The 57,671-nt window shown below is 72.5% G+C and carries 44 protein-coding genes, 1 tRNA gene and 3 pseudogenes (1 of these 48 running past the window's edge); 14 read left to right on the forward strand and 34 right to left on the reverse strand.

Features of this window, described 5'->3' with window-relative positions:
• The 6 genes from IE313_RS29945 to IE313_RS29970 form a co-directional block, all read right to left on the reverse strand.
• Nucleotides 1-543, reverse strand: a 543-nt coding sequence (locus IE313_RS29945; RefSeq protein WP_506005237.1) for a Fe(II)-2OG oxygenase family protein, incomplete at its 3' end; no start/stop codon positions are given.
• Nucleotides 540-1,490 (reverse strand): agmatinase, encoded by a 951-nt coding sequence (gene speB / locus IE313_RS29950; protein WP_189937761.1) that lies wholly within the window; start codon nt 1,488-1,490, stop codon nt 540-542. The genes IE313_RS29945 and speB, both read right to left, overlap by 4 nt.
• 73 nt (nt 1,491-1,563) lie before the next feature.
• Nucleotides 1,564-3,090 carry an asparagine synthase-related protein gene (locus IE313_RS29955; protein WP_189937762.1) on the reverse strand — a complete coding sequence of 509 codons (1,527 nt, stop codon included), beginning with the start codon at nt 3,088-3,090 and terminating at the stop codon, nt 1,564-1,566.
• Nucleotides 3,090-4,805 carry a thiamine pyrophosphate-binding protein gene (locus IE313_RS29960; protein WP_189937763.1) on the reverse strand — a complete coding sequence of 572 codons (1,716 nt, stop codon included), beginning with the start codon at nt 4,803-4,805 and terminating at the stop codon, nt 3,090-3,092. Before IE313_RS29960 ends, IE313_RS29955 begins: the two co-directional genes overlap by 1 nt.
• A gap of 303 nt (nt 4,806-5,108) precedes the next feature.
• Nucleotides 5,109-6,308 carry a cytochrome P450 gene (locus tag IE313_RS29965; protein WP_189937765.1) on the reverse strand — a complete coding sequence of 400 codons (1,200 nt, stop codon included), beginning with the start codon at nt 6,306-6,308 and terminating at the stop codon, nt 5,109-5,111.
• A gap of 178 nt (nt 6,309-6,486) precedes the next feature.
• Nucleotides 6,487-7,746, reverse strand: coding sequence for an ATP-grasp domain-containing protein (locus IE313_RS29970; RefSeq protein WP_189937766.1), 1,260 nt, complete (start codon nt 7,744-7,746; stop codon nt 6,487-6,489).
• 268 nt (nt 7,747-8,014) lie between these two features.
• Between IE313_RS29970 and IE313_RS29975 the strand changes: the two genes are divergently transcribed.
• Entirely contained in the window at nt 8,015-9,391 is a 1,377-nt protein-coding gene (locus IE313_RS29975) for an aminotransferase family protein (protein ID WP_189937769.1), read from the forward strand.
• A gap of 275 nt (nt 9,392-9,666) precedes the next feature.
• Here IE313_RS29975 and IE313_RS29980 read toward each other — a convergent pair whose 3' ends face one another.
• Entirely contained in the window at nt 9,667-11,796 is a 2,130-nt protein-coding gene (locus IE313_RS29980; RefSeq protein ID WP_189937773.1) for an ATP-binding protein, read from the reverse strand.
• A gap of 446 nt (nt 11,797-12,242) precedes the next feature.
• Between IE313_RS29980 and IE313_RS29985 the strand changes: the two genes are divergently transcribed.
• Both IE313_RS29985 and IE313_RS29990 read left to right on the forward strand, forming a co-directional pair.
• Nucleotides 12,243-13,436 (forward strand): macrolide family glycosyltransferase, encoded by a 1,194-nt coding sequence (locus IE313_RS29985; RefSeq protein WP_189937776.1) that lies wholly within the window; start codon nt 12,243-12,245, stop codon nt 13,434-13,436.
• Between the two features lie 236 nt (nt 13,437-13,672).
• Nucleotides 13,673-14,905, forward strand: a complete 1,233-nt coding sequence (locus IE313_RS29990) for a GNAT family N-acetyltransferase (RefSeq protein ID WP_189937778.1) — start codon at nt 13,673-13,675, stop codon at nt 14,903-14,905.
• 433 nt (nt 14,906-15,338) lie between these two features.
• On the opposite strand, the gene IE313_RS29995 is transcribed toward IE313_RS29990, so the two are convergent.
• From IE313_RS29995 to IE313_RS30040, 10 genes are all read right to left on the reverse strand, one after another.
• The gene (locus IE313_RS29995) at nt 15,339-16,112 is read right to left on the reverse strand and encodes a GntR family transcriptional regulator (RefSeq protein WP_189937780.1); all 774 of its coding nucleotides are present in this window, start codon (nt 16,110-16,112) and stop codon (nt 15,339-15,341) included.
• Between the two features lie 273 nt (nt 16,113-16,385).
• The gene (locus IE313_RS30000; RefSeq protein ID WP_189937782.1) at nt 16,386-16,568 is read right to left on the reverse strand and encodes a hypothetical protein; all 183 of its coding nucleotides are present in this window, start codon (nt 16,566-16,568) and stop codon (nt 16,386-16,388) included.
• Nucleotides 16,569-16,578: 10 nt separating this feature from the next.
• Nucleotides 16,579-16,722, reverse strand: a complete 144-nt coding sequence (locus tag IE313_RS30005; protein WP_189937784.1) for a hypothetical protein — start codon at nt 16,720-16,722, stop codon at nt 16,579-16,581.
• A complete protein-coding gene (locus IE313_RS30010; protein WP_189937786.1) occupies nt 16,716-17,558 on the reverse strand; it encodes a Scr1 family TA system antitoxin-like transcriptional regulator in 843 nt (280 codons plus the stop codon). Before IE313_RS30010 ends, IE313_RS30005 begins: the two co-directional genes overlap by 7 nt.
• A 50-nt stretch (nt 17,559-17,608) precedes the next feature.
• A complete protein-coding gene (locus tag IE313_RS30015; RefSeq protein WP_189937788.1) occupies nt 17,609-17,791 on the reverse strand; it encodes a hypothetical protein in 183 nt (60 codons plus the stop codon).
• Nucleotides 17,792-17,793: 2 nt separating this feature from the next.
• Nucleotides 17,794-18,174 (reverse strand): DUF6415 family natural product biosynthesis protein, encoded by a 381-nt coding sequence (locus IE313_RS30020; protein ID WP_189937790.1) that lies wholly within the window; start codon nt 18,172-18,174, stop codon nt 17,794-17,796.
• A 79-nt stretch (nt 18,175-18,253) separates the two neighbouring features.
• The gene (locus IE313_RS30025) at nt 18,254-19,444 is read right to left on the reverse strand and encodes a helix-turn-helix domain-containing protein (RefSeq protein WP_189937792.1); all 1,191 of its coding nucleotides are present in this window, start codon (nt 19,442-19,444) and stop codon (nt 18,254-18,256) included.
• Nucleotides 19,445-19,690: 246 nt separating this feature from the next.
• Nucleotides 19,691-20,110 (reverse strand): arsenate reductase ArsC, encoded by a 420-nt coding sequence (locus tag IE313_RS30030; RefSeq protein WP_189937795.1) that lies wholly within the window; start codon nt 20,108-20,110, stop codon nt 19,691-19,693.
• Complete coding sequence (gene arsB, locus IE313_RS30035; protein ID WP_189937797.1) at nt 20,103-21,191, reverse strand: ACR3 family arsenite efflux transporter; 1,089 nt, start codon at nt 21,189-21,191, stop codon at nt 20,103-20,105. Before arsB ends, IE313_RS30030 begins: the two co-directional genes overlap by 8 nt.
• Nucleotides 21,188-21,595 carry an ArsR/SmtB family transcription factor gene (locus IE313_RS30040; protein ID WP_189937799.1) on the reverse strand — a complete coding sequence of 136 codons (408 nt, stop codon included), beginning with the start codon at nt 21,593-21,595 and terminating at the stop codon, nt 21,188-21,190. The genes arsB and IE313_RS30040 overlap by 4 nt, the downstream gene beginning before the upstream one ends.
• A gap of 78 nt (nt 21,596-21,673) precedes the next feature.
• Here IE313_RS30040 and IE313_RS30045 point away from each other — a divergent pair, with 78 nt between their 5' ends.
• Entirely contained in the window at nt 21,674-22,165 is a 492-nt protein-coding gene (locus IE313_RS30045; protein ID WP_189937801.1) for an ArsI/CadI family heavy metal resistance metalloenzyme, read from the forward strand.
• 77 nt (nt 22,166-22,242) lie between these two features.
• The gene (locus tag IE313_RS30050) at nt 22,243-22,653 is read left to right on the forward strand and encodes a hypothetical protein (protein WP_189937802.1); all 411 of its coding nucleotides are present in this window, start codon (nt 22,243-22,245) and stop codon (nt 22,651-22,653) included.
• Between the two features lie 184 nt (nt 22,654-22,837).
• On the opposite strand, the gene IE313_RS30055 is transcribed toward IE313_RS30050, so the two are convergent.
• A tRNA-Arg gene (locus tag IE313_RS30055) sits at nt 22,838-22,910 on the reverse strand.
• A 310-nt stretch (nt 22,911-23,220) separates the two neighbouring features.
• Here IE313_RS30055 and IE313_RS36235 point away from each other — a divergent pair.
• Nucleotides 23,221-23,592, forward strand: a pseudogene (locus tag IE313_RS36235) (dynamin family protein); the annotation flags it as partial.
• Nucleotides 23,593-24,345: 753 nt separating this feature from the next.
• Nucleotides 24,346-25,527: pseudogene (locus IE313_RS36240) on the forward strand (ATP-binding protein); the annotation flags it as partial.
• 1,909 nt (nt 25,528-27,436) lie between these two features.
• On the opposite strand, the gene IE313_RS30070 reads toward IE313_RS36240, so the two are convergent.
• Nucleotides 27,437-27,631 (reverse strand): hypothetical protein, encoded by a 195-nt coding sequence (locus IE313_RS30070; RefSeq protein WP_189937804.1) that lies wholly within the window; start codon nt 27,629-27,631, stop codon nt 27,437-27,439.
• 232 nt (nt 27,632-27,863) lie between these two features.
• Between IE313_RS30070 and IE313_RS30075 the strand changes: the two genes are divergently transcribed.
• From IE313_RS30075 to IE313_RS30100, 6 genes and pseudogenes are all read left to right on the forward strand, one after another.
• A complete protein-coding gene (locus IE313_RS30075; protein WP_444546258.1) occupies nt 27,864-29,981 on the forward strand; it encodes a GTPase in 2,118 nt (705 codons plus the stop codon).
• 491 nt (nt 29,982-30,472) lie between these two features.
• Nucleotides 30,473-30,964, forward strand: a pseudogene (locus tag IE313_RS30080) (single-stranded DNA-binding protein); the annotation flags it as partial.
• A 578-nt stretch (nt 30,965-31,542) separates the two neighbouring features.
• Complete coding sequence (locus IE313_RS30085) at nt 31,543-32,883, forward strand: LAETG motif-containing sortase-dependent surface protein (protein ID WP_229925089.1); 1,341 nt, start codon at nt 31,543-31,545, stop codon at nt 32,881-32,883.
• A gap of 434 nt (nt 32,884-33,317) precedes the next feature.
• A complete protein-coding gene (gene ettA / locus IE313_RS30090; RefSeq protein ID WP_189937815.1) occupies nt 33,318-34,982 on the forward strand; it encodes an energy-dependent translational throttle protein EttA in 1,665 nt (554 codons plus the stop codon).
• A gap of 16 nt (nt 34,983-34,998) precedes the next feature.
• A complete protein-coding gene (locus IE313_RS30095; protein WP_189937816.1) occupies nt 34,999-35,478 on the forward strand; it encodes an acyl-CoA thioesterase in 480 nt (159 codons plus the stop codon).
• A complete protein-coding gene (locus IE313_RS30100) occupies nt 35,475-36,392 on the forward strand; it encodes a DUF8010 domain-containing protein (protein WP_189937817.1) in 918 nt (305 codons plus the stop codon). Before IE313_RS30095 ends, IE313_RS30100 begins: the two co-directional genes overlap by 4 nt.
• Before the next feature lie 10 nt (nt 36,393-36,402).
• Here the strand turns inward: IE313_RS30100 and IE313_RS30105 are convergent, their stop codons facing one another.
• The 4 genes from IE313_RS30105 to IE313_RS30120 form a co-directional block, all read right to left on the reverse strand.
• The gene (locus IE313_RS30105) at nt 36,403-37,182 is read right to left on the reverse strand and encodes an SDR family NAD(P)-dependent oxidoreductase (RefSeq protein ID WP_189937819.1); all 780 of its coding nucleotides are present in this window, start codon (nt 37,180-37,182) and stop codon (nt 36,403-36,405) included.
• Nucleotides 37,183-37,433: 251 nt separating this feature from the next.
• Entirely contained in the window at nt 37,434-38,498 is a 1,065-nt protein-coding gene (locus IE313_RS30110; RefSeq protein ID WP_189937821.1) for an alkene reductase, read from the reverse strand.
• 317 nt (nt 38,499-38,815) lie between these two features.
• Nucleotides 38,816-40,663, reverse strand: coding sequence for an MFS transporter (locus tag IE313_RS30115; RefSeq protein ID WP_189937824.1), 1,848 nt, complete (start codon nt 40,661-40,663; stop codon nt 38,816-38,818).
• 743 nt (nt 40,664-41,406) lie between these two features.
• A complete protein-coding gene (locus tag IE313_RS30120) occupies nt 41,407-41,820 on the reverse strand; it encodes a globin (protein WP_189937826.1) in 414 nt (137 codons plus the stop codon).
• Nucleotides 41,821-42,089: 269 nt separating this feature from the next.
• Between IE313_RS30120 and IE313_RS30125 the strand changes: the two genes are divergently transcribed.
• The gene (locus IE313_RS30125; RefSeq protein WP_189937827.1) at nt 42,090-43,088 is read left to right on the forward strand and encodes a methyltransferase domain-containing protein; all 999 of its coding nucleotides are present in this window, start codon (nt 42,090-42,092) and stop codon (nt 43,086-43,088) included.
• Nucleotides 43,089-43,228: 140 nt separating this feature from the next.
• Here the strand turns inward: IE313_RS30125 and IE313_RS30130 are convergent, their stop codons facing one another.
• The 11 genes from IE313_RS30130 to IE313_RS30180 form a co-directional block, all read right to left on the reverse strand.
• Nucleotides 43,229-44,497 (reverse strand): FHA domain-containing protein, encoded by a 1,269-nt coding sequence (locus tag IE313_RS30130; RefSeq protein ID WP_189937829.1) that lies wholly within the window; start codon nt 44,495-44,497, stop codon nt 43,229-43,231.
• Nucleotides 44,498-44,791: 294 nt separating this feature from the next.
• Nucleotides 44,792-46,156: a VWA domain-containing protein gene (locus IE313_RS30135; protein ID WP_189937831.1), complete on the reverse strand. Its 1,365-nt coding sequence runs from the start codon at nt 46,154-46,156 to the stop codon at nt 44,792-44,794.
• 97 nt (nt 46,157-46,253) lie between these two features.
• Complete coding sequence (locus tag IE313_RS30140; protein WP_189937833.1) at nt 46,254-47,969, reverse strand: PP2C family protein-serine/threonine phosphatase; 1,716 nt, start codon at nt 47,967-47,969, stop codon at nt 46,254-46,256.
• A gap of 2 nt (nt 47,970-47,971) precedes the next feature.
• A complete protein-coding gene (locus IE313_RS30145) occupies nt 47,972-50,665 on the reverse strand; it encodes a serine/threonine-protein kinase (RefSeq protein WP_189937835.1) in 2,694 nt (897 codons plus the stop codon).
• Nucleotides 50,662-51,978: a hypothetical protein gene (locus tag IE313_RS30150; RefSeq protein ID WP_189937838.1), complete on the reverse strand. Its 1,317-nt coding sequence runs from the start codon at nt 51,976-51,978 to the stop codon at nt 50,662-50,664. Before IE313_RS30150 ends, IE313_RS30145 begins: the two co-directional genes overlap by 4 nt.
• A 205-nt stretch (nt 51,979-52,183) precedes the next feature.
• Nucleotides 52,184-53,113 carry a glutamate ABC transporter substrate-binding protein gene (locus tag IE313_RS30155; protein WP_229925082.1) on the reverse strand — a complete coding sequence of 310 codons (930 nt, stop codon included), beginning with the start codon at nt 53,111-53,113 and terminating at the stop codon, nt 52,184-52,186.
• A gap of 164 nt (nt 53,114-53,277) precedes the next feature.
• Entirely contained in the window at nt 53,278-54,780 is a 1,503-nt protein-coding gene (locus tag IE313_RS30160; RefSeq protein WP_229925083.1) for a GlnX family signal transduction membrane protein, read from the reverse strand.
• A 211-nt stretch (nt 54,781-54,991) separates the two neighbouring features.
• The gene (locus IE313_RS30165) at nt 54,992-55,135 is read right to left on the reverse strand and encodes a hypothetical protein (protein WP_189937843.1); all 144 of its coding nucleotides are present in this window, start codon (nt 55,133-55,135) and stop codon (nt 54,992-54,994) included.
• Between the two features lie 61 nt (nt 55,136-55,196).
• Entirely contained in the window at nt 55,197-56,285 is a 1,089-nt protein-coding gene (locus tag IE313_RS30170) for an N-acetylglucosamine kinase (protein ID WP_189937845.1), read from the reverse strand.
• Nucleotides 56,282-57,640, reverse strand: a complete 1,359-nt coding sequence (locus IE313_RS30175; protein WP_189937847.1) for a 6-phospho-beta-glucosidase — start codon at nt 57,638-57,640, stop codon at nt 56,282-56,284. The genes IE313_RS30170 and IE313_RS30175 overlap by 4 nt, the downstream gene beginning before the upstream one ends.
• 9 nt (nt 57,641-57,649) lie before the next feature.
• A protein-coding gene (locus tag IE313_RS30180) for a carbohydrate ABC transporter permease (protein ID WP_229925084.1) crosses the window boundary here: on the reverse strand, nt 57,650-57,671 show its final stretch. It continues 884 nt past the right edge of the window; the window shows 22 of its 906 coding nt (coding positions 885-906); the start codon falls outside the window, past its right edge — the gene reads right to left on this strand; the stop codon is at nt 57,650-57,652.

A 57,671-nucleotide genomic window follows, 5' to 3' on the forward strand; every position in this document is an offset into this window, starting at 1 on the left:
GAGCGCCTTGCGCACCGAGCCGACCAGCGTCGCGGCCCGGCTCTCGTGGTCCGCCCGGGAACAGGCGAGCATCACATAGTTGGGCTGCCGGACGTGGTACGCCATCTCCGTGTGGAACTCCAGCAGCGTCTCCGAGGTCTCCGACGACAGGAAGTGCGCCCCGGGGGAGGGGTACACGTCGTGGTAGACCGTGCCGGCGCGCAGCTCCCGGTAGCCGGTGTGCAGCCCGAGGCGACGGCCGACGACGGCGAGTGCCGCCTCCATGTTCAGCAGCTCACGTTCCACCGGGGCCGGTGTGCTCTCCGGCGTGCGGGGCAGGGCGTCGTCCGCCTCGACGGGGAGGTTGCGCAGCAACAGGTAACCGTCGGTGTTGCCGGCGGAGCCGAACTCGTCGAGCACCGTCGCCAACCGCGCCGGCAGGGCGTCCGCGGCCGAGCGGGCGGCGTCGAAGAAGGCGTGCAGATCGCCGCGCGGGACCCGCGGCAGCCGGGCGAAGAGCCGTTGCAGTTGAGGGGAGAACTCCGAGCAGTCCAGGGCAGTCATGCGCTTTCCCTTTCTCGAACCGTGCTGAGGGCGTACTGGTGGAGGAGTTCGGCCCCGATCTCGGTGGCCAGGACGGAGGTGATCCCCCCGTGGTCGTAGAGCGGCGAGACCTCCATCACGTCGAATCCCACCGGCTTGAGATCACCGACGTGCCGCAGGAGCGACAGGACCTCCCGTGAGCTCGGCCCGCCGGGGGCCGGGGTGCCGGTGCCCGGTGCGAACGCGGGGTCGACGACGTCGATGTCCACCGAGACGTAGACCGGTGCGTCGCCGATGCACTCCCGTGCCAGGCGCGCGGTGCCGGCCGGGCCCGCTTCGGCGAACTCGTCGGAGGTGATGATCCGCACCCCGTGGCCCCGGGCGTAGTCGAGCGAGTCGGGCCGGGGGTTGTGCCCGCGGATGCCTATCTGGACCATCCGGCGCGGATCGACGAGCTTCTCCTCGATGGCGTGCCGGAACGGCGTGCCGTGGTGGTACTCGCCGCCGTAGAAGGCGGGGTTGGTGTCCGAGTGGGCGTCCAGGTGCAGGACGGCCACCGGACCGTGGCGGTGGGCGACGGCGCGCAGGGCGGCGAGTGTCAGCGAGTGGTCGCCGCCGAGCATGAGGAAGGCGCCGTTGCCGTCGAGCAGGCCGCTCAGACGCCGCTCCGCGGTCTCCATCGCGATGTGCATGTTGAACGGTGTCAGGTCGATGTCCCCGGCGTCGGCGCAGGAGATCAGGTCGAAGGTCCCCGGCCCGCGGTCGATGCCCATACCGTGGATGAGCCCCGACTCGCCCCGGATCGCGCGGGGGCCGAACCGGGCACCCGGCCGGTAGCTCGTGCCCCCGTCGTACGGCGCGCCGATGACCACCGCGTCGTAGCCCTGGGGCGACGGCACGTGGGGCAGGCGCATGAAAGTGGGGATCTGCGCGTAGCGGGGTGAGACGTCGGTGTCGATGCGCTTCACGACTCAGCCGTTCCTCTCGATCGGGCTTGCACGTCGGCCTCTCTCGCGGGTCCGGGTGGTCCGTCCGCTCCGGTCACCGGACGACCTTCGAGCACAGGCGCTCCGTGACCCGCTCGAGCACCGTCGTCGTCTCCACCTCGTCCGGATCGCGGCCGCCGACGACGACCAGGTCGAACAGCTCCCGGACGTAGAGCTTCTTGGTCTCGCGCAGGTGCTCGTGCGGCAGTCCGGCGTCGACCAGGTGTTCGCTGAAGGCCGAGGAGACCCCCGATCCCTCGTGGACGCCGAGCTTGGGCCGCAGGACCGTCTGCCGCGGGAGGAGGTCGGCCAGCGCCTCTCGCAGCACCCACTTGTCCCGCCCGTACCGGCTCTTCAGGCCGGCCTCAAGCGAGACCAGGACATCCAGCACGGCACGGTCCCAGTACGGGTGCGTCGTCCAGTGGCCGGCCACCGTGGACAGGACCGGCGTCAACTCGTTCAGGCCGTCGAAGCCGTCCATGTCGCTCACGATGGCGTCGTCCAGGGGGGCCAGCCGGCCCTCGCGGTGCATGCCGCCCAGTGGTATGTCCGCCCCGTAGCCGGTCAGGATGCGCCGGTTCCCGCCGCCGATCCGCAGGTAGAGCGCCGTCAGGGGCAGCAGGTACTCGACGATGGCCGGATCCAGCGTCTCGGCCGCCCACACCGCATGGGGCAGCGAGCGCAGCAACTCGTCCGTGGGGATGGTGATCTCGCTGTGGTGGGATCCGATGTGCTCGGCGACGGTGCGGGCCTGCGCGAACTCGTCGGCGTCCTCGGTGCCCATCGACACGGTGTCGATCCTGTCGTCGAGCCTGCCGGCCGCGAGGGCGGCGACACCGGACGAGTCGATGCCGCCGGACAGCACCACCATGGGCGTGGCCGTACCCAGCCGCGCGTGCACGGCACCTTCGAGGCTGCGCCGCACGAGGCCCACGGCCTCGTCCTCGGGCAGTACGAGGCGCGAGCGGGGAGGGGCCCACGTGTGGTCGGCGGTGCAGGCACCGCTGCCGAGGTCGACGTCCAGGACCAGGCCGGCCCTGAGCTGGTACGTGCCGGGCAGGCCCCGGACGGGGCGCGTCCCGGCGAGGGGTCGCCCCGGCACCGCGGTGCGCAACGTCTTGACCTCCGTGGCGGCCAGCAGCCGACCGGGCGCGACGTTCGCGTAGAGCGGCACCGTCCCCGCGTGGTCGGTGGCGAGCACCACGCGCCCGCCCTCGACCAGCAGCGCGGCGAAGCGTCCGTTCAGCAGCCGGAACGCATGGCGGTCGTAGCGGGCGAAGAGGGCCAGCACCAGGGCCGCGTCGTCCGCCGAAGCGGCCCCGTCGGGCAGCAGGGAGAGCAACTCGCCGCGGTTGTAGAGCTCTCCGGCCAGCAGCACCGCCCGGCCCCCGGCGTGTGCGTGGGCACCGTCGGGCGCTCCGCTGTGCAGCAGGTGCGCCACCAGATGGGAGCCGGGAAAGCCGTCCCGCACCTCGGCCGCCTCGCCGCGTGCGGCGAAGGCTCTCCTGGGGAGCCCGGCGCCCGAGTCCTCCCGGACCGAGGCCAGGAAGCCGATCGCCGCGGGAAGAGTCTGCGCGGCCATCAGATGCTCAGGGCTCCGAACCCACCGGGCTGGAAGTCGTAGGCCACCGGCACCTCGATGAGGAAGGGGCGGCCCAACCCGGCGCCCTTGCGCAGCGCGGACAGCAGCTCCTGCCGGCTGCCCGCCCTGGTCGACTCCACCCCGTTGGCCAGAGCGAGTTTGGTGAAGTCGACACTGTTGAACTTGATGGCCGGGTCGTGCGAGCGCTCGTGGCCCATGTACTGGTAGAGCTCGATCAGACCGTTGGTGTCGTTGTTGACGACGACCATGACGATGGGCAGGTTGAGCCGGGCGATCGTCTCCAGGTCGGCGCTGTTGGAGTGGAAGCCGCCGTCCCCGGCGATGAGGAAGGTGGGTTGTCCGGGCCGCGCGAGCTGGGCGCCGATCGCCGCGGGCAGCCCGTAGCCGAAGCTCGAACAGCCGGCCGAGGTGAGGAATCCGAACGGCTGGTTCGCCCGGGCGAACAGCACGCCGTAGTGCCGGAAGAAACCGATGTCGGAGACGATGGTCCCGCCGTCCCCCTCGGCGCTCTCCGCCATCACGGTGTTCATGCAGTCGATGACCTGCTGGACCCGCATGCCGTCGGAGTACTCCTCGGTGTCCGAGAGGAAGGCGGCGATGCGCTCCCGGAGCGGGGCGATGTCGTGCGGCTGCTTGGGCGTGACCTCGGCGGTGGCGGTTTCGAGGTACGTCAGGAACGCTTGGACGTCGGTCACGACATCGATGTCCGGGCGGTAGACCCGCGGCACGGGATTGGGCGTGGGCGCCACCCGGACCGTCGTCTTGTCCACGCCGTGCCGCCACATCGACGGCCGCAGGTCCTCCGCGTAGTCGTAGCCCAGCGTGAGGACGAGATCGGCCCGGCCGAACAGGGTGTCCAGCGCCGGATAGGAGAGGATGCCGTCCATGTAGCCCGTCACGGCGCCGTAGTTGAGCTCGTGGTCCTGCGGCAGGACGCCCTTGGCGATGTACGTGGTGATCACCGGCAGCCGCAGCCGCTCGGCCAGCGCACGGATGGCGGGCACGGCGCCCGACCGGATCGCGGAGGCGCCGACCACGAGCACCGGATGCTCGGCCACGGCGATGAGTTCTCCCGCACGCCGCGCCGCCTCCTGCCACCCCTCGGAGGTCGCGGTGAAGGGCTTGGCCGGGGTCGTGGCCTCGGCGCGCTCCCCCTCCGTGCCGGTCTCGCTGCCCAGCAGGTCAACCGGCAACGAGAGGAAGCTCGGACCGACCGGCTCGGTCATCGCCGCCAGCACGGCCGAGTCGACCAGGTCGTCGATGTCATCGGGGCGCTGGAGTTCGGCGGCGTACTTCGTCATGGGCCGCATGATCGACACGGAGTCCAGGCACTGGTGCGTGTCGTTGGGGAAGATGTCGTAGGACTCGGACTGCGCGGCCAGTGCGATGACGGGGGAGCGGTCGAGCGCCGAGGTGGCCACCCCGGTCGACAGGTTGGTCATGCCCGGGCCGAGCGTGGCCCAGCACGCCTGCGGCTGCCCGGTGATGCGCGCCAGCACATCGGCGGCGACCCCCGCCGTGAACTCGTGCCGGGTCAGGACGAAATCGATCCCGTCCACCTCGTCGAAGAGGATCGCCGACGCCTCACGGCCGACCACTCCGAACACCGTCCGCACTCCGTGGTCACGCAGCCGCCGGAGGAGGGCGTGGGCCGTCGAGGTCTTGGAACGTGACACGGTGGAGATACGTGACATGGGGGAACTCCTTCGCATACGGGTTCGTGTCTTGGGGGGAGGAACGCGCCGTGCTTGAAGTTGCGGTGCGAGCGTCGTGCCACCGGTGGGGGCGAGCCGGTGGCACGACGCCGCGTGATTCGAGCCTCCAACCGACAACTTGCAGATTCATGGGCGAACCCCTTGCCGCTTCTACAAGGGGTCGTCCCCCGCCCTGCCGGCTCGCGCCGGCGCCACGCCCCGGGTGATCGCTCCTGGCGAGGCGGTCGGCGGGCGTCGGGCGCGGGCGCCGCCGTCGGCGGGCGGCGCGGCTTGCGGGAAGAACTACCAGGTGACCGGCAGCGACCACGGCCCTTGCAGCAGCCGGTCGTGCTTGAAGGTCACGTCCTCGGGCCGGACCGCCAGCCGCAGGCCGGGCAGGCGGTCCAGCAACGAGCCGAGTGCCACCTCCAGCTCCATCCGCGCCAACTGGGCCCCGGTGCAGTAGTGCACGCCGAAGCCGAAGGCGATGTGCGGGTTCGGGTCGCGTGTCATGTCGAACGTGTCCGGGTCGTCGAACACCGTGCGGTCCCGGTTGCCGGAGGCGATCCGCACGAACACGGCCTCCCCCGCGCGCACCACGCCACCCGCCAGCTCCACGTCCTCCGTGGCGATGCGCGCGACGCCGGCCGTGGTGCCCATCGGGGTGATCCGGAGCAGTTCGTCCAGCGCCCCCGGCAGCAGACTGCGGTCCTCGCGCAGCAGGGAGAGCGCCTCGGGCTGGGTCAGGAGGGTGTAGACGAAGTTGCCGATCTGGTTGACGGTGGTGTCGCTGCCCGCGATGAGCAGGGTCACACCAAAGATGATCAACTCTTCCTCGGAGAGGCGGTCCTGGTCGTCCCGCGCCGCCACCAGCGCGCCGAGGATGTCGTCCGTCGGCTGCGCGCGCCGCTGGGCGACCATGCCGGCCAGGTACGCGTCGAGTTCGCGACGGGCAAGCTCGACCTCGTCCGGGGTGAGGGAACCGATCGTCCTGATGGCGTCCACCCAGTGGTTGAACCGGTCCCGGTCCTCAAGGGGCACCCCGAGCAGGGCGGAGAACACGGTGACCGGCAACGGCATGGAGAACGCCTGGACGAGGTCGACCGGGGGCCCCTGCTCCACCATCCGGTCGATCAGCTCGGTGGCGATCTCCTGCGTCCGGCCGCGGAGCCGCTCGACGCGTTCCGCGGTGAACGCCTTGCTCACCAGGTTTCGCAGACGGGTGTGTTCCGGCGGGTCGGCGGTGACGATCGAGCGGGCCGTGGGGATGGTCGGCAGGACCCGGGGCACGTCCTTGCCGAGGGTGGCGGCCCGGCTGAACCGGTGGTCGGCGAGCACACGCTTGATGTCCTCATAGCGCGTGACCAGCCACGCCTCACCTCCGTAGGGCATCCGCACCCTCGCCAGCGGGGTGCGCTCGCGGAGTTCGGCGTAAAGCGGGTTCATGTCGAGAGAGCCCGGATGCTCGAAGGGGTAGGCCGGCGGCGTCTGATCCGTGGTCATGCCACGGAGCGTCGTCCGCTCCCCTTGGCGCGCATTGGACGACCGGCTTGGAACCGTCCGCCTCGGCATGGACGGGGCGGGCGGGAAGCCGGCCGCCCACAAGGAGTGTCAGCGCGCCCGCTTCCCGCTCCCCGTCCGCCCCCGCCGGCAACGGGTCCCCGGCGGGGCGGTTGCGCCGTCACTGCCGCTGGTACTCGATCCAGACCGACCGGGCGAGTTCGTCGTGGAACGCCGCGGCCCTGGCGTCGGAGTCGTGCCGCGACATCACCAGCACGGGATGCGCGGTGAGGGGAGCGGGATAGGGCCGGACCTCCTGGCCCGGACACATGAGCTGGAGCACCCGGTCCACCTCCGGGTTCCCGTCGAGCCCGTCGAGGCCGTGGAAGCGTTCTATGCGCCCGCCCGCGCCCACCGGAACCAGGTAAGCGGCGGCATGTCCGACGACCGCCGGTGGCTCGTCCCAGCACAGGGGCCGCCGGCCCGCGCAGATGCGCAGCGCCTCGGCGGCGAAGTCGATGCCCGAGCTGGCCTGCACCAGGTGGTGCAGGAAGCCGCCCCCGCCTATGCGAGCCCCCATCTCCAGGACGAACGGTCCGGTACCGCGGCACAGCCGCAGCTCCGTGTGCGTCGCGCCGGTGGTGACGCCGAACGCGGCATGGGCGGCGACCACCTGCCGCTCGACGTCCGCCAGCACGTCCGGGGGCAGCGGTGCGGGAGATCGGAAGCGCACCTCCTCGAAGTACGGCCCCGGCATCTCGCCCTTGTAGTTGATCGCGCACACCCGGACCTCGCCCTGGTGGACCAGTGACTCGACGGAGATCTCCGGACCGTCCAGGTACTCCTCCACGATCACGGTGTGGCCGTCGCCGCCGTAGCCCAGTTCGCCGCCGGACAGCTTCCAGACCTGATGGACGGTGGCCTCCAGGTCGTCGGCGTCGTCGACGCGCACCACACCGAAGCTGGAGTAGCCGGTGGCGGGCTTGACGACCAGGGGTGTGCGCAGGCCGCGCGCACGCTGCCACTCCTCGGGAGCGCCCAGCGCGACGAAGCCCGGGACGGGCAACCCGGCGTCCCGCAGCCGCTCGCGCATCAGCGACTTGTCCCGCACCACCAGTGCCGTCTCCTCGTCGAGCCCCACCAGACCGAGGGACCGCGCCACGCGGGCCACCAGGGGCACCGCCAGCTCGCTGCACGCCATGATCCCCTCGAACCCCTCGCGGGCGTGCAGGTCCTCAAGCGCCCGCACGGCGCCGGCCATGTCGGCTTCGGTGTCGAGGAACAGGCAGGACACGACCGGGTCGGGCAGGTCGGCCGGGTCCAGGTCCAAGGCCTTCCAGGGCAGCAGCACCAGATCGAACCCGGCACGGGCCGCGCCTTCGAACACCCATGGCATGTAGTCGCGCTGGTGGACGAGTACGATCCTCGGTCGGTGTGACATCGGGGCTCCTCGTTGTGTCGGTGTCCACGGTCGGCCCGCAGCACGGCTGGTGCAAAAGGCAGGCAGGACGACGCTCGTCCCGCGGCCGTGTAGGCCGCTTGACGCCGGGACACCCCCCGCGTCAGTGGGCCGTCAAGCGAACGGCCAGGGGGGATCGGGTGGGCGCCCCACCCACCGCCTGCCGGGGCGGCAAGACGGTGGGCAAGTGGACGGCAAGCGCCGAACGGGAACCTCTGCCTGTCGATCGGGACCACCCAGCCGAGGAGACATGGCCGTGACCACCACTGACGCACCCGCCTCCACCAGTACGACGAGGCCGGCGAGCCTCGCCGCCGACGACGTACGGCGGATCGTCCACCCCTACACCCCGACCGAAAGCAGGGAGCGCTTCATCATCGAGTCGGGATCCGGCTGCCGGGTCCGGGACGTCGACGGTCGGGAGTACCTGGACGGGATCGGCGGTCTGGGCCTGTCGCAGATCGGACACGGGCGGACGGAGATCGCCGAAGCCGCCGCCGCGCAGATGAAGCGGCTGGAGTTCTTCCACAGCCGCTGGAACTTCTCCAACGATCGCGCGATCGAGCTGGCGAGCAGGCTCGGCGAGATAGCACCCGAGGGCCTCGACCACGTCTACTTCACCAGTGGCGGGGCTGAGGGCAACGACATCGCACTGCGGATGGCCCGGTACTTCCACTACCGCAACGGAGAGCCGGAACGCACCTGGTTCCTGGCCCGCAACATGGCCTACCACGGGATCACCTACGGCAGCGGGAGCGTGACCGGCTCGGCCGAATACCACGAGGGATTCGGCCCGATGCTCCCGAACGTCAAGTTCCTGACCGCGCCGTACCCGTACAAGCGCCACTTCTTCCACGGTGAGGACCCCACCGAGTTCTGCCTGCGGGAACTGCGGGAGACCATCGAGGAGATCGGTCCTGAGCACATCGCCGCCATGATCGGCGAGCCGATCATGGGACCCGGCGGCGTGCTGATCCCTCCGCCGGACTACTGGCCCCGCGTCGCCGAAGTGCTGCGCTCGTACGGCATCCTCCTGATCTCCGACGAGATCGTCACCGGATACGGCAGGCTCGGCCGCTGGTTCGGCGCCGAGCACGTCGGAGTCACCCCGGACATCCTGGTCACCGCCAAGGGACTGACCTCCGGATACGTCCCGCACGGGGCCGTGCTGCTCAACAGCCGCGTCGCGGAGGCGATCGGCCGGGACTCGGGCTTCCCGATCGGGTACACCTACAACGGGCACCCCACCGCCTGCGCCGTCGCCCTGGCGAACCTCGACATCATCGAGCGGGAGGGACTGGTACGCAACGCCGAGGTGGTCGGCAACTACCTGGGCGACCAGCTCCGCGCGCTGCTCGACCTGCCGGCCGTCGGCGAGGTCCGCCAGCTCGGGCTGATGATGGCTGTGGAACTGGTGTCGGACAAGGAGACCCGCGAGCCGCTGCCCCAGGGCACTTCCCCGGTCGCCGACCGGATCCGGGAGGAGAGCGGGGTGCTGGTGCGCGGCAACCCCAACTCCTTCGTGCTGACGCCGCCGCTCGTACTGACCGAGGCGGAGGCCGACGAGGCCGCGGAAGGCGTGCGCTCGGTGCTGCGGCGGCTCCGTCCCGACGGAACCATCGAGTAGGCCGCCCCGGGCGGCGGCGCCTCCGCCGCGGCGGCAGACCGAACGCGGGTCGACCCGCTCCGACACGTGTGTCCCACGTGCGGAGCGGGTCGACCCGCGTCGGGTGTCCGCACGCGCGCCACCGGGACCGTAACCGCGGCAGCGGGATGCGGGAAACGGGTCCGGCGCGGTCCGCACCGGTGGCCGCCCCTGCCCGCGCACCCGCGATTCGGCGTCGGTGGCCGGGCCCGGGCCCGGGCGGGTCGAAGCTCCGCGCCGGCGGTGGGCACCGGCGGTCAGCGGCCCCGCGCGTCCTTGGCGCCCGGCAGGGCCGCGTCCGCAGGGGTGACGGGCACGGCGAGCGGGGTGAGAACGGGTAGCTGGCGGATGACGGAGCGCACGGCACGCTGGCGGAGTTCCACGGCGGCCTCCTCGGACAGGTCCTGGCGCACGACGTCGCGGACGAGCGAGTGTTCGAAGTCGATGCTCTCGTACTCCTCGGACTCCAGCCGCAGCAGGCCGCCGCGCTGGGCCGCGCGAACCGCCTCCGCCACTACGCCGGCCTGGCCCGTCATGTCCTCCAGGAAGACCCGGGGCACCCCCTGGGCGAGGACGGAGGCCATGTCGAGTACGGTGCGGACGTCTTCAGGCAGGGAGCCGATCCGTTCAAGGATGACGTCGCGGAGGCTGTCGGGAACCATGGTGCGCACGTCGTCGAGCGTGGTGCGATCGGTCAGGTGCCTGGCCAGTTCGAGGACGAAGTAGGGGTTGCCGTGGGTGCGCTCGTGCAGCGCCGCGATGACGTCACTGCCCGGTACCGCTGTCCGGGACGTCACGGTGGCGGCCAGGGCGGCGGTCTCCGACTGGCTGAGCCCGCCGAGGTGGATGATCTCGACGCCGGGTTGCTGCACGAGGGCGGCGAGTGTCTTGCGCAGATGCGGGTCGTGGGCGGGCAGGAAGGTCCGCAGGGACACCAGCAGGGTCAGACGCGCACCGGTCAACTGCCCGACCAGGAAGCGCAGGACCTCCCAGGAACAGAGGTCGGCCCAGTGGAGGTTCTCGACGACCAGGATGAGCGGGCTTCGGCTGAGGATTTCCAGTGCCCGGGTGATGGCGTCGTGGAACTCGAAGTCCGTCGGTGTGGTGGGGGCCTGCTGTGACGGCTCGTCGTGGGCGGGGGCCAGTTCCGGTACGAGGTGGCCCAGCACTCGCCGTGTCCGGCCGGACAGGGAGCGTACGAAGCGGGGCCGCACGTCCAGGGCGCGCCGCAGGATGCGGGCCCAGGGCCAGTAGGGCGGCATGCCCTGCATATTGGGGCACTGGACAGTGATCACGTCGCTCGCCCCGGCCGTGGCGGTGAACTGCTGGAGGAGGCGTGTCTTGCCACTGCCTGCTTCTCCGAGCAGGACTGCGGTGCGGCCCGTGCCGGACCAGGTGGCGCGTTGTGCGGCGATCAGGGTGGCGAGTTCGTCGTGCCTGCCGACGAATGGGTGTGCTTCGGGGTCCGTGGTGGGTTCGGCGGGGCGGTGGGTGCCGGCGAGGGCCAGGGGCTTGGGTTCCGACGCGGGTAATTCCTCGGGCAGGTGCAGACACGGGTCGTGGCGCAGGATGTTGGCGTGCATGCGCTGGAGTTGGAGGCTGGGGTCGACGCCGAGTTCGTCCGCGAGCAGGTGCCGGGTACGTTCGAAGGTGCGCAGGGCGTCGGCCTGGCGGCCCATGCGGTACTGGGCTCGCATGAGGAGGGTCACCAGGCGTTCTTCCAGCGGGTTGCGGCTGACCTCGGTCTCGAGTTCGGGCAATGTCACGTCATCGCGCCGGAGTAGGAAGGCCATCTCGGCCCTCTGCTCGATGACGGTGAGGCGGATGCGCTCCAGGCGGACTGATTCCTGGCCGGCGAAGGGGTATTCGGCCAGGTCGTCCAGGGGAGGGGCGGTCCAGATGCGCAGAGCGGCGCCGAAGAGGCGGAAAGCGCCGGCGTGGTCCCCGGTGTGTGCGGCCTGGTGGGCCTCCTGGGCGAGTTGCTCGAAGCGGAGCGCGTCGATCTCGTCCGTCGGCGCGAGAAGGACGTAGCCGGGAGGCCGGTACTGGATTTCCAGGCGGGAACCATTGGGCAATGGCCGGTGGGAGAGCAGCTTGCGCAGCCGTGACACATACGAGTGCAACGACGCCAGTGCCTGCTGGGGCGGTTCGCTGCCCCACAGCCGGTCCACCATCGTCGGCACGGGCACCACATGGCCCACGTCCGTCAGCAGCACCGCCAGCACCGCCCGTTGGCGGGGAGGGCCGAGTTTGACGCTGCGGCCGTTGAGTCTGACCGACAGTGGCCCGAACAGCGAGATCGCGGGGGCCCGCACCGTCGTCGGGGCCGTCGATTCCGACGACCGGTTCTCCGGAACACTCCCGACACTGGTGAGCTGGCTGTACACGGGCCGCCCTCCTTGACGTGATGCGGACGGTTGCCCACGCCCGGGACACACCGCAGTCCGCCTGGCACCAGCAGAGGTTATAGGCTACAAAGATTTGCTTCCATGCAAGCACACGAGGACGGCGTTCCTGCGGGGCGGGCAGTGTGATCCACGCCACGCGCCAGGGGCCCTCCGCGGCCGCGGCAGCGGCGAGCCGGCACTCCCCCCTGCTGGTCACCGCACTCGCCGCAAGCGGGTGGCCGCTCGCGGCGACGCGGGACACCGGAGCCGACGGTGGGCGCCGACCCGATGGCAAGGGCGCCGTCAAGCGATCAGCAAGCCGCCCTGACGAGGCTGCGGTCGTCGGCCGTGGCCGCCGCCCGGCGAACCGGGCGGGGGCACGACCGGCGCCACCGAGCCGACCCCGTCGGCCCCCACCCGATCCCGAGTCCGAAGTCCGAGGAGAGATGAGCAAGCACTTCGCCTTCACGGTGGTGCCCGGGCACGGCCACGTCAACCCCACCCTGCCCCTGGTGGAGGAGCTGGTGGCCCGGGGCCACCGGGTCACGTACATCACCGGCGCCGACCTGCTGCCCGCGGTTCTCGCCGCCGGCGCCACCCCGGTCGCAAGGCCCTGGGCGCTGCCCCGCCCCGCCCAGAGGGGCTACCCGTACGCGTACTCCGTCGAGGTCCTGGTGGCCGGCCTGCGGGCCGCTCAGGAGCAGGCCGAGCTGGTGTGCCCGTCGATCCTGGCGCACTTCGGGCAGGATCGGCCGGACGCCGTCTGCTTCGACAGCATGGACGTCCTCGGACCGCTGCTCGCGGGGAGACTGGAGGTGCCGACGGTCGCGCTGATGCCGAGCTGGGCCAACAACGAGCATTTCGACCTGCGCGACATGCTGGTGCGCGGCGGCATGGCCGACGACGAAAGGCTGACCGGGGCGCTGGCCGAACTGGCCGGGACGCAGGCACGGTTCCGCGCGGCCAACGGACTGCCCACGCACACACCGGCCCTGAGGTTCGAACCACCCTGCGCGTTGCACCTGGTGTTCATGCCGCGCACATTCCAGATCGCCGGGGACACCTTCGACGACCGGTTCCGGTTCCTCGGCCCCGCGCTGGGTTCCCGGGCCGACGCCCAGGGCTGGCAGCCGCCCGCCGACGGCTCGCCGGTGCTGTTCATCTCCCTGGGGACCGCCTTCAACCACCGCCCCGACTTCTACGCCCAGTGCATCGAGGCGTTCGGCGACAGCCGCTGGCACGTGGTGATGGCCGTCGGCGAACGGGTGGAGCTTCCGCCCGTGCCGGACAACTTCGAGGTCGCGCCGTACTTCCCGCAGCCGGCGGTGCTGGCCGGCACCACCGTGTTCCTCTCCCACACCGGCATGAACTCCACCCTGGAGTCGCTGTACTACGGGGTTCCGCTGGTGTCGGTGCCGCAGATGCCCGAACAGGTCGTCAACGGAGGGCGCGCGGCGGAACTCGGCCTCGGCCGTCGGCTCGACCCCTCCGAGATCACCGCGGAGCTGCTGCGCCGGACCGTCGACGAGGTGGCGTTCGACCCGGTGATCCGCGCCAACGTCACCGAGTTCGGCGCGCACCTGCGCGCGGTCGACGGTGCCGCGCTCGGCGCGGACGCGCTGGAGGAACTGCTCGGCTGACCGCTCGCCCGCTCGCCCGATCACTCAGGCCCGGGACCCAGGGAGCGAGGTTTCTCGGCTACGAGATCACAACCCGGCGCAGAGGACTTTCCCATGCGAGTGCCTCGCCGCGCGGCCGACCCGCCGCCCTGGCTGACGGGTTACCGAGGAATCAATCAGCGGCACAAGCGCAAGCGGCGGAACCAACAGGACTATCTCGCACCCGCAGAGACACGATCGAAGGAAGGGCAACTCACATGACGACTGATCTCCGAGTGTTGCGCACTGACGAATGGGACCGATGGTTCGAGTCGATGCTCCTGGCCTTCGGCCGCACAGGCGAGGGCGAAGGCGAGGAGCGGCGGTCCTTCTGGCAGGCGGTGATCGACCCCGAGCGCGCTGTCGGGTTGTGGGACGGGGAGGAGTGCGTCGGCGCAACGGCCATGCATGCGTTCCGGATGACGGTGCCAGGCGGATCCCTGGTGTCGACAGGCGGCTTCGGAATGGTGAGCGTGGCCACCACACACCGAAGGCGAGGCCTGCTCCGGGCGATGATGCGGTATCAGCTCGACCGGCTCAGGAAGTGGAACGAGCCGCTTGCCGTGGTGACCGCCACGGAGCCCGGCATCTATGGGCGGTTCGGCTTCGGTCCCGCCGTCGAGGAGCTGTGGTTCGACATCGACTCCTCCCGAGTGCGGGTCGCGGAGGTGGCGGGCGAGGACGCTCTTGTGTTGCGCCGCGCACGTCCGGAAGACTCGGTAGTCCGCGAGCTGTGCGAGCGGCTGTACGCAGAGGACGTGCCCCGCAGGCCCGGAATGCTCGAGCGCATGCCGGGCTGGGAGCGGCTGCCGTTCCTCGACGATCCCAGGCAACGGCCCGGCAGGTCCTCGCTGCAGTGCGTGATGGCGTCGCGCGACGGCGAGCCTGTGGGGTTCGTCACCTACCGCATTGAGCCGCGGCCGGGTGCGAACGGCATCGTCCACCTGAGCGCGCTGCACGCGGCGGACCCCGCGGCGCATGCGGCGCTGTGGCGGCTGCTGTTCGACGTGGACCTCACCTCCACGGTCCATGCACATGGCCGACCCGTCGACGATCCGCTTCAGTACCTGGTGTCGGACGTCCGGCGCAGCAACATGCAACTGCGGGACGCGCTGTATCTGCGCCTGGTGGACGTGGGGGCGGCGCTCGCGGCCCGTACCTATCGGGCGCCGGTGGACGTAGTGCTGGACGTGTCGGATGCTTTCTGCCCGTGGAACGAGCGACGCTGGCTGCTGCGTGGCGACCGGCAGGGGGCGACGTGCGTACGCACCGAGCGGCCGGCCGATCTCGCAATGACGGCACGGGACCTGGCAACCGTGTACCTGGGCGGTGTGCAGATGGCTGCTTTGGCCCGCGTCGGACGGGTGCGTGAGCTGACGGCCGGCACGCTCGACGCGACCTCGCTCGCGTTCGGCTCGGACGCCGCCCCCTGGCTGCCGCACGGCTTCTGAATGCGCCGCGCCCGGTCACCCCGGATGCCTTCTTTTCCGCCCCGAACGTCCCACTTCCTCTTCCGAGTCACCGAACGTCCCACTTCCTCTCCCGAGAGATCGCCACTGGCTGGGCGCGGTCGGCTGCGTCTTGGAGGACGCGGACCGGGGCGCATCCGTGGTGGCCGGAACTGTCTTCACGGCGCGCCGACGCTGAGCCGTATCAGCCGGCTTGCGATGGCCGGGAGTCGCCGACACTGCCCCGATACCGTCGGCGCCCCGCTCGCTGCGGACCTCGTCGACGGTGTCGCCACCTTTCGACTCCGGGGAGGCGATCGTGCCGTCCGCGCACAGCTCATTCACACCTTGTTCCGCAGGCGGGTCGCCTCGTCGGACTCGCCGGTCATGTTCGTCATGAAATTCCTTCAGTCGTACGTGTTCGAAGGGCAGGCCGTTACAACGCGCCGGGGGGCCAAGAGGCTATAGGCGGCGCTTCTCCTCCTCTGCGGGTTGAAGCCGGGCCGGGTAGGGTCCGCGTCGGTCTTCGCCTCCGCCAACGGAGGTTGTGGAAGTCAGTTCGTGCGGTAGACGTCGTCGAGTGCGCTGCCGTCGGGCGGGAGCCCCGGAGGAGACCGAGCATGTCTGCCTCGTCGTCCGTGGACCGCCGGGCGGTGACGTGTTCCTTGACGTGGTCATAGCGGATGCGGTGGCGGGCTTCGACGTGGGCTCGCAAGGGCTCGTCGAGCGGGCCCGGGTCGGCCAGCCGGGCGCCCTGGCACATGGCCTTGGGGAAGTAGGAGCACGCCACCTGCTCGGGGTGGCCGTCCTGCTCCACCAAGAAGCGGCGGCGGACGACCATCGCTCCCTTGCTGACGTCGAGTAGGTCGGCGATGCGTTGTGGTGCTCGGACGTGGCCGACGTCCACGAGCCGGCCCGGCGTCTCGGCCTCGATGCGCTCGCACGCCCGCAGACCCAGGCGCGGGCGGGGCTCGCTGGGCTCGGGGCGTCCGCGTACGACGGTGCCGTATCCGTGCCGGGACTCGATCCAGCCGTCCTGCTTCAGCAGCGACAGCGCGCGCACCACGGTGGGGCGGGAGTACCCGGTGTCCGCGCGGAGTCGGTTCTCGCTGGGCAGCAGCTCGCCTGGTTTGTATGCGCCGTCCTCGATCTGGCGTTGGATCGTGCGTGCGAGGCGGATGTATTTCGGTAACTCGACGTTGAAGGCCATGGGGTGCTGCTCTCGTGATGCGAGGGTGTGTGGCCGGGCCGCAAGGGGTTGCGGCCCGACCCGGCGTGGCTCCGGCTCGGGGGGGTTGGGTCCCCGGCCGGGCGCGGTGGGGCGGTCCCGGCCGGGGTGCGGCCACGCGGTTCTGGTGGCCGCATATCCCGCGGTGCGGCGCTGAGAGCAGCCGGGCCGCGGGGGCTTGGTGGGCCCTGGCCCGTCGGGTCGTGGGCACGCGGCGGGGGGTCGGGTGCGCGGGTACCGGGCGGGCCAGGGCGGTCAGGGGCGGCGGTCCGGGGCCGGTTCCGGGCGGTTCGCGGGCTCGGGGGCAGGGCGCCGCGGTCGCTTGGGGCACTGCTTGTGGGAGTAGTTCGTCGTGCCGGGGCCGCTGGCGCCGTGGTGGATGTGGGAGTCGTAGGGCTCGCCCGGGCGGATGCCCTGGTCGCATCGGACGCAGATCACAGGAAGACCTTCAGGTCGGGCGGACGAGGGACAGGGCCCATGCGGCGTCGGCGAGCACGGCGGTCACGAGCACGGTCACCTGGCCGAGGCCGAGACCGGTGTGCTCCACGAGCACGTCGTGCACGCGCCGGATACGCGCGTGGATGGTCACCACGTCGCCGCCTCCTTGCGGGCCTGCCCCAGCAGGGAGTAGCTCTCCTCCGCGCTGAGGGCGCCGGCCTGCATCTCGGTGAACCGCTCGTGCACCTCCGAGCTGCGGGTGTAGATGACCAGGTTCGGGCCGTGGAAGTCGGCGTAGAGGTAGCTGTCGGCCCGACCGTGGAGGACCAGCTCGGCAACGTGGGGCGTCGGCAAACACCACGGGCTGGTGAAGGGCAGGATGCGTACCTCGGCCTGCCGGCGGTCCATGAGGACCTGGAGGTGCGCCCACTGGGGGGCCAGCACCTGGGCGTCCTTCATCCGGCGTCGCAGGACGCCTTCCTCCAGGATGACGAGCACCGAGCGCGGGTCGTCGTCGGTCAGTCGGCGGGTGTCCGCGTGTTCCAGCACGGCGCGGTTCTTCTGCGGCCACAGGTCGGCCAGCGCGCGGGCGTACTCGGCGGTCTGCACGATGGGCGGCACCGCGTGGCTGGTGAAGACGCGCATGTGCGTGGCCGCGCGCTCGACCGCGGCCGCCCTGCGCACCGGGTTCGGGAGACAGTCGATGACCTCGTCCTGGGCCAGGCTCTCGGCCAGGCCCCAGCATTCATCGGCAGTGGTGATGCCGTACTGGCCGTACAGGGTGCGCGCCTGGTCCTCGGTGAGAGGGCCGGCGGCGTGCTCCAGGCGGTGCAGGGCCGGACGGCTGATGCCGGTGCGCTGGCTGACCGCCACCAGGGACTGCTGGCAGCTCGTGCGCAGCACGGGTAGGTCTGCCGTGACGACGAGATAGCCAGGTTTTCGGCCCTCGCGGAAGACCGGCGGCGGGGCGGGGTTGGCGGAAGGCAGCACAGGAAGATTCCTTCGGACAGGTACAGGGCAGAGAGGGCGGTGCGCGGGGCTCAGCCCTTGGCGAGCTGGTAGAGGAGCCAGCCGCCGAGGACGAAAGCGACGGTGATGACGGCGGGGCCGGCCAGGTCCCGAGCCCAGAGGCGGACGGTGTGCGCTCGGGCGCGCACCCGCACCGGGCCGCTGGTGGCATCGAGGGCCGCACCCACCGGGCAGTTGCGGGGGGCGGCGTGCATGCTCACGATGTGGCCCCCACAGGAAGGGCGCCGGTGAGCATGTCGTAACGGTCGCACAGGGCACGCACCTCGCACGCCAGGATCCTGACGTGCCGCCAGGCGGCCCCGAGCCCCGGTTCCGGCCAGAGGGTCAGCAGCACACGTGCGGACCGCGCCTCGGCCAGCGCAACCTCACGCGGCACGGACTCGGCCGGCCGAGTCGCTGCGGAATTCTCCACCGCGGCGATGAGCCGGACCATGTGGAGCCGCAGCAGCAGCCGCGTACCTTCCACCTCGCCCTGCCTCGGGAACGCATCCGGGGCGAGCACCGCAGCCGCGGCCGCGCGCATCGACTCGATGTCCAATGCTGCGCTCAGGTGATCGCTGTCTGTGACCTGCGTCATGCCAGGAACCTAAGGACCCAGTCCCTAAGGGCTCAATGGCACTTTGCTCGCCTCGCTCGCAGAAGTACTACTCAGCAGGTCACAGAGGTACCCCTGTCACGTCGGCCAGGTCACGCATCTGGGGCGTCAGCGTCCGGCGCCGCTTGATGATCTGGGCCATGATGTCTCGCGCGTACCGCTGCTGAGGCAACCACTCGGGAGACGATCCCCGGATGTCTTGCAAGACGTCGATAGCCTTGGCGTAGTCGCGCATGCACACATGCGCATCCGCCACGTCCAGCAGGTGACGGTTCCGGTTGTTGCTCGTGGCCGACAGCGTGCCGCTGGGGATCGTGTCGGCGAGCTTCAGCACCACATCGGGGCGCCCCGACACCGCAGCGTTCTCTGTCCGCTTGAGTACAACGGTCGTGGGGCCGAAGGTCCGCAGGAAGTCACCGCGCGGTGTGTGCTCGCGCCCGAGGGCCGCCGCCGCCGCTTTGGCCATGCGCAGCGCGTCCGCCGCCTCTTCGGGGCGTGCGTCGCGCACCGCAGCAGCCGACAACCTGAGCGTCATCCACCCCCACGACGACAGCTCGTCAGCACTGGCGCGAGACAGGCGCGGTTCGATGTCGTCGGCCCAGCGCATGGCCAGTTCGCGAGCCTCCGTCAGCCGCCCGGTCCTCAGCATGAGCCAACAGAGGGTGGTGATAGTAGCTGCGCCGTCCTGCTGGTCGACAGCACTCGCCAGAGCCCGCGTCAACGCGTGCTCGGCAGCATCGAACTGGCGATTCTGCGTCAGGAGCCAGCCAGTTAGCTGTAGTAGCCGCCCCCGGACTGCACGCGCACCCGGATCCTCGGCGTCCAGAGTGCCGGCGTCGCGGAGCAGCGGCGGCAAGATCGCGGCTAGCTCGGCGAACTGGTCACCAGCGAACAGCGGGTCGGCGTCCAGGAGGGCCGCGCGCACTCCTTCAAAAGTGGGAGCATCATCGCCGATGTACGCGGGTGATGGCGGTGCCATCAGCGCCGCTCGCACCGGTGCCCAATGATCCCCGGTCGGCTCATCTGCCGGGGCGGTAGCGCGGCGCAGCAGCGTGCTGGTAGTCACGTGCAGGGCCATGGCTAGTGCCCGTGCCGTTTCCAACCTGGTCTCGCCGGCCGTTCCCTGCTCCAGCTTCCGGATGGTGGCGAGAGACACCCCGGAGGCTGCGGCTAGACCGCGTTGTGTGAGGCCCCGACGCTTTCGGAGTGCACGGACGTGAGGACCGATGCGGGTGTCACCGCTCTCGGGCATACTGGGCCTCCCTTCAGACCTAGACAATCGGAACGGTACTCCGCCGAACGCCCGGCGGGACGTCGCGAGGCCCTGCCACCACACGGAGGCAGGGCCTCAGCGCTTCCTGAACGCGCGAAACCGCCCCCTCCCGCCCGAAGGCGGAAGGGGGCGCGGTGCGTCACGGCTATCTGCGGCCTTCAGATTGAGGACGACCGGTGGTGCAGTGAAGCACCACCGGCACGATGGGCATGTTGGTGGCCTGGGTCATGCCTGCCGTGTCGCGGTGATCTCATCGAGCAGGCCATGGACCCGCTTTTCGATCTCGTCGCGAATGGGCCGGACAGCCCCGACACCTTGGCCGGCGGGGTCGTCAAGCTGCCAGTCCAAGTAGCGCTTGCCGGGGAAGACGGGGCAGGTGTCCCCGCATCCCATCGTGATCACGACGTCAGAGGCCTGGACGGCATCGACGGTGAGCACCTTGGGCACTTCGGCCGAGATGTCGATGCCGACCTCGGCCATGGCCGCCACGACGGACGGGTTCACCTCGTCCGCCGGGGTGGAACCTGCGGAGCGGACCTGGACGCGGTCGCCCGCGAGGTGGGTGAGGAAGGCGGCCGCCATCTGAGAGCGGCCTGCGTTGTGGACGCAGACGAACAGCACGGACGGCACGGTGGTGTCAGACATGAGCGGGGTCTTCCTGGGGTGCGGCAGGTGCGGTGAAGAAGCGGCGGGCGTACAGCGCGACGTAGACGAGGCCGATCAGCACCGGTACCTCGATCAGGGGGCCGACCACTCCGGCGAGTGCCTGCCCGGAGGTGGCGCCGAACGTGGCGATGGCCACGGCAATGGCAAGCTCGAAGTTGTTGCCGGCAGCCGTGAACGCGAGCGTCGTCGCGCGCTGGTAGGCCAGACCGGCGGCACGGCCGAGCGCCATGGAACCGGCCCACATGAGGCCGAAGTACACCAGCAGCGGGAGCGCGATGCGTGCGACGTCGAGCGGCTGCGAGGTGATCGCATCGCCTTGCAGCGCGAACAGGACGATGATCGTGAAGAGCAGTCCGTAGAGGGCGAACGGCCCGAGGCGCGGCAGCAGTCTGGACTCGTACCAGGTCCGTCCCTTGGCGTGCTCGCCGATCCGACGCGTGAGGTACCCGGCGATCAGGGGAATGCCGAGGAAGATCAGCACGCTTCGGGCGATCTCCCACACGGACACGTCGAGTCCGGCCTGCTCCAGCCCGAGCCACCCGGGCAGTACGGACAGGTAGAACCAGCCGAGGGCAGAGAAGGCGATCACCTGGAATACCGAGTTCAGCGCAACCAGGACCGCGGCGGCCTCACGGTCCCCACAGGCAAGGTCGTTCCAGATGATCACCATGGCGATGCAGCGGGCCAGCCCAACGATGATCAAACCCGTGCGGTACTCGGGCAGGTCCGGCAGGAACAGCCACGCCAGCGCGAACATGACGGCCGGGCCGACGATCCAGTTCAGCAGCAGCGAGGGAAGCAGCAGCCGGCGGTCACGGGTGACGGTGTCGAGCCGGTCGTAGCGGACCTTGGCCAGGACGGGATACATCATCACGAGCAGACCGAGCGCGATCGGCAGCGACACCCCGGTCACGGTGACCTTCGCCAGGGCATCCCCCAGGCCGGGCACCAGGCGGCCGAGACCGAGACCGACCGCCATGGCGGCCAGGATCCACACCGCGAGGTAGCGATCCAGGAAGGAAAGGCGGCCCGCTACCTGTTGCTCGGATGCTGTGCTCACGCGCTCGCCCCGGCGGCCTCGGCAGGGGTGGGAAGGGCTTCGCCTGCGGGGCGGGTCAGGATGGCGGCGAGCCGGTCGACCATCTCGGGCAGCAGCCAGTAGTAGACCCACGTGCCGCGCCGCTCGCAGTCGATCAGGCCGGCCTGTCGGAGCAGCTTGAGGTGGTGCGAGATCGTCGGCTGCGAGAGGTCGAAGGCGGGCGTGAGGTCGCAGACGCAGACCTCGCCGCCGGCGCGTGAGGCGATCATCGACAGCAGGCGTAGCCGTACCGGGTCGCCGAGCGCCTTGAACACCTTCGCCAGCTCTCCGGCCTGTCCCTCGTCAAGGGGAGTGGTCAGCAGTGCCGGGCAGCAGGTGCCGGAGTCACTGTCCTGACCGAGCACTGCAAGCTCTTGTTTCGACATGCTTCTATGTTGACATCCTTCTATTCACGTTGCAAGGTGGAATTGACGGACGTCGATACAACCAGATGGGAGTGTGTTATGTCGCGTGCACAGCTCGCGCTGCGCGTCAGTGATCTTGAGGCGTCGATCGTCTTCTACTCGAAGCTGTTCGGCACCGGTCCGGCCAAGCGCCGCGAGGGATACGTGAACTTCGCCATCGCGGAACCCCCGCTCAAGCTCGTCTTGATCGAGGGCGAGCCGGGAGAGGAAACCCGTCTCGACCACCTCGGGGTGGAGGTCGAGTCGACCGACCTGGTCGACGCAGCGACGAACCGGCTCAAGGACGCGGGGCTCGCCACGTTCGAGGAGAACGACACCTCGTGCTGCTACGCCCTCCAGGACAAGGTCTGGGTCCACGGCCCGGGCCGCGAGCCCTGGGAGGTCTACGTGGTGAAGGCCGATGCCGACCAGCTAGGCAAGAGCCCGGTCCAGGGTGGCGACGCCTGCTGTTCGAGCACGGCTCCGACGGATGCTGCCGTTTCCGTCGCGGAGCCTGTCTCGGTCGGCCCCGGTTGCAAGTGCGGCGGCTGACCGCGGGCAGCGCATGAGTGATGGCCCCCTTCTGCCCGAAGGCAGGAGGGGGCACGGGCTCATGGGTAATGCCTGTGTTGCGGGTCCAGAGCGGCCGCCTGCGGCGCCGTGCCGCCGTCGTCGGGCGGTGGGGCGCCGGTCCGGCGGCACACGAGCGCGTCAGGGTCACCGGGCTGTGGCTGGAGGGAGTAGCCATCGGGACAGGCCGGGCCGGCCGGTCCGCGGGGCCCTTCGGGGCCGGGGCCGCCCTGCGGTCCCGGCTCGCATCCGACGAGCTCAACGCCGAACCCATCCCCGGCGCGGTCCTGCCCGCCTGGGCCATCGACAAGATCCGCACCGACTTCGTCGCACGCCCCACGCACCACCCCGCGCGCGAGCTGCTTACACGGCTCCATCGGTGCGAGGCTGGGCGAGGCGAGGGCGAGCGGAACCCGGCTTTCATCGAAGTGCTGCCGCGGCTCGGCGTGAGCCTCGCACAACTGCCATAAGCCGAGCAGCGCCGTCTGTACGACGCTTTCCATCCGGGGTGCATTGCCTGCGGCCCCGGCGTGAGATCCAGCTCCGAGTGGCCGTCTCCGCCGCGACGGCCCAGGAGCTGGGCCGCTTGACGCGGCGCGTGGTCGTCCCGCTCACGGCGGGGCCGGTGCGCAGACCGGCCGGCCATGTTCTGGGCGCCCCCGGCAGGACTCGAACCTGCGGCCAAGCGCTTAGAAGGCGCCTGCTCTATCCACTGAGCTACGGGGGCCGGGCGGTGGGTGGCGGGTCGCGGTCCGGGCGGGCGGGCCGTGATCTGCCTGGGTCGGGGACAAGGATAGGGCTCCCTGGTCCACGTCCCTGGTGCTTCCTGAGCGTGCCACGATGTGGAGGTTCGGTGAAGCGGTCCTGATAATCGCAGGCAGTTCCGAATCCTGCATCGCTTTTGGAGCCTCTGGCCCCGGGTGTTGTGCACTCGTTATGCCTTTACCCCCGGTATCCCTTCCGCCTCGCGTGTCTGATCGGCGCGCAGACATGCACATATGCTTTAGAAAGCATCCGAAATTGGGCATTCTTCGCATGTGGTGACCTTGGACGTACGGCCTCAGTTGCTCGACGCGCTCTCCGCTCTGCGCGACCGCGTCGCCGCGGCGCGCTTTCCGCTGCCCCTGCCCGGGGCGCCACGCGCGCGTGCCAACCGGGCGGAGCTGCTGGCGCAGCTCGACGACTACCTCCTGCCCCGGCTGAAGGCGCCGCAGGCTCCCGTGCTCGCCGTGGTGGGCGGGTCGACGGGGGCGGGGAAGTCCACCCTGGTCAACTCCCTGGTGGGCCGTCAGGTCAGCGAAGCGGGGGTGCTGCGGCCCACGACGCGCACGCCCGTGCTCGTCTGCCATCCGGAGGACCTGCACTGGTTCAGCGGTATGCGGGTCCTGCCGGACCTCACGCGCGTGTGGCCCTCCGGTTCAGCGGGCCCGGGCGGGGACCGGGGCGGTCCTGGGCACGATCGGGGGGCGGGCGGCCCCGGCGGTCACCACTCCGGAGCGCACGGCGCCGCGACCAGGATGGGCGCCTCCGGCTTGCACGGAAGCGACTCCTACGGCGACTCCTACGCAAGCACCACCCTGGGAGAGTCCCTGGGGGAGACCTACGGAGAGTCCTACGGGGACGGTTTCGGCGACGGCGACGGTTTCGGCGGGCACGACTCCTATGACGACGCCTATGGAGACGGTGGAGACGGTTACGGCGATTCCTTCGGCCGCGATTCCTTCGGCCGCGACCCGCTGGGCCGGGACGCCCTTGGCCGCGACTCCCTCGGCCGGTCCGACGCCTACGGCGACACGTTCGGCGCGCCCGATCCCTACGGCGCCCCCGACGCCTACGGCGGGCGTGACGCCTTCGGGCGCACGACCGGGCGCACCGCCAGTACCGCACGCCCGGGGCGCCCGGAGGCGCGGCACCCCGTCGAACACGTCTACCGCACGCACCAGGACGGCCGGCAGACGCCCGGCGGCCGCGGTGCGCGCCTCCTTCCCGAGGATGACGGCAGGGCCTTCTCCGGGAGCGGCGGACGGGCCGTTCCCGACGGCGGACCACGGGCCCGCGCAAGGGGAGCGAGCGGCTTCCGCGACGGGCCCTGGCCCGCACCGGGTGGCGGCCGGGGCACGCGCGCAAAGGGCGCCGGTCGGTCCGCCGCCGACTCGGACGAACAGGTGCTGCGGATCGAGACCGTCCCCACCCTGCCGCGTGGGCTCGCCCTCCTGGACGCCCCCGACATCGACTCCCTGGTGGTGGAGAACCGCCTGCTGGCCGCGGAGCTGATCTGCGCCGCCGATGTATGGATCATGGTCACCACGGCAGCCAGGTACGCCGACGCCGTGCCCTGGCACCTGCTGCGCACCGCCAAGCAGTACGACTCCACCCTGGTGATCGTTCTCGACCGCGTGCCCCACCAGGTCGTGGACGAGGTGTCCGCGCAGTACGACGCGCTGCTCACCAAGGCCGGGCTCGGCGCGGTCCCCCGGTTCACCGTGCCCGAACTGCCCGAGTCCGCGGGCGGCGGCGGGCTGCTGCCGGCCAGTGCCGTGGCGCCGCTGCACGACTGGCTCAGTGAGTGCGTCCGGGATCCCCACGTACGGGCCCACGCCGTCACCCGGACGGCCAACGGCGTGCTCCGTTCGCTGCGCACCCGGATGCCGGAGCTGGCCGGTGCCGTGGCCGCCCAGCACGCCGCCGCCGTCCGGCTCGTCTCGGCCGTGGAGGCCGCCTACGACCATGAGCACACACGTCTGAGAGGACGGTTGCAGGCGGGCGCCGTGCTCGCCGGCGACGCGTTGAAGCGCTGGCGCAGCTATCCGCTGGACTGCGGTCCCGGCGAACTGCTCGATGCGCTCGTCGAGAACCTGGCGGCGCTGCTGCTGTGCGCCGTGGCCGCTGCGGACGAGCGCATCGAGGAGCGGTGGCGGCGCGAACCCGCCGCCGAGGCCCCCGTCCTGGCGGCCCGTGACACCGCGCTGGAGAGCGCGGAGCACCGGATCGGCCTGGCGGTGCGGCGCTGGCGGCGCGTCATCGAGGAGTACGCGGAGGACGAGGCCCGGGCCCTGGAGAAGAGTTCCGCCCCCGATCCCGAGGCCATTGCCGCCCTGCTGGCCACCACGCTGCTGGGCGGCCGCCGGGCGCGCTCCGCGGGCGACAAGCTCGCGGACCGGATCGGGGCGCGCCCGGCGCTGAGGTTGCGCGACCGGGGCGGGCGGCTCCTCGTCAGCTACGTCGAACGGGTCCTGCACACCGAACGCGAGCGCCGCCTCGCCCCGCTCGACACCCTGGACGTCCGTGCCGAACCCCAGGCCGAACTGATCGCCGCGCTGTCCGTACTGCAGAAGGAGAGGTGACCGCGGTGACTGCCGTGACGGATGAGGCGGACCACGTCGACCGAGCCGGTCAGGTCGACCGAACCGGTCACGTTGACCGAACCGGTCACGTCGACCGAGCAGGTCAGGTCGACCGAGCAGGTCAGGTCGACCGAACCGGTCACGTCGAGCACGGCGCTCACGGTGAGCGCCCCGGTGAGACGGCCTCCGCCGTTGCCACGGGCGGTGCCGGCCGGCGCGAGCACCCTGGTGAGGCATATCGGGCCGAGCATCCTGGTGACGGCGACGAAGGGATCCGTGACGCGGATGAATCCGACGGCTCAAGGCGGGGCGACGGCGGCGAGTACGCGGGCAGGGCCGTCCGGGTGGACCCTGGCGGTCAGACTGATCATGATGGCTCTGCCGTCGATGACGGCCGTTCCCGGACGTCTGAGGGGCCCCACGGCGGAGCGCGAGCGGCGTCGGCCTCAGTGGCTTCCCCCTCAGGAGTCCCCTTCTCGGGAGGGCCGGGCTCAGAGGGGCCTCCCTCAGGTCCGGTCGTCCCGCGAACGCCGACGGGCGGAGCCGCCCACGGCGCCGTCGGCGCCTCCCACGGCCCGATGACGGACGCTTCCTGCGCAAGCCCCGACGGCCCGGCAGATGGTCCGGCAGGCGGCCCGGCGGGTGGCCGGGCGGGTGGCCAGGGCTCCAGCGTGTTCACCCCCCAGCCGCGCCACGAGGCCCTTTCCGGAGATGTCTCCGAACCTCGTGCCGCCCGCTCCGTGGCAAACGGCGCTCCCGGAGTGCCGCAGACCGCCCAGGGACGGCCTGTTGACACCGGACGGGACGGCGATGCCGCGCGGCGGCCCGGCTCCGAGCCGACGGCGACGGCGACGGCGACGGAAACTACCGCAGGAGGGGGCACTGCCGCGGCGGACGCGGAGGCGTACGACGCGGAGGCGTACGCAGGGGGAGCCTCCGACACGGACGCGGAGCGCGCCCCCGGTACGCGGCAGGCCACCCGTGCAGGGGACGCCCCCGGCACGGAACGGGCTCCCGGCGCCGCACACCCGCATGGCGCCGAGCACGACGGCGACGCGGAAGGGCGCCGCGAGCACAAGCGTGCCCCCAAGGCGCGGTCCACGGCGGTGCCGCACCCCGTGCCCGTCCTCGTCCCGCAGAGCGACCCCGAGGTCCTGGCCGCCCTCATTCCCGCGGCGTTCCCGCGCAAGCCGGTGTCCGTGCTGGTGCCACGGGCAGACGCCGAGGCGGCGGCGGAGGAGGCAGCACCGAAGGTCCTCTCGGGAGCCGTCCACGCGACACTCTCCACCCCCACCGTCGAGCCGGGGCCCATGCCGGGGCCCAAGCCGGGCCCCGGGCCCGGGACCGCGCCCTTGTCGGAGGACGAGTCCGGATCCGCGCCGGTGAGCGAGCCCGGATCCGTGCCGCAGTCCAAGCAGGACCCGGCGCCGCAGTCGGGCCCGGGGGCCGCCTCGGACCTTCCGTCCCGGCCGGATCCCGGACAGCGGCCCGATACCGGGGACGAGCTCGTTCCCGGCCGTGAGCCGAACACCGATCCTGAGCCGAACACCGATCCTGAGCCGAGCCCGGAAACGGAGCCGGACCCTGAAGCCGAGTCGGGTCCCGAATCCCAGCCGGGTCCCGAATCCGAGTCGAGCTCCGACCGGGTGGCGGGCCCCGTCTCCGAGGCGAGTCCCGGTCCCGGGCCGAGCCCCGATCCACAGCCTGGCGCAGAGCCCGGTCCCGGTCCCGGTCCCGGAACCGGGACCGGATGCCGGCGCCTCGCGCCGGAGCCCGGCTCCGCCCCTCCCACGCCCGAGGCGGGCCCCGAGCCGCCCGCACCCAGGACGGAGTCCTCCGCGCCCGGTTCGGAGCTGTCCGCACCCGGCCGGGTGCCGCCGTCGTCCGGTCAGGAGCCGCCGTCGTCCGGTCAGGAGCCGTCCGGGAACGTGTCCGAGCGGCCCGAGGTCGCTCCGGAACCCGTCCCGGCCCCGACGGGCGGGCCCGCCGAAGGGGAGAAGCCGGAGGACTCCGCGCCGGGTGCGGAGTGCACGGCGTTCGAGGAGCCCATGCCGTACGAGGAATCCGTGCCACCCGAGGAGGCCGTGCTCCGGCCGGAGCGCATGCCCGCTCCGCCTTCCGCGCCCCCAGCGGGGCCCACGCCCGCTCCACCTTCCGCGCCCCCGGCCGACGCCCGCCCCAGCACCCCCGAGGCGCCGGGGGCACTCGCACAGTCCGCTCAGCAGCCGTTCACCCCGAGGCCATTGGTCATCCCGCCCATGCCGACGCAACCACCCGTCGCCCCCGCACCTACCGCGCCCGTCGCACCCGCGCCCCCCGTACCTGACGCCTCGGTCGTGCCCCCCGTACCTGGCGCCTCGGCCGCGTCGGCCCCACCGGCCGTCTCGACCACGCCTTCCGCCCCGGCGGCCTCCGGCGCCCCCGCCGGTCCGGCGTCCGCTGAAGCACCGATCACACCGACCGCCCCAATCGCCCCGGCAACCCCCGAGGCACCAGCCGTCGGGATCACCCCCGCCGACTCAGCCGTCCCGATCACACCCGAAGACCCAGGGGCCCCGCTCGCCCCCGAGGACCCAGAGCTTCCGACCACGCCCGACGACCCAGCCGCCTCCTCCGTCTCCTTCGACCCCTCTGCCCCCTCTGCTGCTGTCGCCTCCTCCGTCCCTTCGGGGTCCCCGGGGGAAGCCTCCGGCCAACTCCCCAACCAGTCCGAAGGCGTCTGGGACGACGGACTGATCGCCCGGCGCGCGGCGGGCGGTGCCCAGGAGGACGACGTCGTGGACCTGGGCGGTAGCGCGTCCGCCCTCACTGGGAGTGTTGCTCCGGACGGGGAACCGCGTACGGGACGCGAGTCCGTGTACGACGCACCCCTGCGCGACCGCCTCGACGCGCTGCGCGAGCTGGTGGGACTGTCCAGGACCCGCGTGGAGAGCGGCACGCTCGCCGAGGCGGGGCGGGTGCTCGACGAGGCGTCGGCCCGCGGCAGGCTCTCCGGCCGGCACACCGTGGTCGCTCTCGCGGGGGCCACCGGCAGCGGGAAGTCGTCGCTGTTCAACGCCCTCGCCGGAGTCACCATCTCGGACACCGGTGCCCGCCGCCCGACCACCTCGTTCCCCGTGGCGTGCAGTTGGTCGGACGACGCGGCGCCGCTGCTCGACCGGCTCGGCATCCCCGCGCGGCTGCGGCGCAGACCACCGCACAACGCGGAGGCGGAGGCCCAGTTGAGCGGCCTCATCCTGGTGGACCTCCCCGACCACGACTCGGCGGCGGTGGCGCACCGCGAGCAGGTGGACCGCGTCCTCGCACTCGTCGACGCGGTCATCTGGGTCGTCGACCCGGAGAAGTACGCGGACGCCGTCCTGCACGACCGCTACCTGCGTCCCATGGCGGGGCACGCCGAGGTGATGTTCATCGTGCTCAACCAGGTCGACCGGCTCCCGGGCGAGGCCGCCGACCAGGTGCTCGACGACCTGCGGAGGCTGCTCGACGAGGACGGCGTGGCGCTGGGCGAGCACGGCGAGCCCGGCGCCACCGTGCTCGCGGTGTCGGCGGCGACCGGCCGCGGCATCGGGGAACTGCGCGGCACCATCGGCCAGTTCGTGGCCAGGCGGGGCGCCGCGGGGCGCCGTATCGCCGCCGATGTGTCCGCCGTGGCGAGCGGACTGCGCCCGGTGTACGCCGCGGGCCGGCAGTACGGGCTCAGTGAGGAGGCCCGCGAGGAGTTCGCGGACCGGCTCGCCGAGGCGATCGGCGCGACGGCCGCCGGTGTCGCCGCGGAGCGCGCCTGGCGCAGGAACGCGAGCAAGGCATGCGGATCGCCCTGGCTGCGGCTGTGGCGGCGGTACGAGTCCTGGCGGTTCCCACGGATCCGCCGTTCGGCTCCGGGCGCCTCAGCGGCCGAGGAGGCCACCGCCAGGCAGCGGGTCGAGCAGGCCGTGCGGACGGTGGCCGAGCAGGCCGCAGCCGGGCTGCCCGCGCCCTGGGCCCAGGCCGTGCGCGAGGCCGCCGTGCGCGGTGCGCGCGGCCTGCCCAGGGCCCTGGACGAGCTGGCCGTCACCGCGGGAGTGTCCGACAAGCCGCCGCGGCCCGGGTGGTGGCCCGTGGCGGTCCTGACGCAGGCGGCCATGACGCTCATGCAGATCGTGGGCGGGCTGTGGCTGTCCGGGCAGATCCTGGGCCTCTGCCCGCCGAACCTGGGCGTACCGGTCATGCTGATGTCGATCGGAGTCGTCGGCGGACCGCTGGTCGACTGGGCGTGCCGGGTGGCGGCGCGCGGCCCGGCACGCCGGTACGGACTCGAAGCGGAGCGCCGCCTCCGGGAGGCTGCGGCGGGCTGCGGCCGGGCCAGGGTCCTGGATCCCGTCTCCGGGGAACTGCTGCGGTACGCGGAGGTGCGGGAGCAGTACGTACGGGTGCTGGGGACGGCACAGCCCACGGCGGCGCGGGTGGGGTGAGGGCCCGGGCCCGGACGGGCGGGGTCGGGTTCGGACGGGTGAGGGCCCCGGGCCCGGACGGGTGAGGATTGCGGGTCCGGACGGCCGAGGGATCGGGGTCCCGACGGGACGGGCGTCTGCCCGGGGCGGAGCGGGGGTGGGGAAGGGGGCGGGCGGACGGGAGGAGGCATGACAGGAGAAGGCGGGACGGGAGGGGCGCGGCTCCGGCCGGGGCTGGGTGCCGGCTCGGGACAGGACGGTGCCGGGTCCGGACGGGCGCGCCGCCATCCGCTCGTTCACCTGCGCGGGTGACGGAGTTTTCCACAACCCGGCCGGCGTCCACAGGCTCCAGCGGGTCTCTCGCGGCGGGTGCACTCTGAATCCGCGGTCGCCGACGGGTCGAGAGCCGGCCCGGGCCGCAGGACGCAGCCGCAGCCGTTCCGGCGCCCGCGAGGGGGCCGTACGTCCCCGCGCCATGGCTGCGCCCGGGTTGGAGAGGGAGGGGTCAGAAAATGAACGAGACGATGGTCACGGTGGTCGGGAACGTCGCGACCACACCGGTCTTCCGTGAGCTCCCGTCAGGACCTGTCGCGCGCTTCCGCCTTGCGGCGACCGCGCGGCACCGGGACCGCACGACGGGCCAGTGGTCGGACGGCCACACGAACTTCTTCACCGTGTGGGCCCGGCGGGCGCTGGGCGGCAATGCGGCGGCCTCGCTGTCCGTGGGCGATCCGGTCATCGTGCAGGGCAGGCTGCGGGTGCGCAACGAGGAGCGCGGCGGGGGACAGCAGTGGATGTCGGCGGACGTCGACGCCTTGGTGATCGGCCACGACCTGTCCCGTGGCACGTCCGCTTTCCGCAGGACGTCGCGGACCGACGGCACCACCGGTGGGCAGCAGCCCGCGGCGAAGGGAGAGGGCCCGCCCCCGTCCCCGCCTTTCACGGCATCCGCAGAAGCAGGGCCGCCCGCCCCGCCGCCCCCGCCCCAGGCGGCGCGGGCCGGCAGCGCGGGGGAGCCGGGCGCCGGTGAGCCCCCGAGCGCCGCCCGACACCCGGAGCCCGCCTGGGAGCAGGACCCCGTTCCCGCCGAGGCGCCGGCACGGGGAGACGTGCGAGCGGGGTGGCCCTCCGAGCCGGCGGCCGCAGAACTCTCCGCGGCACCGGTGGCAGTGGTATGACGCCGCGAGCGCGGCCGCCTCGACATGGTCCGGATGGGCGCGGCGCCATGCGCGGGAAACCGGAAGCGAGCACCGGAGCAGACGGCACCACCGCTTCAGACGAAGGGCAGCGCCCGCCCGTTCTGCGTCTTATCGGCGAGTCGGACCAGTGGATTTGTCGATAAGGCCAGTGTGGATCCGGTGTTGTGAATAACGATTACGAGTCGGATCGGTTATCCGACGGTATGAGTGGGGACCCTGTTGCGCCGCTCTTCCTAGGATGCCGGGCGAAGCTCACGGGGAATCTGGTTCTGCTGGCGGGCCGACTAACCCCCCATGTCAACGGTTCCCGCCCGGAGGGGAATTCTGTGTTTTCTGCACTCTCTGAGTACAGGCGAGGTGTCGCCCGCCTCGCCGCCGCGACCTTGGTGTCCGGCCTGGTTGCGGCGGGCACCATAGCCGCCGCGGGCACCGCTGCCGCCGATGAGGCGCCGCAGCAGCACGGTGGAGCCACCGCCACGATCGGTGGGCTCAAGACGTTCGGTCAGGCAGTCGTCCACGACCACGGCAGGGACCAGAAGGTCTCCGCCGGTCTCTTCGAGATGACGGTCGACGACGGCGGCACGCTGCAGACGTACTGCATCGACATCCACAATCCGACGCAGAAGGACGCCAAGTACCAGGAGACCCCCTGGAGCGGCACCTCGCTCAACGGCAACCCCGATGCAGGAAAGATCAGCTGGATTCTGCAGAACTCCTACCCGCAGGTGAACGACCTCGCCGCGCTGGCGAGGAAGGCGGGTGCCGGAAACCTGACCGAGCAGGACGCCGCGGCCGGCACCCAGGTCGCCATCTGGCGCTTCTCGGACCAGGCCGACGTGGACGCCTCCAGCCCGGCCGCCGAGAAGCTCGCCGACTACCTGCAGAAGAACGCGCAGACCGTCGCCGAGCCGAAGGCATCCCTCACCCTGGAGCCGCCCGCGGTCTCCGGCCACGCCGGCGAGAAGCTCGGCCCGGTGACGGTCCGCACCAACGCCGGCCAGGTCACGGTCGCCCCGCCCGCGGACGCCGCGGTGAGCGGTGTGAAGATCGTCGACAGGAACGGCAAGCCGGTCACCGCCGCGGCCAACGGCAGCCAGCTCTTCTTCGACGTCCCGCAGGGCGCCGAGGACGGGACGGCCGCCCTGTCGGTGCAGGCGTCCACCACGGTTCCGGTAGGCCGCGCCTTCGCCTCCGAGACCCGTAGCCAGACGCAGATCCTCGCCGGCTCCAGCGAGTCCACCGTCTCCGCGACCGCCACGGCGAACTGGGCCAAGAAGGGCGCCATCCCCGCCCTCTCCGCCGAGAAGGACTGCGCCAAGAACGGCGTCGACATCACCGCGAGCAACCAGGGCGACCAGCCCTTCACGTTCGAGCTCATGGGCCTGAAGCACACCATCGAGGCCGGCAAGTCCCAGACGGTGACGGTCCCCCTGAAGGAGGACCAGGCCTACGACTTCACGATCAAGGGCCCGAACGGCTTCGAGAAGCGCTTCAAGGGCGTCCTGGACTGCAAGACCCAGGGTGGCAGCGGCACGCAGCCCTCGTCGCAGCCGAGCCCGGCGTCGGCCGGCGGTACCTCCGGTGGCAGCACCGGGGGCGACCTCGCCGAGACCGGCAGCTCCAGCGCCACGCCGATGATCGCGGGCATAGCGATCGCCCTGGTCGTGGTCGGCGGTGGCGCGGTCTTCCTGGTCCGCAGGAAGAAGGCTCCCGCCCAGCACTGACGCACGGCACGCCTGAACACGGAGTGCCGCGCGGCACTCGGTGAGCAGCCGGCCCCGGCCCGCCCCGAGGCGAGCCGGGGCCGCTGTGTGTCGTGCGGCCCCGGGTGGCGCACGCCCTGGGGGCGCGCACCTCCATGGCGGCACCGCACGGGCGACGGCCCGGGCCGGGGCGAACACCGGGTAGTCGGCGTGACAGGCGGTGACGGCGCCATGGCGGGCAGGGGCGCGGCGGGCGTCGCCGCGCGGGACTCCGGCCACGTCGCGGCGGGCCGGCGCGCCAGGACCCGCACGCGGTGGCGCCCGCCAGCCGGTTTTCGCGAGGGGCCCGCAGTACGGCAAGATGGAGTACGTCTGCCGTCATGCGGCGGAGTCGATGGTGGCACTCGACAGCATCGATACTGACAATGCAGGTTCAAGCTGCCGGACGGTTTCTTTTGGCTGAGTTCATTTACACCATGCGCAAGGCGCGCAAGGCGCACGGCGACAAGGTGATCCTCGACGACGTCACCCTGAGCTTCCTGCCCGGCGCGAAGATCGGTGTCGTCGGGCCGAACGGCGCGGGCAAGTCGACCGTCCTCAAGATCATGGCCGGTCTGGAGCAGCCGTCCAACGGCGACGCGTTCATCTCGCCTGGCTACACCGTGGGCATCCTGCTTCAGGAGCCGCCGCTCGACGACGACAAGACCGTCCTGGAGAACGTGCAACTGGGCGTCGCCGGAATCAAGGGCAAGCTCGACCGGTTCAACGAGATCGCCGAGCAGATGGCGACCGAGTACACCGATGCCCTGATGGAGGAGATGGGCAAGCTCCAGGAGGACCTGGACCACGCCAACGCGTGGGACCTGGACGCCCAACTGGAGCAGGCCATGGACGCGCTGGGCTGCCCGCCCGGCGACTGGCCGGTGACCAACCTCTCCGGTGGCGAGCGGCGCCGTGTCGCGCTCTGCCGGCTGCTGCTCGAGCAGCCCGACCTGCTGCTGCTCGACGAGCCCACCAACCACCTCGACGCCGAGTCGGTGAGCTGGCTGGAGCAGCACCTCGCCAAGTACGCCGGGACCGTCGTGGCGATCACCCACGACCGCTACTTCCTGGACAACGTCGCCGAGTGGATCCTCGAACTCGACCGCGGCCGCGCCTACCCGTACGAGGGCAACTACTCCACGTACCTGGAGACCAAGCAGACCCGTCTCAAGGTCGAGGGCCAGAAGGACGCCAAGCGCGCCAAGCGGCTCAAGGAAGAGCTGGAGTGGGTCCGCTCCAACGCCAAGGGCCGCCAGGCCAAGTCCAAGGCCCGCCTCGCCCGGTACGAGGAGATGGCCGCCGAGGCAGAGAAGATGCGGAAGCTGGACTTCGAGGAGATCCAGATCCCGCCGGGCCCGCGCCTGGGCAACGTGGTCGTCGAGATCGACAAGCTGAGCAAGGCGTTCGGCGACAAGGTGCTCATCGAGGACCTGTCGTTCACGCTCCCGCGCAACGGCATCGTCGGCGTCATCGGCCCGAACGGCGCGGGCAAGACCACCCTGTTCAAGATGATCCAGGGCCTGGAGACGCCGGACTCGGGCACGATCAAGGTCGGCGATACGGTCAAGATCTCCTACGTCGATCAGACCCGCTCCAACATCGACCCGAAGAAGACGCTGTGGGCGGTCGTCTCCGACGAACTGGACTACATCAACGTCGGCCAGGTCGAGATGCCCTCCCGCGCCTACGTCAGCGCCTTCGGCTTCAAGGGCCCCGACCAGCAGAAGCCCGCGGGCGTGCTCTCCGGCGGTGAGCGCAACCGCCTCAACCTCGCGCTCACCCTCAAGCAGGGCGGCAACCTCCTGCTCCTCGACGAGCCCACCAACGACCTGGACGTCGAGACGCTCTCCTCGCTGGAGAACGCGCTGCTGGACTTCCCCGGCTGTGCGGTCGTCGTCTCCCACGACCGGTGGTTCCTGGACCGCGTGGCCACGCACATCCTCGCCTACGAGGGCGAGTCCAAGTGGTTCTGGTTCGAGGGGAACTTCGAGTCGTACGAGAAGAACAAGGTCGAGCGGCTCGGCCCGGATGCCGCGCGCCCGCACCGCGCCTCGTACAAGAAGCTCACCCGGGGCTGAGGGCGGGACGGAAGCTGTGGCTCGGCACCTCTACCGCTGTCCGCTGCGCTGGTCGGACATGGATGCCTTCGGGCACGTCAACAATGTCGTCTTCGTCCGCTACCTGGAGGAAGCGCGCATCGACTTCATGTTCCGGCTGGCGCGGTCGGACGGCTCGCCGTCGTTCTCCGGCGGCTCCGTCGTGGCCCGCCACGAGATCGACTACGTTCGCCCGCTGGTCCACCGGCACGAGCCGGTGGTCATCGAGTCCTGGGTGACGCGGATCAACGCCGCGTCGACCACCATCGCGTACGAGATCAAGGACAGCGAGGACACCGATTCCGTCACCGGCACGGTGTACGCGCGGGCCAAGACGATCGTGGTGCCCTACGACCTGGAGAGGCAGCGGCCGCGGCGGATCACCGACGAGGAGCGGTCCTTCCTGGAGGGCTACCTGGACGACGGCACGGCCCCGACCGGCGGGCCGGGCCGCGACCCGGAGGCACTCGTCGTATGACCGCCGTCCGGGGGAGTGTGCAGTTCACCGACGCCGGGGAGGCCGCGGACCTCGCCGCCTTCCTGATGCGGCTGCTGCACTACGACCGCGCAGCCGCCGTCCGCGTCCAGGTCTCCGGGACCACGCTCGCCGTCTTCGGCCGGCCGCCGTCCTTCGAGGTCCTCGCCATCCGCACGGCCAGGCTCGCCAAGCCGTACGAGCACGGCCTGGACGAGGTCCTGGACACCACCGTGTCCGCGGGCGACCTGCTGGAGGCCATCGACGAGCGGGCGGCGACGGCCGTCGTGCCCGAGGCGGTCACCGGGCCGCCCTGGGCCGGCGTCCTGCCGCCGCGCGGCGGCTGGCGGCCTGAGCCCGGTCTGCCCGCGCCGCGGGCGCTGACGGGGCTGGTGGCCGGGGTGGTCGCGGAGTTCCGGACCCGCAGCGAGGAGCTGGGGGAGGAGCGGCGGACACGCGCCGAGCTGGACCGGATCGGCCAGGACATCTGGTCCAGGCCGGTCGGTGACACGGACCTTCCGGTGCGCGCGGCCCACGCGGCCCACGCACTCGGGTTCCTGCGTGCACCGGCGCCCCGGCCTGAGGCGGCGGTACCGGGCAGGCGGACCAGGGCCGATAGTCCCGGCGGCCCCGATGACCGGGGCGGTACAGGGGGGCCCGGGAGCACCGGCAAGGGCGCCGGCCCCGGTGGGCGGGGCTCATCGGCACCCGGTACGCCCGCGGCGCCGGACACTCCCGCAGCGCCCGGCACGTCCGTGGCGCCCGGTGCATCCGGGGCCGCGGCAGCACCGGGTGCCCCCGTACCCGTCACCCTCCTTGCCGCCGGCGCATGGCTGCGGCTGCGCACGCCGTACGGTTCGATCGCGGTACGCCGTACCGGTGCCGGAACCGGCATGCTCAGTGTGACGCCTGCCTAGCCGGCGCCGCTCAGTAGTGGATCGCGCCCTTGGCGCCGCCGCCCGCGGACACCGCGTCGCCATTGAGCGCGACGCTGAGCGGGCTGGCGAGGAAGGCGACCACGGACGCCACCTCCTCCGGCTCCACCAGGCGCCCGATGGATACGGAGTCCGCGAACTGCCGCTCGACCTCCGCAGGGCTGCGCCCGCTCGCCGCCGCATGTTCCTCGACGGCCTGCAGCATGGACTCGGTGCGGGTGGCCCCGGGGTGCACCACCGTTACGTTGATCCCCTGCGGACCGAGTTCGTCGGCCAGGTTCTTCGTCATGGCGGCGATCGCGACGTTGCGGATCGATCCGGTCACCGAGCCCGTCTGGCGCGCTGCGAGTCCCGCGATGTTGATGACACGCCCCCACCGGCGTTCGATCATCCCCGGGGTGAGGGCGCGAACGCAGCGCAGGTAGCCGCGGACCTTGACGTTGATCTGCTCCTCAAGGCGGTCATCCCCGGATGCCGACGTCATGATGGCGGCCGCGTTGTTGACCAGGATGTCCACCCCGCCGAGGCTGCTGATCGCGGCCTCGGCCATCGCCGCCACGGAGGCGTCGTCACCGGTGTCGGCGGCGATGCCCACCACCCGGGCACCGGTCTCGGCGCTCAGTCGGGCTGCCTGTTCCTCGACGCCGTGGGCGTTGCGCGCTATCAGGGCGACGGCCGCGCCCTCCGCCGCGAGCGCACGGCCCACCGCGAACCCGATGCCTCGGCTCCCTCCGGTGACCACCGCACGGCGTCCGGCCAACTGCAGATCCATGTTCTCCCCTTTTGCCTCATCTGGGAGATCTCAGCAAACCACTCCTCCGTAGCGGCGGGAGCAGCGGGTCGCCTGTTCGGCGGCCGTCCCGCGCCGGCCGTCGTCCCCACGGCGGACCGCCGGAGGCGTGAAGGGCCGCTCGCCGGGCCGGCCGGCCCGCCGGGCACCCTCTGGGAGGGGCACCGCCCGGGAGGGGTGCGCCGGTGGGCCGGCCGGCCGTGGTCGCGCCGTGGTCGTGCTGCGGGCGGGGGTCAGGCGGAGGTGATCGACGGATAGTCCGTGTAGCCCTGTGCGTCGCCTCCGTAGAAGGTCTTGGGGTCGGCCGTGTTGTAGGGGCCCTCGGTCCTGATGCGGGCGATGAGGTCCGGATTGGCCAGGTACGGTCGTGCGAGGGCCACGGCGTCCGCGATGCCGCCCTCCAGGACCTCCGCCAGGGCCTCGTGCGGCGCGTGCTCGTCGTACAGCGGATTGAGGACGAGCGGCCCGGCCCAGGCGGCCCGCACCTTGAGCGTCAGGTCGCGCTCCCCGGTCTCCCGCATGTGGACGTAGGCGAGCGGCAGGTCCGACAGGGCGTTGAGAAGTGCGGTGTACAGCTCGGCGGGGTCGTTCTCGACGATGCCGAGGTCGGTGTTCCCGGGTGAGATGCGCAGCGCCACACGCTCGGGGCCGACAGCCGCGGCGACCGCCTTGACGACCTCGACGGGGAACCTGATGCGGTTCTCGACGCTGCCGCCCCACCGGTCGGTGCGCAGATTGACGTTGTCGGAGAGGAACTGCTGCAGGAGGTAGCCGTTGGCCGCGTGGAGCTCCACCCCGTCGAAGCCCGCTTCCAGGGCGTTGCGGGCCGCGGCGACGTGGTCGGCGACGGTCTGGAGGATCTCGTCCTCGGTGAGTTCACGAGGGACGACGTTGTCCTTGCGGCCCTCGGCGGTGTGGGTGCCTCCGGGTGCCCGTACGGCCGAGGGTGCGACGGGGGTGAAACCCGTCAGCAGCGGGTGGCCGATACGGCCGGCGTGCATGATCTGGGCGAAGATCGTACTGCCCGCGGCGTGGACCGCGTTGGTTAAGGTCCGCCAGGCGGCGGTCTGTTCGGCGTTGTGCAGTCCCGGTGTGGCGATGTAGCCCTGGCCTACGCGGCTCGGCTGGATGCCCTCGGTGATGACCAGCCCGGCGCCCGCCCGCTGCGTGTAGTACTCGGTCATCAGCTCGGTGGGCACCCCGTCCAGAGTGGCGCGGTTGCGCGTCATGGGGGCCATGAACACGCGGTTGGCTGCCGTGGTGGCTCCGATGGTGATGGGTTCGAATGCGTTCGTCACAGCTCTGTGTCCTCTCCCGGCTCGACGGCCTCCGGGTGCGTTCGGCTTCCCGGGGGCAGGGGTGCCCGTGTCGTCCCGCCGCAACGGCGGGCCTTGTCCCGACGCATGAAGTTTAGCATTCAACTACTTCTTGCGTGAACCCCTGTCGCGGCAACGCGCCCGGCGCGCGGGAGAGTTGGGCCGAGCGCCCGGTGTGTCGCGCACCTCATGAGCGGGCGGCCGATGGGGAGGCCGCCCCCGTGTATCCGCCCCCGCGTGGTGGTGCGCAACCTCCGCCCCGCCTGTGCCTGCACCGAGTGGGGACCGTGCGGCAGGGGTCAGGTGCGACCGGATTCGCCTCCGGTGCCGTCGGCGGTGGGTGCGGCGTTGGTGCTCGGGGCGCCCATCGCCGTGTCCGGGACGACCAGTTCGCTCTCGGCGAGGCCCAACTGGCCGGAGACCGCGGCCAGTTCCTCGCCGAGCGGTTCGGGCGTCACCACATCGTGCTTGCCGCCGACCTTGCCGGTCAGCAGGGAGGCGACGGCCGCGATGACGCAGGCCGCGACCGCGAACCAGAAGGCGACGATCAGGCCGGAGTGGAAAGGCCCGGAGATCAGGTGGGGGAAGAACTCCTTGCTGGTGATGTCCGCCCCGCCGCCCGGCAGCTTCGCCAACTGGTCACCCAGCAACTGCTGGAACGGGTTGTAGCCGAGGAACGCCGCGAACAGCACGGCGATGGGCGGTAGCTGGGAGACGCCCTGGGCCACGTCCTGCGGCACACCCTGCTGGACGAGTCCGTCGTGCATGGCGGTCGGCAGAGTGTGCGAGAGGCCCGCGATCATGAGACTGAAGAAGACGCCGATGGACAGGACGGAGGCCGAGTTCTGGAAGGTCGCGCCCATACCGGCGCCCGCGCCCCGGGACTCGGCGGGCAGCGCGTTCATGATCTCGGCGCGGTTCGGCGAGGCGAAGAGGCCGGAGCCCAGGCCGTTGACGAAGAGCAGCAGCGCGAAGACCCAGTAGTCGAAGTCGGTCGGCAACGCCATCAGCGCGACGAACCCGGCCGCGGTGAGCACCGCCCCGCCGACCGTGAACGCGCGCGCCCCGAGCCGGTCGGAGAGCCAGCCGGACAGGGGTGCCGAGAGCAGGAAGCCGATGGTCAGCGGGATCATGTAGATGCCCGCCCACAGCGGGGTCTTCTCGAAGCTGTAGCCGTGCAGGGGCAGCCAGATCCCCTGGAGCCACATGATCAGCATGAACTGGAGGCCACCGCGGCCGAGCGCCATCATCAGGCTGGCGATGTTGCCCGCGGTGAAGGCCCTCAGCCGGAACAGCGAGAGCCTGAAGAGCGGCTCCGCCACCTTGAGCTCGATCCAGACGAAGATCCCGAGGACCGCGGCGCCGCCGAGCAGGGCGAGCAGCACCAGCGGGTTGGCCCAGCCCATCGTGCTGCCGCCGTAGGGCTGGATGCCGTACGTGATGCCGACCAGCACCGAGATCAGGCCCACCGCGAAGGTGACGTTGCCCCACCAGTCCATCTTCGCCTTGCGGCGCACGCCGGTGTCGTGGAGCTTGAGGTACGCCCATATGGTGCCGAAGACGCCGAACGGCACCGACACCAGGAAGATGAGCTTCCAGCTCACCGGGGCCAGTACGCCGCCGAGGATGAGGCCGATGAACGAGCCCGCGATGGCGGCGATGGAGTTGATGCCGAGCGCCGTGCCGCGCTGGTGGGCGGGGAAGGCGTCGGTGAGGATCGCCGTGGAGTTGGCGAACAGCAGCGCACCGCCGATGCCCTGGGCGATGCGCCAGCCGATCAGCCAGAGGGCGCCCGCGCTGCCGTCGAAGTACGTCAACGACAGGGCGATGGAACATACGGTGAAGGCCGCGAAGCCCATGTTGTACATGCGTACCCGGCCGAACATGTCGCCGAGTCTGCCGAACGTGACGACGAGCACGGCGGTGACCACCATGAAGCCCATCAGCATCCACAGCAGGTAGCTGGTGTTCGCCGGGTCCAACGGGTCGAGATCGATCCCCCGGAAGATGTCGGGCAGAGCGATCAGCACGATCGACTGGTTGATCATGACCATCAGCACACCGAGCGTGGTGTTCGACAGCGCGATCCACTTGTAGTGCTCGCCCGGCCCGTTGCCCGGGGGTGCCGCGGCGGTTATCCGGCTCATGCCCACAATGCCCCTGCTCCTTCCGTCCGCCTCCCACCGCGGGCGGCGGGCACACGGATCAAGAACGTTGGTTGCTACAAGTAAATCTAACTCCTCTCACTGACGTCCACACGCTCTCCCTGGTAACCCCTCGCTCGCACGCGCGCGAGGGCGGGGGTGCGGCGGAGGCGGCGGAACGGTGGGGTGGGCCGCGCGGGAGGCCGGGGGTGCGGGGCGCCGGGGCCCTGTGCCGGGGGCGGCTGCCCCGCTCGTGGGCGGGCCCTGTGCGGCGGGCGGACCTGTGCGGCGGGTGGACCTGTGCGGCGGGTGGCTCTGCGCGGTGGGCGGTCCTGTGTGCGGTGGCGCCGGTCGCGGCAGGTGCGGGGTCCGGGGTCGGACGGCCGGGCCCGGACGGCCGGTGCGCTGTCTGCTGCGGCATGGGCGGCCGGTGCGTAGCGCGACGCGTGATGCGGTGTCGCTCACCGGGCGGCACGGTGCCGCCCACCGCGATGCGGTGCCGCCCGCCGTGCCGCACGAGGGGCCGGCGGGGCCGGGGCGCCGGTGGCCGGCAGGGCGTCGGCACGTGCGGCGGCGTGCGGCAGTCGGCGCACGGGAGGGGGCGCGTGCGGGAGGGGTGAGCGGCGCTCGGGAGGGGGCGGTCGGTGTGGTGAGCGGATCTGCGGATCGGTCGGCCGGCCGGGAGCACCCCCGGCCGGTTCGGGCCGCCGGCCCGGCTGCCCGACCGGGCCGGCCGGTGGGACGGCTCAGCCGGCGGTGTTCACCATGGAGGCGGCGGCGTACGTCAGGTAGTTCCAGAGCGTGTGCTCGTGCTCCTCGCTCAGGCCCAGCTCGTCGACGGCGGCCCGCATGTGCCTCAGCCAGGCGTCGTGCGCCGCGCGGTCGACCGCGAACGGGGCGTGGCGCATCCGCAGCCGAGGATGGCCGCGGCGCTCGCCGTACGTCGTGGGGCCGCCCCAGTACTGCATCAGGAAGAGCGCGAGGCGTTCCTCGGCAGGGCCCAGGTCCTCCTCCGGGTACATCGGGCGCAGCAGCGGGTCCTCGGCGACGCCCTCGTAGAAGCGGTGCACCAGGCGCCGGAAGGTCTCCTCGCCGCCGACCTGCTCGTAGAAGGACTGCTCCTGAAGCGTGCCGTGCGGAATCTCATTCACGCGCTCCATGGTCTCAGACCGACCGGCCCGTGATGCAGGCCCCGGGAAACCGTCCCGGCCCGCCCTTGCTGACCTTTGTCTTACTTGGACCACTTTTGATCACATTGGGGGCCTGGTTCAGCCCCCGTGCCCGCGCACACCCCGCGCACGCCTCCCGCGCGCACCCCGCACCTGCCTCGCGACACACGCCCTGCGGCGCACGGCATTCCCCCGCGCGGCCCCAGGCGCCCCCGCGCGGCCGCTGGTCTGCCGCCGTGCGGCCGCAGCACAGTGGAGGCATGACCTCCAACGCCCTCGACGACGCCCTCGAAGGGACGGCCGCCGCCGCGCGGGCCGCGCTGGTGCGCGAGATCGCGGCCGGCGGCGCCTTCGACGGGGACCCGGCCCTGCGCACCGCCTTCGCCGAGGTGCCGCGCCACCTCTTCGTGCCCTACTACTACGTGGTCGCCGAGCCGGCCGGGCGCGGATACGAGCGGCTGTGGGGCGAGGACCCCGATCCCGCCCGCCGTGCCGCCTGGCTGCGGGGCGCCTACGCGGACACGGCGCTGGCCACCCGGGTGCGGGACGGCCGGCTGCTGACGTCGAGCAGCCAGCCGTCGCTGATGGCCCGGATGCTCGCCGACCTGCGCCTCGGGGAGGGCCACGCGGTTCTGGAGATCGGGGCGGGCACCGGCTACAACGCCGCGCTCCTCGCCCACCGCCTCGGCGACGAGCGGGTCACCACCGTCGACCTCGATCCGGAGATCACCGACTCCGCACGCGGCCACCTCGCCGCGGCCGGCCACCGCCCCGCCGTCGTCACCGGCGACGGCACGCGCGGCTGGGCCGAGCGGGCACCCTACGACCGGATCATCGCCACCTGCACCCTGGACGACGTGCCACGCCCCTGGCTGGCGCAGTGCCGGCGCGGTGCACGCATCCTGACGCCGTTCGCCACCGGTCTCCTCCTCCTGGAGGTGGCGGGGCCGGACCGCGCGGAGGGCCGCTTCCTGCCCTCGCCCGCGTTCTTCGTCCCGCTGCGCGGCGGCACCGGGGACACCGTGCTGCGCGGCGAGGAGCCTCCGGGGCTGGGCCGGCTGCCGTGCCGGGCCCTGGAGGACGACTCCTTCCGGTTCCTGCTGGAGCTGACCGGCGGCAGGCTCGATCCGCGGGAGGCCCTTCGGATCTGGGACCGCGCGGCCCGTCCGGCCCGCGAACGGTACGGCGTCACGGTCGACGGCGACAGTGCTCGGGCATGGCTGGACGATCCGAACGGACCGTACGCCTGGCGGCTGTGAGGGGCGGGCGCGGCCGTGCCCGCGGGGCCGGGCGATCCCGGGAACGCATTCGCCCGCCCCGCCCGGCCGTCGACCGCCCTGCCATGGACCGCCTCGCCCGGCCGCGGACCGCCCCGCCCGTGCACGGGCGGGGACGATCGCTACCCGCGGCGGATGGTGATCGTCGTCCAGGCCCCGACGTGCACCCGGTCGCCGTCCTGGAGCGGAACGGGCACGAAGGGCTGGATGGGGTCCTCGGCGCCGTTGACCGTGGTGCCGTTGGTGGAGTTCTGGTCGACGACCGCCCAGGAGCCGCCCGGCTGCTGCACCAGCATCGCGTGCTGGTGCGACACGCCCGGGTCCTCCGGCGGCACCGAGAGGTCGATGTCGGGAGTGTCGCCCGTGGAGTGCCGACGGCGGCCGATGGTGATCCGTTCGCCGGTCAGCGGACGCTGCTGCTCGGGCGAGTACGCGGGGAGGTTCAGGCCCGTCGCCTCCGGGCCCGAGCGCTGCATCATCGCCATGAAGTACTCGCGGTCGGGGCCGATGGTGACCGTCCAGGTGCCGGGCGGTGCGTAGCCTCCGGGCCCACCGACCCCGCCGGGCCCGCCGGGTGCACCGGGTCCACCGAACCCGCCCGGGCCGCCGGGCCCCGGCGGCGGGGGACCGGGCTGCTGGTAGGCCGGCGGGGCACCGGCATGCTGCCCGCCCGGCGCGGGCGGAGCCGGCGGGCCCCCGGCCGCCGCGGCCGCAGGCGGCGAGATCACCCAGTCGTCGTCACCTCTGCCGGCGGGGGGAGGCGGTGGGGGACCGGGCACCCGGCCGTTCTCCTGCGGGAACCCGGGGGGCGGCGGAGGCAGCGCGCCGCCCGGCTGCTGCTGGAACGCGGCGGGCGCGCCGCCCGGGGCGGGTGCTCCGGGGCCACCGGTACCGGCCGGCTCGCCGGGTCCGCCGAGACGGTGCCCACCGGTTCCCGGAGGCGGCGGGGGCGGGCCCGCCGTGTCACCGCCGAACGACGGCGGCCCGGGCGGCAGGGGCTCCGCGGGTCTGTTCACCTGCGAGGGCCGCGAACTCTGGTACTCGTACGGCTCCCGCCCGGCCGGTGCCGACTGCTGGAAGTGCATCGGCGGACTGCCACCGGAGACGGGGGGACGCGGGGCCGCCGGGGTGTACGACGTCGCCGTGTTGGTCAGGAAGTTCCAGCGGCACTCCTCGCAGAAGGGCGCACCGCCCTCACGCGGGGTGTGGCACTGCGGGCAGAGTTCCGCCTCGGCCTGCCCCGGACCCGGGTCGGTCGCCGCGGGCGCCGGCGGATAGCCGTACGCGGCGGGGGGCGGGGGTGGCGGGGGCACGGTACCGGCCATGCGGTGACCGCAGACCTCGCACCAGTCGTCGGAACGCGACTGGTGTCCGTTCGGGCAGGTCAGCATGTCGGCGCTTCCCCCTCTCCTTCTCCGGCCCGGTGGCCGGCGAGTCCGGACGTTCCCGTCGTCCTTGAGCGTGCTCCGTCCGAGTGTGCACTGCACCACCGTGACGCGAGGCCGGTCGATGTGGTGACGTGACGGCCCTGATGCGGATCACGGACATCACCACGGTGTTGCTGCGGCGCCGCGCCATCGGTGGCGCGACAGCTATGACGCAACTTCCGCGGCCCCGGGTTCTGCGGATCTCCCGCGGTTTCGCCCGGCCCTCGTGGCCGGGGCGTCCGGGGCCCTTCGTGCTCCTCACCCCTGCTGCGGCTCCCTGGATGTCGACTTCTTCACGCGGACCGTCTTGGTCGACCTGGTCTCCAAGGTCATCTCGTCGGCGTCCGCGACCCTCGCTTTCAGTCGCACAGTACCTGCCGCGACGTCCACCACGTCCACCACCTTTGCGAGCAGTTTCGCGGTGTCCTCGTTCCCGAGGGCGCCGGCGAGCTGAACCGCGCGGCCCAGTTTGGCGGTTGCACCGTCGTCGTCGCCGGCCTTGCGCGCGTCCAGGCCCTGCTGGATGACCTCGGCCAGCTCGGCCTGCCCGGTGTAGTGCGCCACCTGCGGGTTGATCGACGTGGACGCGGACAGGTCGTCGGTCCACAGCGCGCGGACCAGGCCCTGCGCCAGGGTCCGCACCGAGCCGTCGTCCGCCGGGACGACCAGCGAGGCCCGCGCCGCGAGCATCTCCTGTCCGACGCCGGCGGCCGGCACCCGGACGCAGACGTGGTAGTCCCGGGACTCGTCGCCCCAGGAACCGGTCGGATAGTCGCCGGCGCGCGGGCCCGCCTCCGTGCGCCGGGCGGTCAGCTCCTCCACCGCGGGCGCGACCTGCTTCACGAACGCGACCTCCGCGCCCATGGGCGTCCACAGCCGCAGCGAGACGTCCGCGACCTCCTTGCCCATCACCGTTTCCATCATCCGGGTGAAGTCGTCGGCTAGCCCGGACGGATCGGCGACGATGTCGGCGCTGCCCAGCAGCGCCGAGGCGATGGCGGTGACCTCCTTGACCTCCCAGTCGGTGCCGACACCGCGTGCGTCGCAGGTGAACCGCCCCGAGCAGGCCTCCAGCGCGGCCCTCAGCTCGTCGGCCGACTCGTGTTCGTTGCGGCCGTCGGTGAGCAGGATGCCGTGCCGGATGGCGACGTCGGCGGTCGCCAGCAGACGGTCGGCGAGCCGCAGCCAGGTGCCGATGGCCGTGCCGCCGCCCGCGGAGAGCTTGCGCAGCGCCTGCTTGGCCTGCTCCCGGCTCGCCTCGTCGGCGACGGCGAGCCGGCCCGCGCCCGGATAGACCTCCACGGCCCGGTGGGTGCCGCCGATCACGGCGAAGTGCACGCCGTCGCGCAGCGTGTCGATGGCGGCTGCCGTCGCCTCCCTTGCGTTGCGCATCTTGGTCGGCGGGTAGTCCATCGAACCCGAGCAGTCCACCATGACCGCCACCGCGGCGTCGGGTGTCCGCCCCGGCCCTGGCAGGTGCGCGCCGGTGGTGCCGGTGGTGCCGCCGCCGGTCGCGGTGACCGTCACGATGGCGTTGACGTCGCGCCCGCCGGCCGGCAGGTATTCGTTCTGGTAGACGTCGACCGCGAACCGCGGTGCGTTCGACTTCGAGAATCTGGCCATGGAATCCGCTCCCCCTCAGGCTTTCCCACGGCGGGTGGGTGGCATCTCTCCTCGCCGGTCGTGATCGTGGCCGCGGCCCGTGCCGGGCCCGGCCCCGTCAGGCCGATCCTGCCCCCGGCGGCGGAGCCGGGAACGGCAGCACGGCCACTGTTACGTTGTCGTGGCCGCCGCCGTCGAGGGCGTGGCCGACCAGCACCCGGGCGCTGTGCAGGGGGCGCTGTGCGGCGTCCGGGGGCAGGATCGACGCCATGTCGCCCGCGCCCTCCGCGTAGTTCCACAGGCCGTCCGTGCACACCACCACCACGCCGGGCCGGTCAGGCTTGAACGCCGCGGTGTGCGGCTCCAGTTCGTAGGCGTCGGCGCCCAGCCAGCCGGTGATGGCGTGCGCGCGCTCGTCCGCGTAGGCCTCCGCCTCGTTCATCAGCCCGGTGGCGACCATCTGCGCCGCCCAGGAGTCGTCCTCCGTGAGCCGGGCGGCGGGGGCGCTGCGGTCGACGGGTACCCAGTAGGCGCGGCTGTCACCGACCCAGCCGACGACCAGCAGGTCCTTCGCGATGATCGCGCCGACCAGCGTGCAGGCGGGGGCGTTGTGGTTCGGTCCCTGTGCGTGGACCGCACCGGGCTCCCCGGCCAGGGCGTTGACCGCCTTCGAGGCGGCGAGGATGGCCTCGTGCATGGCCTGCTGGGGATGCGTGCCGCGCGGCAGGGCCGCCAGCAGGGACTCGGTCGCCGCGCGGGACGCGGCCGACGACGCGTCGTCGGGCCGGCTCGCCGACGACACGCCGTCGCAGACGATGGCGAGCACGGCGGGCGCGCCGTCCTGGAGCGCGGTCGACGACACGGCGAACGCGTCCTCGTTGCGGTGGTGCCGGTGGCCGCGGTCGCTGACCGCGGCCACCGCGCCCAGCTCCTGCTCGACGTGGTCGCGCTCGCGGGGCTGGGCCTTGCCGCAGTTCTCGCAGTAGTCGTCCCGGTCGACCCGGCCCGTGGCGCAGAAGACGCAGAGCCTGGCCTCCGGGGCGGGCGCGGGCAGGGCGCCGGGCACCACGGTGCGCGGGTCGGCGGGCGCGCCGGAACCCGGCGGGTCGTCGCGGAGCACCGTGCCGGCGGGCGGGCGGGGCGCGGCCAGCTCGTAGTCCTCGGGCTCGGCGGCGGCCGGCTGCGGCGCTGGGGCGGCGTTGGGCGCCGAGGCGGGCGCCGGCGCACCGGGCGGCACGGGCGCGGCCGCGGCGCCGGCCGCCGGGAAGGACGGGGGCTGCTGCGGGGGCGCGGGCGGCGCAGGCGGCGCAGAGGGGCCGGCGGCCGGTCCCGGTGCGGTGCCGGGGCCTTCGGGAGCCGCGGCCGGTGGCGTGGGCCGCCGCTCGCCGGTGGCCGGGTCGGCGGGGCCCACCGCGTCCTCCGTGTGCGTGGGCAGGGCGCCGCCGCCCGAGTCGGTGCCGGGCAGGTCCGTGGGCAGATGGACCGGCGCCGGCAGTTCGGAGCCGTCGGTCCCGGGAGCCGCGGGCCATTCGACAAAGGCGCCGGGAGCGCCCGCGCCGGGAGCGCCGGCGCCGTGCTCCGGGGCACCAGGGTGCGCGGCGCCGGGCCGGGCCAGGCCCGCGGGGCCGGAACCCCGCGGGGCCTGCCGCGTCGTGCCGGTCCGATCGCCACGGGCGCCGTTGACCGGGAGGGTCGGGCGGTCGCCGACCGCCGCCCACACCGTCGACAGGTCGTACCCGCACCCTCCGCAGAAGCGGTCACCCGACTCGACCGGCTCCTCACAGGCCGGGTTGGGGCAGGTCGACCCGGCGGCCGACTGGGGCATCTGCGACATGTTCACACCCACGTCCGGGGGCGGAGGCGGTTGGCCCGCTCCACCAGTTCGATCCGCTCCCTGCCGCTGTCCGTGAGTCGGGCCAGCGTCCGGTACGACCGTTCCAGGCCGAAGCGGAGTCCACGTTCGTCAAGTTCGCTGCCGAGCAGCACGGTTCTGCCGCCGCCGCGGGGCGGGGCGGAACCCTGGCTACCGGAGAGTACCCAGTCGAGGGCCGTACCCAGAACCTCCGTCGACAACAGCTCCCTGCGGACCGCGTCGAGGCCGAACGCGTCCAGGGCCTCCACCTGCCCGGCCGCGGCGGTCAGGTCCGCGAGGAACGAGGGGTCGGCACTGCCCGGCGCGCCGGTGCCGCCGGGCGCCGTGGCCAGCCGGTGCCTGAGCCTCGCCCGGACCGCGGCCACCCGTGCGGCGGTGTAGTGGATCGAGGACTCGGGAACGGACTCCAGCGTGCCCACCGCACCCCTGCGGTCGCCGGCCGCGAACTGCACCCGGGCGAGGCCGAACGCCGCGCTGACGTAGCTCGGGTCCGTCGTCCACACGAGGCGGTAGTACTCGGCGGCGTTGTCGAGCTGCCCGAGCGCCTCGGCGCAGATGCCGAGCGCGATCTTGGGTGCGGGCTCGCCGGGGAAGGCGTCGTAGACGGCGTCGAAGGACAGCGCGGCGCGGGCGTGGTCGCCGGTGGCCAGGGCCACCACGCCCTGGTACCAGATGACCCGCCAGTCGTCCGGGTGGTCGCGCTCCAGGGCGTCCAGCGTGTCCGCCGCGGAGGCCAGCTCGCCCATGTCGAGCCGGGCGCGCAGCTCCCGCAGCCGCAGCTCGGGGGAGTTGGCAGGGGCGGTGCGCAGGGCGCTGATCAGCTCGCTGGGGGCGGAGGCGATGAGGCCGGCCAGGAAGCCGGCGTTCGGGTCGTTGGCGTCGACCCTCGGGATCGGCAGCGCGGGAGCGGCGGCCCGGGCGCCTGCCTGCCCGGTGGGGCCCGGTGCCGGGAGGGGGGCCGGGCCCGCCGGGATCGCCGGGGCGGAACCTGGCCGGTGCGGCGCAGGCCGGGCACCCGCGCTCCCCTGTGCTGCCGGTGCCGACACCAGTGCCGGTGCCTGTGCCTGTCCACCGGGCCCCGGTGCCTGTGCCTCCTGGCCACCGGACGCCGGTGCCGGTGGGTGGCCGGTGGACGCCGGTGCCGCGCGCCTCCTCGGTGCGGGCAGCGGCCGGGGGCCGAAGCGGGAGACCTCCGGCCCCGCCTCCTTGAACAGCTCGGTGTCGGTGACCTTGAGCTCGGGGCCGAAGAGGGTGGACAGCGCGGGGCGCGGCCGGCCGGTCTGGAGGGCGACGACCTCGCGCAGCACGCCGGTCAGTTGCTCCGCCATTTCCTGCGCCGAGGCGAACCGGCGGGCCGGGTCGGGATCCGTGGCGCGCACCAGCAGCCGGTAGAAGGACTCGTACGTGCGCAGGACGTCGATGTGGTCCGGGTCCGGCAGCGAGTCCACGAAGACGTTGGTGTAGCCCTGGAAGTCGAAGGTGAGCACGGCGAGGGTGCGCGCGACCGTGTAGAGGTCCGAGGCCACCGACGGGCCGACCTCGGCGACCTCGGGGGCCTGGTAGCCGACCGTCCCGAAGATGGCCGACTCGTCGTCGTCCATCCGGCGTACCGCGCCCATGTCGATCAGCTTGAGCTGGTCCTCCGTCTGGATGGCGTTGTCGACCTTGAAGTCGCAGTAGAGCAGGTTGCGGCTGTGCAGGTGGCCGAGCGCCTCCAGGGCCTCGATGCCGTAGGCGCAGGCCTGCTCGACCGGCAGCGGATCGCGTCTGCCGTCCGGGGCTCGGCGGCTGTTGGCGATCTCCTTGAGCGACTTGCCGCCGACGTACTCCATGACGATGTACCCGTCCATGGAGCCGGTGCGCTGGTCGAGGTGCTCCACGAAGTTGTAGATCCGCACGATGTTGGAGTGCTCGATCTCCGCCAGGAAGCGCCGTTCGGAGATGGCGGCGGCCATCGCGTCCTGGTCGCCGGTGTCCAGCAGGCCCTTGAGCACCACCCAGCGGTTGGCGACGGCACGGTCCACGGCGAGGTAGATCCAGCCGAGCCCGCCGTGCGCCAGGCAGCCCACCACCTCGTACTGGCCGTGCACGATGTCGCCCCGGTGCAGCTTCGGCACGAACGAGTACGGGTGCCCGCACTTGGTGCAGAACCCCTCGGTGCGCCCCGGGCGTTCGCCGCGCGCGCGGCCCACCGGGGCACCGCAGTCGGTGCGCGAGCAGAACCGCTTGCGCTCGGGCACCTCGGGGCGCTCCAGCACCATGGCGCGCGGGTCGGGGCGTGGCACCTCCGGCACCTTCACCAGGCCGGCACCGAGCCTGCCGCGGCTGGAGGAGCCGGTGCCGGTGCCCGAGCTGCGCACCGACACCGAGCGGGCCGTCGCGTTCCCCGCCAGCGACCGCGAGAGCCGGCCCGAGACGGACCTGCGCGACGTCGCCGAGCGCGCCGAGCCCGGTCCGGAACCGCGCACCGAGCCGCTGGCCGGGCCCTCGGCGTCCGCCCCCCTGGGCCGGCCCGCGATGCCGGTCGGCGGGGAGCCGACCATGCCGTTGGCCGAGACGACCGGTGCGAGCCCGCAGGTGCCGCAGTACAGCTCGCCGCCGCCGACGTCCTCGTACGAGCCCGTGCAGTCGGGCCGCTGGCAGTCCTGCCCGCTCATGACGACTCCCCCCTACGGCCGGCGGGCCCGCCCTGCTCGGGGACCCGCGGGGTCAGCACCTCGGCGGCCGCCTGCTGGTAGCGCAGTACCGCGGCCTCCGCGGCGCGCAGGTCGCAGGGCGCGCTCCACAGCATCCGGCGCGCCGCGTCGTACCGCTCGACGAGCAGCGGGTCCTCCGCCATGCCGTGCCGGGTGACCTTCGCCTTGTAGGCGTCCAGACGGCCGCGCAGCTCCGCGCGGACCGCGAGCGGCGCGGTGACGGCGGTGAGGGACTCCCGGGCACGCAGCAACTCGTCCTCGGCCTTCTCCTCCAGGGACTCCAGCAGCGGCGACAGGCGGTGCCACTGGCCGTTCCTGCGGTACTCGGCGGCGGTGGTGAGCTGCTCCTGGAGTGCCGTCGGCGGCCCGGAGACCGCGGGCACCTCGGACGCCGCGATCTTGGCCAGCACCTCGCCGCGCGCGGAGCGCGCCTCGGCCAGGGTGCGGTCCGCACGCGAGAGCACGTCGCGCAGCTTCACGAGACGGGCCTCCGCGTCCTGACGTACCGTCAGCACCGCGTCGATCTCGCGGCGGACGTCCTCCAGCGCCCGTGCCTCCCGGTCGTAGCGCCCGGTGTCCGGGCGCCCGCCGCCCGGGGCCGCGCTGCCCGTCGCCGCGGGCTTCCAGAAGGCCAGCGGATCGGAGACGACCTGTGCCCGCAGAGCGGTCAGCGCCCTGGTGATGCGCTCCAGGTCGTCGCCCGCGGGGTGCTCTCCGGGGCGTACGCCGACGGAGTGCGCCAGTTGCCTGGTGCGCTGCAACTCGGCGGAGAGCAGGTCGATACGGGCGGGCAGCGCGGACCACACGGTGTCGGCCGCTACGACCAGGTCCAGCGAGCCGGCGTAGAGGTCGTTCATCCTCGTCACCAGGGCTTCCAGGGAGAGCAGCTCGCTCAGCCGGGCGCGGCCGTCCGGCGCGCCCGGCGGCAGGGTGCCGGAGACGGCGATGCTCTCGCCGCGCAGCAGCTCGGTCAGCTCCACCAGGTCGTCACGGCTGGGCCAGCGGCGGCGCGAGCGCAGCTCGCGCGCGGTGCGCAGGGCGTCCGTGTACGCGTCGAAACAGGTCCACAGCAGGGTGATGGAGGCATCGGCGGCCGCCCAGCGCTCGCGTGTGGTGCCGGTCAGCTCGGCGCCTTCGAGGAGTCTGCGGCCCGCGTGGTCCTGGAGGGCGAGGAGCGAGGTCTCGATCGCCTCGTGCTCCGCGCCGAGCCGCGCCAGCGCACGGTCCACCTCGTCCCGGTCCATCACCGGCCCAGGGGGTCCCGCGACGCCCATCGATCACCTCTCCACTCTCGGTCCTGCCCGGTGGCTGCTCCGGTTCCCGTCCGGCCCGGTGTGTCAGCCGCGCCCGGGCCCGGTGGTCCCCGGACCTCGCCCGGTCGCCCGCCCTGTCCCAACTCTCAGTGCCGTCAGATCGACAGGCTGTCGACCGCGTGCCGTTTCGGCCGGTCGCCACCGGTCGTGTGCCGGTCGCCGCCCGTCATGTGGTGTATCTCGGCGCGGGCGGTCCGGACGTCTCGCCCAGGTCGTCGCGCAGCCACTTGTCGTACGACGCGCGCCAGCCGCTCCTGCGGTAGTCGTCCAGGATGTGGTTCACGCGGCGGACCAGGTCGTCCGCGCCCTTCTTCATGGCCACGCCGTAGTACTCCTCTGTGAACGGGTCCCCCTTGATCTCGATCGTGGGGTCCTGCGCCGCCTGGCCCGCGGCGAGCGCGCTGTCGGTCACCACGGCGTCGGCCTCGCCGAGCTGGAGCCGTACCAGGCAGTCGAGTTGGTTGGGCACCTGGATGGAGATGTCGGCACCGAACGACTTCTTCCTGAGCTCGCTGAGCGCGGTGGAGCCGTCGGCCGAGCAGACCCGCTTGCCCTTGAGCGTGGCGTTGTAGCCGGTGATGCCGGAGCTCTTGGGGGCCACTATCTGCTGCCCGGTCTCGAAGTAGGCCGTGGAGAAGGCGACGTCCTCGGCGCGTTCACAGGTGATGGTCATCGTGCGCACCACCATGTCGACGTCTCCGCGCTGGATCGCGGCGACACGCTGGCTGGTGGGCACGGCGCGGTACTGCACGGCGTCGGGATCGCCGAGGATCTGCTCGGCGATCTCGTGCACCAGGTCTATGTCGAAGCCCTCCGGATCGCTGTTGTCGATCTTGTTCGGGTCCCGGTAGCCCCAGCGGTAGCTGCTCTGGTCGATCCCGACGACGAGGTACTTCTTCTTCTTGATCGCGTCGATCGTCGGCCCGTCGGCGGGGGAGGGGCGCAGGCTGGCCTCCGGGTGGCTGCACGTGGCGGCGGCCGCGCGCTGCGCCTGCGCCGTGCCCGGGCCCGTGCCGTCCGCGCCGCCGGCGTGCTGCTGGGCCTGGCGCAGCGGCAGGAGCGTGAGGGCGGCCGTCAGGACACAGGCCACGGCCATGGCCGCCACCCCGCCCCACCCGCGCAGCCGCGCGGTCGGCCGGCGCGTGCGCCGCTGCGGCCCTGCCGCGCCCGTCCCGGCGGGCCGCGCCGGGCACGCGCCCGTGGCTGCGCCCCCGCCCGCACGGCCGTCCGGTGGTGTCTCGCCCATGCTGCCGCCCCCTTTCACCGGTACTCCGAGAGCCTGCGGCCGATGCCGAGCACGCCGCCGGCCGCGCCCAGTACCGCAAGCACCGCCGCACCGGCCGGCAGGCCCGACATCGCGTCCCGGCCGTCCTGGGCCGCCCGGGAGAACTCCAGTTGCTCGTGCTCCAGCGCCCGGCCGAGCTGCCTGTCGACCGCGTCGAACGAGTCGCCCGTCGACTGCTGGTCCTCGCCCGCGGACTGCTTCTCCGGATCGCCGATGACCTTCTTCTTCGCGCCGTCGTAGTCCCCGGCGTTGTCCATGTCGCGGGCGTCCTTGTGCCGGGCCTGCCACTCCCTGACGCTGGCCATCGCCCTGGTCACCGGGTCCTTGCCCGCGCGGTCGTCGGCCAGCGAGGCGGCCCTGCCCAGCAGGCCGCCGCTGCCGTCGGCCCCGCCGAGCTGCGCCATCTGCTGCTTGAACTCGTAGTCGAACTCGTCGACCGTCGTACCGTGCACGTCGCGGGTCTCGGCGCCGCGGCTGATCAGCGTCAGGTTCTCGTTGCCGCGGGCCTTCAGGGAGTCGATGCGGGCGTCGTCCAGGACGGTCAGGGAGAGCACCCCGTGGTCGTAGGACTCGTCGAGGTCCATGCGCGCGACCGTGTGCCCGACGATCAGCCACAGCAGGGCGGCCGTGCACGCGGCCGTCGCCGCGAGCAGGCCGGAGTTGAAGACGCGGTTGGTGCGCCGGTAGGTGCGCCGCTGGGCCCAGACGAGGGTGCCGAGCGCGACCACGCCCAGGCCGATCGCCGCCCAGGGATAGGGGGTTGCGTCGTCGTAGTCCGCGTGCAGTTGGTCGTTCTCGGTCTCATAGAGCCTCTCGGCCTGGTCCAGCATCTGCGTCTGCATCATGCTGTTCGCGTAGCGGAGGTAGGCGGCACCCAGGGGCAGGCCGTTGCGGTTGTTGGCGCGGGCGCGCTCGATGAGGCCGGTGTAGCGCGGCAGCAGTCTGTTCAGCTCGGCGATGGCCTTCGCCGACTCGGAGTCCGCCTCGGTGTTGGCCGCGGCGGTGGCCAGTTTCTCCGCGGCCGTCTCGATGTCCTTGGCGTACCGGTCCTGTACGTTCTTCGGCTCCTGGCCGCCGACGAGGAAGCCGGTGGACTCGGCGGTGTTGGCGTCGGCGAGCGAGCGGTAGATGTCGGCCGCGTCGGCGCTCAGCCGCTGGCTGTGGGTGAGCACCTGGTCGGCGGCGTCCGCCCGGCCGGTGGTCTGCCAGGCGGTGACGGCGCCGAACGCGAGGACGAGCAGGGCCAGTACGGCACCGATGATGCGCAGCCTGCCGGGTTCGGTCGCGGCTCCCGCGCGCAGCCGCTCGATCCCCTCCGCCCAGGCGGAGCGCCGGTCGGGGACCGGGCCGCCCTGGCCGCCCGGCCTGGCACCGCCCGGCCGCCCCGCCCCGGCCGAAGGCGCCGAGTGGACCGCGCGGGGCTGGGCGGGGGCGGCGGAGCCGGGCCGGGCCGGCGGAACGGCCGGCGCACCCGGCACCGGCGCACCCGGCACCGGCGCACCCGGCACCGGCGCACCCGGCACCGGCGCACCCGGCACCGGTGTCCCCGGGCCCGGTGGCACCGGGTTCCCCTGCGGCGGGTGTGTCACCTGACCTCCCCCTGGGTCGTACGACGGTCACTTCCGCCCGGTTGCGCCAGGTGCGCGGGAAGAAGTCCACGGGCGCAAGTATGGCCGTCGTGACCGACATTCACACCAGCGTTGACGCGATCTTGTACCCGTGGCGCGCGGGGAGGGCCGCGGGTGCCGTCACGCGCGCCGGTCCGGCACCGCCGTCGGCGGCCAGGGCCACTGCGCGCTCCACGTGCGCCGTCACCCACCCGTCCTGGAACACGCCTTCGAAGGTGCGGCGGTTCCGTGCGCCGGGGGCTCGGGGTGCGCGGCCGGTGCCTGCGTCACCCGGCGGCCCCGAAATACGCCCGTACGCGTGCGTGCGCCTCTTCAGGGGCTCCCAGGTGGTCGAGGCCCAGCAGCGCGGCGCCCAGCACCGGGCGCGCCGTGACCACCTGCGGCACGGCGCGCGGGGCACGCTCGGCGAGCCGGGCGCGGACACCGTCGTCCAACTGCGGGTGACGGGCCGCGAGGAGGCCGCCGCCGAGCAGTACCGGCACCTCCTCGCCGAGCAGGTCGAGCCGCTTGAGGGCGACCGTCGCCATGGCCACCACCTCGTCCGCGAGCCGGTCCACGAGCGAGCGCGCCACCGGGTCGCCGTCCGCGGCGGTGGCGAAGACCACGGGCGTCAGCTCCAGCTTCCGGGTCTCGTCGACGTCACCGAGGTGCAGTGCGGCGATCAGCTCGTACATCGAACCGAGGCCGAAGTGCCCGGGCAGGGTCCGGGCCAGGGCCGTCGGGCCGCCGCGGCCGTCCTCGGCGCGCGCCGCGTGCCACAGCGCCTCCTCGGCCAGGCCCCCGCCGCCGCCCCAGTCGCCGGAGATCCGGCCGATCGCGGGGAAGCGGGCGGTGCGCCCGTCCGGGAGCATGCCCACGCAGTTGATGCCGGCCCCGCACACGACCGCGACACCGCGCGGCTCTGCCACGCCCGCGCGCAGGACCGCGAAGGTGTCGTTGCGCACCTCGACGCTGGCGCTCCAGCCGCGGCGGCGCAGCTCGGCGGCCAACTGCTCCTCCTCGACCGGCAGGTCGGCGTTGGCGAGGCAGGCCGAGACATGGCCGACGGCACGCGGTCCCGCGGGGCCCACGGCCTGGGCCACGGCCTTCGCCACGACGTCCACGGCCGCCTCGGCGCCGGTGCGCGCCGGTTGGAAGCCGCCGCCCCTGGCGGTGCCGACGACCTGGCCGTCGGCGGCGATCAGGGCGACGTCCGTCTTGCTGTTCCCGGCGTCCACGGCGAGCACGGTGCCCGCGCCTGGTCCGACCGGCTCCGGGTGCGCGGTGGCTCGCTCCGTGTGCCGCGCGGCGCCGCCGGTGGAGGCCCTGGGAACGGCCGCGCACGGTGCTCCCGGTGCGGCGGAAGGAGGCGTCATGCCCACGCGAGGTGCTCCCGGTTGTGCGCGATCAACTGGTCGGTGAGGGCGTCGGCGTAGGCGTACTGGCCGATCAGCGGGTGGGCCAGCAGTGCGCGGAAGACCCGCTCGCGGCCGCCGCGCAGGGCGGCGTCCAGCGCCAGGTCCTCGTAGGCCGTCACCTGCGCGACCAGGCCCGCGTAGAGCGGGTCGAGCGCGGGCACCGGCAGCGGAGCGGCGCCGGTGGGGCCCACGGCCGCCTGGACCTCGATCACGGCGTCGTCCGGCAGGAAGGGCAGGGTGCCGTTGTTGAACGCATTGACGACCTGGTGGGGGCTGCCGGCGCCCCGGCCGCCGGCGGACGTCCCCCCGCCGCCCAGCAGCGCCGCCGCGAGGTCGACGGCCGCCTCCGAGTAGTAGGCCCCGCCGCGCCGGGCGAGCAGCGCCGGCTTCTCGTCGAGTGCCGGATCGCCGTACATCGCCAGCAACTGCTCCTCCATGGCGGCGACCTCGGCGGCGCGCGACGGCCTGGTGCGCAGCTCCCTGACGACCTCGTCGTGCGCGTAGTAGTACCTCAGGTAGTACGAAGGGACGACGCCGAGGCGGTCGAGGACGGCGCGGGGCAGGTGGAGGTCGGCGGCGACGGCGTCGGCGTGTTCGGCGAGCAGGGCGGGCAGCACGTCCTCCCCCCGGGGGCCGCCGAGGCGCACACTCGTCTCCCAGGTGAGGTGGTTGAGCCCGACGTGACCGAGGTGGACCTCGGACGGCTCGGTGCCGAGCAGCGCGGCGAACTTGCGCTGGAAGCCGATCGCCACGTTGCACAGGCCGACCGCCTTGTGGCCGGCCTTCAGCAGGGCACGGGTGACGATGCCGACCGGGTTGGTGAAGTCGATGATCCAGGCGTCGGGGGCGATGCTGCGCACCCGCTCCGCTATGTCGAGCACCACGGGGACGGTGCGCAGCGCCTTGGCGAGGCCGCCCGCGCCGGTGGTCTCCTGGCCGACGCAGCCGCACTCCAGCGGCCAGGTCTCGTCCTGCATGCGGGCGGCCTGGCCACCGACGCGCAGTTGCAGCAGTACGGCGTCGGCGCCGTCCAGGGCGGCGTCCAGGTCGCCGGTCGTGGTGATGGCGCCCGGATGCCCCTGCCTGGCGAAGATCCGCTTGGCGAGGCCGCCGACCAGGTCGAGGCGGTGCGCCGACGGGTCGACGAGGACCAGCTCGGCGACCGGCAGGACGTCCCGCAGCCGGGCGAAGCCGTCGATCAGCTCGGGTGTGTAGGTGGACCCGCCGCCCACCACGACGATCTTGTGTGCCGCGGGGCGGGGCCCCTGGGCGCCGGCGTGGCGTGGGGCGGCTCCCCCGGTGGTCTCCTGCATGCGGTGCACTCAGCCCTTCACTCCGGTCAGC

It is taken from the genome of Streptomyces sulfonofaciens (genome assembly GCF_014656295.1).
Classification (GTDB): domain Bacteria; phylum Actinomycetota; class Actinomycetes; order Streptomycetales; family Streptomycetaceae; genus Streptomyces; species Streptomyces sulfonofaciens.

Coding starts and splice junctions, on each gene's coding strand:
- IE313_RS30125 (WP_189937827.1), top strand. CDS start 42,090: ATGACCTCCAACGCCCTCGACGACGCCCTCGAAGGGACGGCCGCCGCC.
- IE313_RS30025 (WP_189937792.1), bottom strand. CDS start 19,444: ATGCCCGAGAGCGGTGACACCCGCATCGGTCCTCACGTCCGTGCACTC.
- IE313_RS30120 (WP_189937826.1), bottom strand. CDS start 41,820: ATGGAGCGCGTGAATGAGATTCCGCACGGCACGCTTCAGGAGCAGTCC.
- IE313_RS30155 (WP_229925082.1), bottom strand. CDS start 53,113: ATGGCCGTGGCCTGTGTCCTGACGGCCGCCCTCACGCTCCTGCCGCTG.
- IE313_RS30105 (WP_189937819.1), bottom strand. CDS start 37,182: ATGGATCTGCAGTTGGCCGGACGCCGTGCGGTGGTCACCGGAGGGAGC.
- IE313_RS30020 (WP_189937790.1), bottom strand. CDS start 18,174: ATGACGCAGGTCACAGACAGCGATCACCTGAGCGCAGCATTGGACATC.
- IE313_RS29995 (WP_189937780.1), bottom strand. CDS start 16,112: ATGGCCTTCAACGTCGAGTTACCGAAATACATCCGCCTCGCACGCACG.
- IE313_RS30100 (WP_189937817.1), top strand. CDS start 35,475: ATGACCGCCGTCCGGGGGAGTGTGCAGTTCACCGACGCCGGGGAGGCC.
- IE313_RS29960 (WP_189937763.1), bottom strand. CDS start 4,805: ATGTCACGTATCTCCACCGTGTCACGTTCCAAGACCTCGACGGCCCAC.
- IE313_RS30045 (WP_189937801.1), top strand. CDS start 21,674: ATGTCGCGTGCACAGCTCGCGCTGCGCGTCAGTGATCTTGAGGCGTCG.
- IE313_RS30070 (WP_189937804.1), bottom strand. CDS start 27,631: ATGCGCTCCGGCCGGAGCACGGCCTCCTCGGGTGGCACGGATTCCTCG.
- IE313_RS30130 (WP_189937829.1), bottom strand. CDS start 44,497: ATGCTGACCTGCCCGAACGGACACCAGTCGCGTTCCGACGACTGGTGC.
- IE313_RS30115 (WP_189937824.1), bottom strand. CDS start 40,663: ATGAGCCGGATAACCGCCGCGGCACCCCCGGGCAACGGGCCGGGCGAG.
- IE313_RS29990 (WP_189937778.1), top strand. CDS start 13,673: ATGACGACTGATCTCCGAGTGTTGCGCACTGACGAATGGGACCGATGG.
- IE313_RS30135 (WP_189937831.1), bottom strand. CDS start 46,156: ATGGCCAGATTCTCGAAGTCGAACGCACCGCGGTTCGCGGTCGACGTC.
- IE313_RS30170 (WP_189937845.1), bottom strand. CDS start 56,285: ATGACGCCTCCTTCCGCCGCACCGGGAGCACCGTGCGCGGCCGTTCCC.
- IE313_RS29955 (WP_189937762.1), bottom strand. CDS start 3,090: ATGGCCGCGCAGACTCTTCCCGCGGCGATCGGCTTCCTGGCCTCGGTC.
- IE313_RS30140 (WP_189937833.1), bottom strand. CDS start 47,969: ATGTCGCAGATGCCCCAGTCGGCCGCCGGGTCGACCTGCCCCAACCCG.
- IE313_RS30030 (WP_189937795.1), bottom strand. CDS start 20,110: ATGTCTGACACCACCGTGCCGTCCGTGCTGTTCGTCTGCGTCCACAAC.
- IE313_RS30150 (WP_189937838.1), bottom strand. CDS start 51,978: ATGGGCGTCGCGGGACCCCCTGGGCCGGTGATGGACCGGGACGAGGTG.
- IE313_RS30015 (WP_189937788.1), bottom strand. CDS start 17,791: ATGCACGCCGCCCCCCGCAACTGCCCGGTGGGTGCGGCCCTCGATGCC.
- IE313_RS30175 (WP_189937847.1), bottom strand. CDS start 57,640: ATGCAGGAGACCACCGGGGGAGCCGCCCCACGCCACGCCGGCGCCCAG.
- IE313_RS30145 (WP_189937835.1), bottom strand. CDS start 50,665: ATGAGCGGGCAGGACTGCCAGCGGCCCGACTGCACGGGCTCGTACGAG.
- IE313_RS29985 (WP_189937776.1), top strand. CDS start 12,243: ATGAGCAAGCACTTCGCCTTCACGGTGGTGCCCGGGCACGGCCACGTC.
- IE313_RS29970 (WP_189937766.1), bottom strand. CDS start 7,746: ATGTCACACCGACCGAGGATCGTACTCGTCCACCAGCGCGACTACATG.
- IE313_RS29965 (WP_189937765.1), bottom strand. CDS start 6,308: ATGACCACGGATCAGACGCCGCCGGCCTACCCCTTCGAGCATCCGGGC.
- IE313_RS30040 (WP_189937799.1), bottom strand. CDS start 21,595: ATGTCGAAACAAGAGCTTGCAGTGCTCGGTCAGGACAGTGACTCCGGC.
- IE313_RS29975 (WP_189937769.1), top strand. CDS start 8,015: ATGGCCGTGACCACCACTGACGCACCCGCCTCCACCAGTACGACGAGG.